Here is a 57,671-nt window from a genome sequence, read left to right on the forward strand (position 1 = left end):
TACGTGCTTTGAATACACAACCAACTAAAAATATATCTGTCGTCGAAATTGATAGGTGGAAGGATTAGGGAGGTCGAGTGATGTATTCACGTCAATTGTGGGGCGCGCAAGTTAGATCCAAAATTTTGAACTATGTACGCGAAAACGGAGAAACAACTAGAAAAGAAATAATTCTGCACTGTGGAAAAGAAGCATCAGGTCAGCTTAATAAGCTGGTACAACAAGGGGGACTGGTGCGCGTGGAAAAAGGCGTGTATCGGTGGCAAGAGATTAAAGTGGAGGTATTTTAATGCAACTAAAAGTAAAACGACTAACAGAAACAGCTATATTGCCAATTAGAGCGCATCAATCGGATGCAGGGTTAGATATTTGTGCGGATGAAGACGTCACGATTAACGTTGGAGAAACAGTTACGGTGTCAACTGGATTGTCTATCGCTATCCCAGAAGGCTACTACGGGCGATTGAAAGGAAGAAGTGGACTGACCGCTAAAACCTTGCTAAGAGTACAAGAAGGCACAATAGACGCTAACTATCGTGGTGAGATTAAGGTAATCTGTGATATTAAAACGAAGGTTTTAGATCGAGTGATAGATGGAATGATTTATGCGCATAATATATCACTAAAACGCGGCGAACGCATAGCTCAATTAATTATCCAACCTCTCCCAACTGTGGAAGTGGTAGAGGTAGACGAGCTAGACGATACAGACCGTGGCGAGGGCGGCTTTGGGAGTACGGGGGTATGAGGATGAAAGTCGTGATGGCGTATGACTAAGGAGGAACAAAAATGAAAGTAAGCGAAGCAATCGAGATTTTAGAAAGCAAAGTATTGAGATCAGAAGAAAACTTAAAACATTTCCCCAAAGAAAGCCAAGGTTACGCTGCTAACGAGGCGAGAATTATCGCATACAACATCGCCATCAACACACTACAGCAATTAGACGAACCACAAGCCGAGAAGGTGGAAGTGCCTGATTTTGTGGCGGAGTGGTACGAAGAACATAAATATAATCTAGACAATTCGATTTGGGCTTATGTCAGCTCAATTACTCAATTCCATTCACGCGACCTTAAATTAAATGATTTTGAAAAGTGGTTTTCTGATTTTAACAACGAGCCTATCGAAACCCTCATCAGCATGATGAAAGACGGCTACACCGTCAAGCCTAAGCGGTGGGTGGTTAGGCAGGGCGGCAGTGAGGTTTGGTACCTCCAAGGTTTCAATAGTTTGGATGGAGATATTGTTAAGCAGTGGTGCAGTCACGAGGGCTGCATTAAATTCACCGACAAAGCCAAAGCCGAGGCCGCCGCTACGTTGGTTGAGGGGAGCGTGGAGCAAGTATGAAAAAGCCAATACTAACACACGCAGAGATGGTATATCTAATTAACAGTCTCCGAAAACAGCAGTATAAGTGGAAGTGTGAAGGCATCGACTTTTTTGAAGAAGGCGAGGAGCTGCTAGAAAATTTTAACGAGGCTGTCAACGCTGCATATCTGATCTATGCAGTTTTGATGGAGGAATTGGAGGTAGCGGAATGAGCTTATCATATAAAGCAATCATGACGTCCGACAATCAGGACTGGGAGACGCCTCAAGAGCTTTTCGACAATTTGAATAATGAGTTTGATTTTGAACTAGATGCTTTTGCGTCTGATAAAAATGCAAAATGCAAACATTTTTTTACAGAGCGAGACGATGCATTTCAACAAGATTGGACTAAGTATAAGTCAATATTTATCAATCCACCGTACACTTCTAAAGTGCAGGATGAAGTTTTGAAAAAGATTAATGATACGATTTCTTCTAACTGGATGGGGGTTATAGTTCTCCTTATACCAGCTAGGACAGATACAAAAAGATGGCATGATTACATCTTCAATAAAGCAGACGATATTAGGTTCATTAAAGGTCGATTGAGGTTTGAAGTAGATGGTATCCCTAGAGGTAGTTCAACCTTCCCTAGTGCTGTAATAGTATATGACCTTAGAAATAAGGAGGAGGTAGCGGAATGAATGGACGACAACAAGTGATTAAAATTGGTAAATATTATTATGTAGAAGACTACAACGCCGGAACAAGTTTAGCTTTGAGTACGAACATTCAAAATGCAAGATGGTTCGATTCATCTATCCCGCAGTACAAAGAACGAATGGGCGATATTTGTTCAAATTACGGCGGCGTAATCCGAGATTTACTTGACGAATTACAACCCAATTTAACGGAGGTAGCGGAATGAATATAAAAGCGACAGTTTGGTTAAAAGACGGGAACAATGCAGAAATCATGCTTCACAATACAACATTACAGGCAGAATCCAGACAATATTCGGAAGCTATGAAATATCAAGTTATTTCTCACGATGGTCCGACCAGCATACAACTGATTCCAGTTGAGCATATAGCGATGATTAATTTGGAGGAGGTAGCGGAATGAAATATAAAGGGAAATCTATGATGAGCTTGAATCAAATGGCAGAAATTGGAATTAAATACCAAGGTGATGGGTATGTTACTGGGTTTCCAATCATTTCTGACAATGATGCTTATATTTTAAATGGCGTGATTGAAGCCAACGAGGAGTATATCGCTATTGAACAGTGGATACCGGTATTTCCAGAATCATTACAGCCTGTCTCTCCCTCTCTCACCGACGATCAGCAGGTCGTGTTGGAGTGGTTGAAGGAAGAAACGCAGCGGCGCAGAAATATCCATGCAGCATTATATTGGTTTTATGAAACTAATGTTGAATTAGACCTGATTCCATCTAGCTTATCAGATGTGGAATGGTGCCAAGTCCTCGCTGCGTTTGCGGAATGGGGCTTGAACTCTTGCCAAAATGGAAACAGTTGAACTGTTAAGCAATCCTTAACGGTTCCACCGGTTGCAAACTGACAAACGGCATTGCATCAACGTTTAGAGTAACTTAAAATCGTCCGTTCTACCGTTCGATAGGCGGGCGATTCGAGTGAGGGAGGAAGGAAATGGACGAATTGAAAGATTTAGAAAGAGAAAACGAACAACTAAAAAAAGAAACGGTTGACCTAGCGAAAGAAGCCGCCGTTAAATCATGGGGCTGTCTATGGAGTTTAGCACTTATGGTGTTTTCTATCGCATTAGGCGGATTTGTGGCGATGAAACTGTGGAATGGATTGATTGTACCAACGTTTGGCCTTGCGACGTTGAGTTACTGGCAAGCGTTTGGCTTAGATGTATTCGTTAGCTTTCTGACCGCCAAAATTGGAAATAAGAATGATGGGTACGAGAATAATCAAAAAGCGTATGTATCTATCATAGCCACATTGCTATTTTGGGGAATTGGGTCGATCGCAATGATGTTTATTTAGGAGGCAGAACATGACAGTCCAAGAATTAATTAATGAATTAATGAAAATTGAAGATAAGTCCATGATTGTGGAAGTCACACAAATGATGGTTGGTGAATACTTCACACACGAATCAGAACGAGTAGAAATTGAAGGGAACACAGTCTATATCTGGTAGGAGGAAATTATGATTATCAAAATGATTGTAGGAGCGTTGTTTTTCTTAATGACTTTGTTGTTGGGGTATTTGTTAGGAGAAAGATCAGCAAAAGAAGATAAGTAGAAGTGGGAGGCAGGCAGTTGGAGGTTAAAGTTAATGAATTATCAGAAAAACAGCTAGATGAGTTAGCAAAAAAAATAGTAGTGTCGATTCGCAAAGATAGAGAACAAGAAAAAAAGCTATTTAAAAAAAGAGCTTTTCATAACGCAAAACTTCTAATGACGAATTATCATAAATTGAAAGCACATAGCAACGCTGTCGAAGAGCACGTTGAAGAAGTGCAAGGGACTTTTTGGGAACATAAGTGGTTGAATCTAGATGTTTTAATGCAAAATAAAGCCAAGTCGGTAAAACTGATGAAACATGTAGATATTTGTTTGAAGGCTTATGAAGAGATGTGTAAATCATCAACTAAACCAGAAGATTTGCGAAAATGGCGAATCATTAATAAAAGGTATATTGAAGCTCCTTTTTTAAGTGAGGACAAACTAGCAGAACAATTGCATGTGGATCGTTCTACTGTGAATCGAAACTGCAAAGAAGCATTGGCAGATTTGTCAGTTATATTATTCGGAATCGATATGATGAATGACTGGTAATCCATGCACAAAACGTGCACACATATGCCACAATTAAAGGTATATAATAGTATTATCAAAAGTAGCGGGAAACAGACAGAACAGCTATGACATGAGATTTCCTCCTGAAATCAATTTTTGAATGATGGTGTCTGGTTTCCCGTTTTGTCACTGTGGCGGAAATAGTAGACGCAAGGCATGTGTGCCTGGTTAATGCTTCGGCAACCGTGAGTGGGGCAGTGCCACTCCAGTGACGTTGGGAGGACTTCATAGCATTGCGTGGAGTATCTGACCCAATAAGGTTGATACAGCACTATAGACCATTAGGCACTGAGCTTGTCCAGTAGGGTGCTGTCAGGACAAGTCAATCTCAAATGTTGGCTATCTAGTCATAGCCCTGACGTGTAGTTTAAGGAATGGTAAAAACAACTCCACTATCAGGAGTAGATGCAGTGTCGAGAGCTGCCACGTCAATAGCAACCGATCATTCCCAACCGCCAGGCATGGAAAAACGGTGGGTCCCAGAATGGGGTAGGTTGCTTAATTTGAAATGGTTGCTAACCGGAAACGGTAAGGTGACTAAAGGGCATCCGTTTGTGCGGGTGTCTTTTTTAATACATAAGACAGTCTTCGGGCTGTTTTTTTATTTGCATAATTTTAGAGATTGGAGGCGATAATGTGGAATTAAAAAGAATACATCAAAATGCTATCGTGATGCTGTTTGAAGGAGATATGACACGGGCAGAAATCGCCTCTCAACTCCAGATAGCAGAATCAACGCTTTACAACTGGCTGAAAGACGATGACTTTAGCAAGGCTTACGATGACCATGTTAAAACGATTATGAGCAAGTCTTCTGGCAAGGCGTTAAACACGATGCTTTCTTTACTGTCCGCTAAATCCGAGATGGTAAGGTTTAATGCTGCGAAAGATATCATGGATCGTGGCGGACTGGCACCGATTGACAAGCAAGAGATTAAACAGGATATCAACTTTGACATCGTGATTGACGATTGGGATGATGACGATGCTTAAAATCAACGATCCCAAGAAAGTGTTTAACAAATATATATACGATTGCTTATACGACTACACGCACCCGACAGAAGTCCACTATGGCGGCGCATCAAGTGGGAAATCACATGGAGTAGTGCAAAAGGTAGTTGTTAAGTCGCTAAAACATTGGGATTACCCAAGACGTGTCCTGTGGCTGAGAAAGGTAGCTGCGACTGTTAAGGATTCTATCTTCCAAGATGTATTGGAATGCCTGTCTACATTCAAGCTACTGCCATTTTGCAAGGTTAACATGAGCGATTATCGAATAGAGTTGCCAAACGGCGCTGTATTTCTGTTTAAAGGTATGGACAATCCGGAAAAGATTAAATCAATCAAGGGAATCTCTGATGTAGTCATGGAAGAGGCGACCGAGTTCACTCTTGACGATTACACGCAATTAACACTACGGACACGGGAAAAACGGCATAAGGATAAACAAATCTATTTGATGTTTAACCCGGTTTCTAAAGTCAATTGGGTGTACAAATACTTCTTTGTTAGTAAGCAACCAGACGCGGTTATCTATCAAACCACATACAAAAGTAATCGCTTCTTAGATGACAGCGTTAAACGCAATATCGAGCTGTTAGCTCAACGGAACGAGGCTTACTACAAGATATACGCACTAGGCGAGTTCGCCACGCTAGACAAGCTGATATTTCCTAAATATGACAGAGCATTATTAAATAGAGGAAGTCCTGCGTTTTCTCGTTTACCATCATATTTCGGTCTTGACTTTGGGTTAAAATTAGCCCCTTTGCGCAGTAATGTGCATAGAAAATTCAGTGAACCTGTAAATGCAGGGTGTGCAGCCTAAAAAGCTGCGCTATCGGTGAAAATCTAAGTTATTAGGATATACAAAAGACCCAAAAAAATGTTATAATAATCACGAGGTGGTAAATGTGATTATTTATATGTTTAAAAATAAAATAAATGGTAAAACATACATTGGGCAAACCATAAGAACATTTGAAGAAAGAACCAGCGAACATTTGAGACACACGGAGACTTGTTTCGACAAAGCCTTAAACAAATACGGTATTGAAAATTTTGAATATTGTATTATTGATGAAGCTCTATCACTTGATGAATTGAACGCTAAAGAAACTTATTGGATTGCTAAAACGAACTCTATGATTCCTAATGGCTATAACTTGTGTTTAGGTGGCAACAACACTTGCGGGTATACACACAGGGAGGAGTCGAAAAGAAAAATGAGTTTGACAAAGAGAAAAAACGGCAGTATGAAAGCTGAGAAAAATCATTATTACGGTAAACACCATACTCTGGAAATCCGAGAGAAAATGAAAAAAGCGTGGACTCCAGAAAGGAAAAGTAAACTCAGTGAGCAGTCTAAGAGGCTTGACCGGAGCTATCAATTTGTGAGAGTTAGAAACAAAGAAACGGGAGAAATATATAATTCTGTTAAAGAAGCTGGTGAAAAAACCGGAGTGTTAGCGACACACATTACAAGAGTTTGCAAAGGGAAACGCAAAAGCGCCGGTGGAATCAAATGGGAATATGTGGATTCTAATAATAAGACAATACCGAGCCAAGCCTAGAAATAGGAAGGTGTAACGACTATCCGTCAAGGAGTAGGGGTGATGTGAAAATCCTCGCCTCGAAGCGCTGAACAACCTAACAATAATGAGAGCCTGCAAAGGGCTCTTTTTTTGTGGTTGAAGATATAGTCTACTCCCCTAATAAATATCGGGAAACCGAGGGTATACAGGACGTCAACGATCCATCAGCATTTATCCACGTCAAAGTCGATGAGCCAAACAAGACGCTCTACTTTATCGAAGAATACGTCAAGAAAGGCTTATTAAACGACCAGATAGCTGATGCAGTCACTGCACTAGGCTACGGCAAGGAAATCATTACGGCAGACTCTGCTGAAAAGAAATCCATTGCTGAAATGCGCCGACACGGCATTAGTCGGATACGAGAGGCTAAGAAAGGCCCTGACTCGATTATCCAAGGCATACAGTTCTTGCAACAGTTTCGACTGGTGGTAGACGAGCGGTGTGTGAAACTAATCGAAGAATTGGAAAACTACACTTGGACAAAAGACAAGAAGACAAATGAGTACACCAACAAACCAGTGGACTCTTACAACCACGTAATTGACGCCACACGCTATGCTGTCGAGTCAATCAATGGCAAAGGCAAAGCGCGGGTTAAATCATTTAAAGGAGGACTTTAATTGCAATTAAAAGACATCACGGGAGGGTTAAAGCCTCCGAAAATTATGACGCTTGACCGTGACACGGAAATCACGCCAGCAATCATTAGCAAGTTTATCCGTATCCACCAGATGGAGCGGTATCGATACAAATATCTGATGGACTGTTATAAAGGCCAAATGGAGATATACGACTACGCAGCCAAAGACAGCTACAAGCCAGATAATCGATTAGTTGTTAACTTTCCTAAATACATTACAGACACGTTTACCGGCTACTTTAACGGGATTCCAGTCAAAAAGAGCCACCCTGACGAGAGTGTGGCAGAAGTCCTAGCAAACTTTGACAATCTAAACGACATGGAAGACGAAGAGTCTGAATTAGCAAAAATGGCCTGTGTTTATGGCCGATGCTATGAGTTTATGTACCAGAACGAACAGACAGAAACCTGTGTGGTGTACAACTCGCCAGAAGATATGTTTTTGGTCTATGACAATAGCATTAAACAAGAACCACTCTTTGCTGTCCGCTATGGCTTAGATGATAACAACGTGTTCGAGGGTGAGTATTACGGACCCGATAAAAACTGCAAGCTAACGGGTAGCGAGTCGGCTTTGCAATTTGGCGAGGAGATTGGCAAGTATTACGATGACTTACCAGTGACCGAGTTTTACATCAATGAAGAGCGCATGAGCGTGTTTGAGTCGGTTATTACGCTATTTAATGCGTTTAACAAGGCGATTAGTGAGAAAGCTAACGATGTAGAGTATTTCTCTGACCAGTACATTGTCTTTTTGGGGGCAGAGCTTGAAACGGACGATTTAGCTAATATTCGGGACAATCGGACTATTAATTATTTTGGCAATGGTGCGGAAAACGTAGATGTGAAGTTCCTAGATAAGCCAGATAGCGATAGTCAGACGGAAAACTTACTCGATCGTCTGCAAAAGTTAATCTTCCAAACGTCGATGGTCGCGAATATTTCAGACGAGAATTTTGGACAATCATCCGGCACAGCTCTAGCCTACAAACTAGAGGCGATGTCTAACCTAGCCTTACAAGCCCAGCGGAAGTTCCAATCTGCGATGAATAAACGGTATCGGTTGTTCTTTAGCTTAGCTACAAACGTGCCTGCTGGTTCTTCTAACGGCTGGAAGGATATTGAGTATACATTTACCCGGAATGAACCCAAAAACATCAAGGAAGAAGCTGAAACAGCTCAAATGTTGATGGGTGTCACGAGTGAGGAGACAGCTTTGTCTGTCCTCTCTGTGGTATCTGATGTTAAAACGGAAATCGATAAGATTGATGCTGAAAAGCCAAAGACTGGCACGGTGCCGGTTTATGATTTTGAGAAAGGTCAGAAAGCCGGTGACGAATAATGAACTCACAAGACTACTGGCGCAAACGTGAAGAGAAATGGATTAAGCAACAAATAAAAGAAGATGCTAAGCAATCAAAAGTAATTGCTGAAAAATACCAAAAGGCACTCGACCAAATCGAGAAAGAAATCTCTGCCAACTGGGAACGATTTGCCGGCAAAGAAGGCGTGACGCTATCTGATGCTAAGAAGATGGCATTAGAGATGGACGTCAAAGCTTTTGCCAGGAAAGCGAAAGAGTATGTAAAGAATAAGGACTTTAGCAAGACAGCTAATGACGAGTTGCGTCTTTACAACGTCACAATGCGAGTTAATCGCTTAGAACTGCTTAAATCGCAAATAGGACTTGAATTAATAGCTTTATCTGATGACATAGACAAATACACTGCTGATACACTCACTAAAACAGGAATTAAAGAGGCAGAACGCCAAGCAGGTATTTTGGGCGAAACGGTATTTTCTAATTATAAAGCGTTCGTGGAGTCCGTGGCGTTTGGCAGTTTCCAAGGTGCTACTTTTTCGGAGCGTATCTGGGGCAACAATGGAGCGCTTAAAGCCGACTTAGACCGACTGCTGATAAGAAGTGTCACGCAAGGCAGAAACCCACGAGAGCTTGCAAGAGAGCTGAGAAACATCTTTGATAGTAGCAAGTACGAAGCAGAACGGTTGATGCGGACGGAGACTGCAAGAGTGCAGATAGAAGTCCAGAATAAATCGTATCTCGAAAATAACGTGGAGGAGTTTGAGTTTGTAGCCGAACCGTCAGCATGTGGGTTATGCAGACCATTGGACGGCAAGACGTTTAAAGTGGCAAAAATGGAATCAGGGTTAAACGCTGCGCCAATCCACCCGAACTGCCGGTGCAGTACGATGCCTCATGTAAGCAGATAAATTTAAATCGAGGAGGTTTTACTATGACAAACCAAAACAGCCCTTGGCAGCCGATGACTCTGCGTGAGATTGTCGGTCTTTTCGTGTTGCCAATAAAGAAACCACCGGATAGTAGACTGAATACTAATCAGGCAGATAGTGCCGGATTGGTAGGTGGTCCATTATCTCGTTAGCTGTCGTTAAAGCTGAATACAATGAAATTAGACCAGCGATATGTTGGTCTTTTTTTGTGGTCTTTTTCGCAAAGGTGCAGACCTAAAAGAACAACTTGCCCGTTTCCCAGAACGGCATAAATGCGAGAATCGTTTCCCAAAACGTTAAATGCGAGAAGAAAGGAAAGTTGTTATGTTTGAAAATAAAGAACTATTAATGCCGATGAATCTGCAATATTTTGCAGAACAGGCAGATGACCAAGTAGAAGCGCCAGAAACCAATGTTGAAGAAACTGCCGCGGAAGAAACCGAGACTGAGGAAAAGCTGGACTCTGAAAAAGTCGTCGAGAAATTGCAAAAACGATTAGCAAGCAAGACTGCTGCGGAAAAAGAAACTAAATCACAACTCGAACAAGCGCTATCCCGCATTGAAGAACTAGAAAATGCCGGTAAAAAAGGCGTGAAAGAGTTGTCCGATGAGGAGAAGGCGACCAAAGCACAGCAAGAAAAAGACGAAGAGATTGCTAAACTGAAATCTCAAATCAAGATTGCGGAATCCACACAACAAGCTGATGAAGTCTTGAAAGATGCTGGTTTAACAGTCGGAAAAGACATTTTAGGCATTGTGGTAGCCGAGGACGACCAACAAACGCTAAAAAACGTCAAAGCGCTAATCAACTACACGCAAGACCAACGATCTAAATGGGAGATTGCAAGAAACACTGGTTCTACACCTAAAAAAACAACAGGCAAAACGGAAATTGATCCATTCGATGCCGTAGTTGCCAAATACTAAGAAAAGAGGAAATATAAATGGCTATTAAATATTACACAAAGCAATACGCAGGTATGCTGCCTAATTTATTTGCTAAGAAAGCAGCGTTCTTACGCTCTTTTGGTGGCGCACTGCAAGTGAAAGATGGTATCTCTCAAAAAGATACGTTCATGGAATTAAAAACATCTGATACAGACGTGGTGATCCAAGCATATTCTACTGATCCAAACGTTGGATTTGGTACGAGTACAGGCAATACAAGTCGTTTCGGCCCACGTAAAGAAGTGAAATCCGTTGATGTGGAAGTCGGCTATGAAGCACCTTTAGCAATCAATGAAGGAATTGATGATTTCACAGTCAACGATATTCCAGAACAAGTAGTTGCAGAACGTTTAGGATTGCACGGTGTAGCATGGGCACAACACGTTGACGGATTGCTTGGAAAAGCTATCTCTGACAATGCGAGCGAAACATTGACTGGCGAATTGACAGAAGCAGGCGTTACTAAATTATTTGCAGACGCACACAAGAAGTTTGTTAACAACGGTGTATCTGATGCGATTGCTCATGTGGCATACGTAACAGCAGATGTGCTTAATTTCTTAATCGACTCTGATTTAGCCAAGACGGATAAAAACTCATCTGCAAATGTCGATGAACAAACCTTGTACAAATTCAAAGGATTTAACTTGATTGAATTGCCTGACGCTAAATTCCAAACTGGCGAAAATACTTATTTTGTTGCTGATAGTGTCGGTGTTGCCGGTGTTGGTATTCAAGTAGCACGAGCAATGGATTCTGAAGACTTTGCCGGCACAGCATTACAAGCGGCTGCTAAATACGGGAAATACATTCCAGAAGCTAACAAGAAAGCAATCTTGAAAGCTACGTTGACCGAACCAGAAGAAGTACCAGCAGGCTAAGGAGGATATTATGGCTAAGTTTGAAGTAAAGAAGACTTTCCGAGACGTCCACACGAAAGAGTTGTATGAAAAGGGGTCTATCATCGACATGACGGTTAAACGTGCCGGCGAAGTCGAGAAAAACTTAGACCAATCTTTCTTACAACGTGTGGACGAGAAAAAGAAGTAGGTGGTTAAATGGCTACCATTGCAGAAGACGTTAAGAAACTATTAGGCGGTACGCAAGACGAGAAGCTAGAAGTTATCGAACGGCGAACTGAAAGCCGTCTAGCGTCCATTCTAGGCGTGTCAGAAGTGCCCGTTAGCTTTGAAACAATCGTCTATGAGGTAACGGTCAAACGATTTAATCGAATTGGCAACGAGGGCATGCAATCCTACAGCCAAGAAGGTCTTTCTATGGCGTTTCCAGAGTCGGACTTTGCCGAATACCAAGGTGAGATTGATGACTGGCTAAATGCACAGGAGGACGACGAGGGCGAAGTTAAAAGAGGGAGGTTCCGGCTATATTGAGATACGACACGAAAGTATTGTTTATCAAAAACAGCGAAGACTCCCACTACGATCCCGACCTTGGTGAGTGGATTGAGGCCGAACCCACCATCACCGCAACTGAAGCTAACGTGACTGACCTTGGTACAAACAGAAGTATGGCTTTGTTTGGGAGTATTAAGCAAGGGGCTGTAGTCATCAGGACGCAGCCTTTATTTATTGTTCCAAAGTGGGACGCTATCGATATTGATGGCAAGAGTTATCAACTAACCACCGCCAGACAGCCACTTGACCGAAACAGCTTGATTGTGGAAGAGGTGGTCAAAGGTGGCTAGGTCTATCCAGATTAAAGGTATCGATAAGCTCCAAAAGAAACTGCGGAAGAACGTCACAATGGCTGATGTTAAGACGGTTGTTCATACAAACGGGATTGAGATGAATCGTACGGCATCGAGACTAGCTCCAGTAGACACAGGATTTCTACGGCGGTCCATTGTGTTTGCGATTGCTGATGGTGGTTTAACTGCTACATCCACAGCAGGAGCTTCGTACAGCCCTTACCTTGAGTACGGTACGCGTTTTATGGCAAAACAACCGTTTATGGCTCCAGCTTACAATCAGCAAAAAGCTAAGTTTAAATCTGATATGGGGAGGTTGGTTAAATGATTAAAACACGCGACCAGTCACTCTTTGATGAGATGTTTAAACAGTGCCAATCGTTGGGCTATGCGGTCTATGATTACAAGCCAATGGACGATGTACCTTATCCGTTTGTAGAGCTAGAAGACAGCCAGACAGTTCATAAGGCTAACAAGACCGATGTTAAAGGTTCCGTTATTCTTACACTTTCTGTTTGGGGATTGCAAAAGAAACGTAAGCAGGTGTCAGATATGGCATCTGCTATTTTTAACTCTGCTTTGCGATTAAACGTCACAGAAGGTTATTTCTGGACGCTTAACGTACAAGCTAGTGGAATTACATTAAGAGACGATACAAGCACGAATACGCCTTTAAAACGGGCGATAGTAACGCTTGAATTTAACATACAATAGGAGGAATACAAACATGGCAGAAGCAGCAAAAGGTATTGACGTCATTTTGCTTTTCCGTTTGCTAGAAGATGCAACGAAAGAAGCAGCATTTAAGTTGGCGTTCCAAACCGAACATGAAAATACAAAATCCAAAGATAGTGATAGCGTGGCAACGAAAGACGGCCCTATCCGTACTCCAGGCTCACTAGAGTTCGATTTTTCCGCAACGTCTATCTTGTCTATCAACGATCCGTACGTTGACAAATTGGAAGGCGCTTTGGACGATGACAAGTTGATTGAAATTTGGGAAATCAACCGTGCTGAAAAAGGTACTGACGAAGATGTCGATAAATACAAAGCGACTTATTACCAAGGTTATGTAACGTCCTTTGGTAAAAATCCAAATGCCGAAGATAGTGTGGAATTGTCGCTTGAATTTGGTATCAATGGTAAAGGCGCCAAAGGCTATGCTACTTTGTCTGCGGAACAAGAAGAAGTGGTGCAATACGTGTTTAAAGACACCGTGAAAGAAACAGTAACACCAGAAGGTTGAGTTATTAAGGGTTAGCGATGCTAGCCCTTTTTATTTTTGTCAAATTAGGAGGAAAACATAATGGAATTAACAATCAACGATAAAGATTACAAGTTTATTTTCGGCTATGGATTTTTAAAAGAACTTAACAAGAAAAACAAGATTAATGCACAAGGTATCGCTGTGAATGCTGGTATTGAAGCAGTAGCAACTAATTTAGCAAGCGGCGATATTGAAACGTTAGTTGATACTTTACGTATCGCAAACGCGACAGAAACGCCTCGTGTAAGTGAGAAGGCATTAGCTCAATTCATTGAAGAAAATGGAGCAGACGAATTATTTGATGATGTTTTTGAAGAGTTAAAAAAGTCGGCATTTACCAAGAAAAAAGTAACGGGAATTTTGGAGCGGATGGAAGCGTAAAGCCGGAACAAACATTTGAAGAAATCTATGAAGAAATTCAACTGAATTGTATTCGATATTTTGGGATTACTGATTTTTTGATGATTAAAAGAATGACTATCGAAGAATACCAAATTCGTATGAAAGCGTACAGCCTTAGACAGTTAGATGAAGAGTATAAATTGCATAAACTAGCCTGGCAAATAAATCAAGCACAAGCTGCAGATAAAAAAGGCAAAGCAGTATACCGACGTTTTGATGACTTCTTTAATTTTAAAAAAATGGAGCAGCGTATTTTAGGAACAAGACCCGAAGACGAAGTTTTGAAAGATAAAAGTCTGAGTGACATGATGCTCAAATCAAATAAGTAGGAAAGGAGGGTGATCTATGGAAAGTTATAGTGTAGAAGCTGTCCTTTCTGCTGTTGATAAAGGTTTTTCCAGTTCTATGCGAGGAGCAGAACGTTCTTTAGGTGGGCTGCAATCTGCTGCAGGTAAATCTACTGCATCAATTGGTAAGATTGCTGCCGGAATTGGTGTTTTTAAAGCTGTTAGTGCAGCAGGTAATTTTGTTACTAATGCTATTTCTGGCTTATCCGGAGAACTAGCCCAAGGTTCAAAAACTTGGAAAACATACACCGGAAACATGGAAAATTTGGGTAAAAGCAAAAAGGAAATTGCTTCTGTTAAAAAAGAATTAATGGATTATGCGACTCAAACTATCTACTCTGCTTCTGATATGGCTACGACTTATAGTCAATTAACAGCAGTAGGTATTAAAGGTTCTAATCAACTAGTTAAAGGTTTTGGTGGTTTAGCAGCAGCGGCAGAGAACCCCAAACAAGCCATGAAGACATTGAGCCAACAAGCAACGCAAATGGCGGCTAAACCAGCTGTACAATGGCAAGACTTCAAACTGATGTTAGAACAAACGCCAGCTGGTATTGCGGCTGTTGCAAAAGAAATGGGTATGTCTACTGCCGAAATGGTAAAGTCTGTTCAAGATGGAACAATTAAAACAGAAGATTTCTTCAACGCCGTAAAAAAGGTAGGGACAAACAAAGCGTTTTCCAAAATGGCTACGCAGTATAAATCTGTCGATGAAGCTATGGATGGGTTACAGGAAACCATTACAAATAAACTTCAACCTGCCTATGATAAATTTTCACAATTTGCAATAGACGGGATAGAAAAAGTAATTGAGGTTGTCGACAAATTAAATTTTGATAAATGGATTGGTGATATTAACTCTGTTGATGATCTAATTCAAAAAGTAATGCCGACGCTTGCTAAATTCGGTTCGGTTTTAGGAGCTGGTGTTTTAGCTTCCGGCTCGGCTCCATTTTTAGAAAAAATGCCTAGCATATTTTCTAGTGTGGCAGATAAAGGGAGTTTAGCTGCTAAATCAATTGGCAATATAGCAGAAAAAGCAAAAGAATTAAGCGGTAAAGCCAATTTGACTAATTTCGCAAAAGGATTTGAAACTGCTAGAACTAAATTGGGTGGTTTTAAAATCGGAATGTTAGACGTAGGAGAAGTTTTCGATAATGTTGACAATACTATTCTAAAAACAAGTAGCAAATTGATTAGCTTAAGCGATGAATTTCCTGAACTAGGTAAAGCAGCTAGTATTGCTGGGAAAAGCTTTGGCGGAATCTCCACCGGTCTTGAGACGGCAACAAGTGTAGGAACAACTGTCTTAAGTGGATTTATGAGTTCTATTACGTCAGTAGTCGGTATCGCTCTTAAATTAATAGCTCCTGCCGCTATTATTGGCGTAGTCTTAGCAGGTTTTGGTTTAGCAATGGACCAATTCGGAACTCAAATCAATAGCTTTATTCAAGATGTAGCGGTTAAAGGACCGCAAGTTATTAGTGGTTTTGCTGATGGGATTATCTCAAATTTACCTCGTCTAATTGGTTTAGGCGCTGAAATGGTCACAAATTTACTAAATGCTATTGCTGCTAATATTCCAGTAATTTTAACCAAAGGTGTGGAGATTGTAGTTACGCTTATTCAAGGTGTGTCTGATGCTATTCCACAACTAATTCCAGCGGCTTTAAACGTAGTAACCGCATTATTGAACGGGATTATTTCAAATGCGCCTAAGCTCCTAATGGCTGGTATGAACTTGTTATTAAGTTTAGTAGATGGAATCGTTCAAAACCTGCCGTTAATTATGCAATCGGCAGTATCCATTATCGTTAACTTAGTTACAACGATAGTTAGTTATTTACCACAAATTTTAAGTGTTGGATTCCAAATTCTCATGACTTTAGTAACGGGAATTATTAAAATGCTACCCGTTTTAATTCCTGTTGCTGTACAAGCTATTACGACGCTTATAGATGGTTTTGTTTCTATGCTTCCGGTAATCATCGATATGGCCTTAACACTCGTTCAAACGCTATTAGAAGGGCTTGTAAATAACCTACCGATGATTTTAGAAGGTGCAGTTCAAATTATTCAAGCCTTGGTTCAAGGTTTGGTGGATAGTTTGCCACAAATTATATCTATGGGAATCCAAATAATTATCATGCTTGTTACATCAATTATTCAAATGCTGCCAAGCATTCTATCTGCAGGTTGGGAAATTGTAAAATCGCTTGCGACTGGTATTTTGGAGGCAATACCAAACGTGTTACAAGGTGCATGGGATGGAATCAAAAACGGTTTTGGCAGTCTTTGGGATACCATTACTGGAAAATCTAAAGATACGAGTGCAAAAACCGCTGCGGATATGAGTGCCGCAACGTCGTCAATGCAAACTAGTTTAGATACATTTGCTAGTGGAGCGACTGCTAGTTTGTCAGGTCTGAATACAAATGCTAGCGGAATTACTGGAGATTTATCAAGTAATGTTATTGGTGACTTTGGTACGATGGCTAGCAGGAGTGGTGCTTATGCAACTGATTTAGAGGGGAATGTAGTAGATGCTACAAACTCATTAAGCAAGCTTGGGTCAGTTGATGTAAAGACGTTACAATCGAATGCAATTGATTCATTCGGAAATATGAAATCAAAAGGCTCAAGTTCTGTACAATCATTAGAAGCGTCTGTAACAAGTTCTTCTAGCAAAGCGTCGTCAACCGCTACAAATAACTATAACAAGATGGCAACTGGCGTTAACCAGTCAATGTCTAAAATAAACACAAATACTACTAATTCATTGAATAAAATCAATAGCACTGCAAATAGTTCAATGTCTAAGTTTAATTCTGTAATAAGAAGTGGATTTAATTCTGTACAGTCAACTACTAGAAGTGCTATGAATTCAGTTTCAAATACTGTTACATCCGGTATGGCTAGAGCTGTATCTATCGCTGCTTCAAGAGCCAATTCATTAGCAAGTGTTTTTCGCGGACTACATGGTTCAATGTATTCATCAGGCGTGTATGCAATGAGCGGTTTAGCAAGCGGTATTAATGCTGGCGCTGGAAGTGCAATAGCAGCAGCAAACAGTGTAGCTAATCGTGTTGCTTCAACTATTAACCGAGCGCTTAAAATTCATTCTCCATCTCGTGCGACAGAGGAGTCTGGGGAATTTACTACTGAAGGTCTTGAAGTTGGGATGTTAAACCGTCTTAGAAATGTGGCGAATGCAGCTCGAAGTGTAGCACAAACAGTCACAGATAATCTATCCATGCAGTCTAGATTTGACAGTGAACTGGCTTTTTCTGGTTCACCTTATAATTTAAACTTGAATACAAGCAGAAACAGAGTGGGTCAAAATGTTAGCGATATGAACACAAGACCTATTCGAATTACACTTATTTCAGAACTAGATGGACGAGTGATTGCGCAAGGCACTACTCCATATATCGATGCGGAAATGCAAAAAAGAAATATACGATTAAGCAGATTATCGGGTGACCGTTAGTCTGCTTTTTTAGGTGGTGCAAAATGTACAATTTTAAAGATACAAATGATAAAAAAGTTGCTGAGGCATCGCTTCCAGCAGAAGCCATGAACTGGGATGGTGTGTTTTTAGAAAAAATAATTCCTGGTTATAGAACATTGGCAGTGGAAGGTAGAGAAATAGCAAATACAGAATTTAAGACTACAGAAATTGATGCCTTTGATGGTTCTACGATAGTTACAAAAAAGAATAGCTCTAGAATTATTACTGTATTTTATCAACTTATTTCAAAAAATAATGCTGAATTTAGAGAACGATTTAATAAATTAAATACGATATTAAGTAAAAAAGAAGCTAAGTTTTATTTCAACGATGAAGCAGATAAGTATTTTGTGGGAATTAAATCAAATGCAACGCAGGTTCCTACTGGTCGTAATTCTATTACTTCTAGCTATGATATTTACTGCGCTGATCCGTACAAGTATTCTGTTATTCCAAAGCAATTACAAGCTAATCTGAATGAAGGAATCTTGAAAATGCAGGCGAATAATGAAGGGGCAGAAACCGCAGAATTATCATTTAAAGCGACTATGACTGATGATAATGGCTTTCTTGGTGCTGTGGGTCCGCTGGGTGCTATGGAATTCGGAAATATTGCGGAAGTTGACGGCTATGTTGATATGGCGGAAACTGTTTATAACGATCAAATGGTTCCTTCTGATGCTTCTAAGTGGACTGCTAACGGAGGGTACATTGAATGGGCTACATCTAACGGAGGCCTACCAAACAAAATTCAAGGATCGTTTAGTTGGACTGGTGAGACAGCTAAAGCGACAAATTTTGGCACAGCCTATAATGACAACCGTTGGTATGGACCTACTCTTGCAAAAACTATTAAAGCTAAAACTTCTGATGGAAAAAGTGATGGTAACTTTGTTCATCGTTTTTGGTTAAATCACAAGTCCAAGAAAAAAGCACGTTGTGTGGGTCGCCAAGAGGTCAATCTATCTAACGGGAAAGACCCGATTGCAACTTTTGTCATTTACGATGATAGCTCAAATTCAGTCCGAACGTGTCTTGAATTTACATTATTTGGTATCAAACAAGTGAGAATTGTAGCGGACACCGATTTTCAAGAGTTTTACGGTACCGTTGAAATTATGAAGGTTGACAACGAAATTACGTTTAAGGTGTATAACATGGATACTAAAAAGACACTTACAAAAACGTATTATGACGAACGTTTAAGTACAGCTAAAATAACTCATACGACATATTGGTGCGCACGATTTATGAATTTACCAATTTGTGACATGAGTTTAAATTATTCATTCTTTCAATGGATTGGCTCGCAAAGCTTTGTTGATGTGCCGAATAGATATTCCACAGGCGATGTACTGCGTTATGATGGCTCAACTGGCAAATTCTATGTCAATGATACTTTGACGATGAACGACATCATCATTGGTTCGACAGATTTAAAAATTCCGCCAGGGAATTGGGCGGTAGAGTTTTATTATTCTGATTTTGGCAAGACGCCGCCAAATATTGTAGGAACGTTAAGAGAAAGGTGGTTATAATTCTTGAAAATATATGTAATGACGAAAGCTGATGAAACTGTAGCTATTTTAGATAACTCAATTTCTGGCGCTCTCCATTATTTTGATGATGAATTCCACAGGTATTTAGAATATGGTAGGGGTACCTTTGACTTATCTATTGCCAAAAAACACGCCATGTATTCTAATGCTTCAACTGGTACAGAAGATGATTTTCAATATCTAAAAGAGAATCATTTTTTAGTTTTTCGATATAAAAACAAAGACTACAAATTTAAAATTCGGCGTGTCGAGGAAACTGAAACTTCGTTACGCCTTTTTTGTGAGGATTTGTCGTTCGACCTCATAAATGAAGAACGTGGACCATACAAAGCGGATAAAGCATATCCTATTTCAAAATATGTTAATGATTGTTTAGTAGATTCCGGTTACGAAATTGGGATTAATGAGTTCACTAAAAACGAGCGTACTTTAGAATGGGAAGGCGATCAAACTGTTTTAAAACGATTGCTATCAATTTGTAATAGCTTTGAAGCTGAAATCGAATTTGAAACGATACTGAATGATGATCGCACTGTCGATAAGCAGTTAGTGCATTTGAGAAAGCGCGTTGGGATGGATCACCCAGATGTTGAGCTTAAATACGGTCGTGATGTCTCAAGTATTCGCCGTAATGTGGATGTTACAGAATTAATCACAGCCATCAAACCACGCGGTCATGAAGAAGACGGCAAAGTTACAACAATCGCGAATGTAGAAAAAGAAATCAAAGATGAAAATGGTAACGTAGTTTTCTATACTAAAAAGGGTTCGGAATACATCTGTGCGCCGATGGCTAATCAAGAGTATGGGAACCCAAAACGAAAAGGCGGAGGCTACATTGTTGGCCAATTTAGTTATGATACTAAATCAGATACAGAGCTTTTTAATCGTGCGCTAACGGAGTTAGAAAAGAAATGTGTGCCGGCTTACGAGTTCGAGATTGAAGGATTTTATGACATCGATATTGGCGACACTATAAGAGCAATTGATGAAGGATACAATCCAATTCTTTTGCTAGAAGCTCGAATTAGCGAACAGACAATCAGTTTTAGTGACCCAACGAAGAACAAGACAGTCTACTCAAATTATCGAATTTTACAAAACAAAGTCAGTCAGTCACTTTTAGATCGAATTGATGAAGTCAAAAAATACGCAGAACAAGTAGCTAAGACGTATATTTTTTCTATTAGCAATGTCGGTTCACCAATGTTTAAAAACGGTGAAGGCGAAGTAATCTTCACAGCCAAGATTGAAAAAAACAATCAAGACATCACGGCCGAATTCACGAAATTCAACTGGATTAAGCAAAACAAAGATGGCTCGCTGGATACAATCTGGAACGCAGCTCATCAAAGTATTGGAAAGTCAATTACCGTTAAACCGGAAGATTTTGAAGATACGGCTACGTTTAGTTATGAAGCATTGCAAGACGATTTGGTTGTTGGCGGTGCAAGTGGCGTTGTGACTAAAGTTTATGACGGTGAAAACGGTAAAACTCCAGTTAAGGGTATAGATTACTTTGATGGAGAACCAGGTACTAATGGTCTTTCTGCTTATCTGCATATACGATACTCGCAAAACTCAAACGGGAATCCCATGACAGAAAATCCAGTAAATGCTAAATACATTGGTGTTCAAGCGTCTCAAAATCCTAATCCTTCTACTGTGCCCGCAGACTACATGTGGGCTGAATTTAAAGGCCAAGATGGTATTCCTGGTGAACCAGGTGCAAATGGACAAACTAGCTATCTGCATATCAAATATTCAAATGATGGTGGACAAACGTTCACTGGCAACGGCGGGGAAGATGCAGGATCTTGGATGGGTCAATATGTTGACTTCACACAAGCTGATAGCACGGATGTTAAAAAGTACGCATGGTCAAAAATCAAAGGCGAGGATGGAAAAAAAGGAGATAAAGGCGACCCTGGCAATCAGGGTATCCCTGGTGAGCCAGGTGAGAATGGTAAAACGCCATATACTCACTACGCTTATGCGTGGAGCGCTGATGGAACGGATAGGTTTACGGATACGTATCCTAATGAGAATTTGTTAAGTACAGGCATTGTTACAGAAAAATCGTGGATAAATACGGATGGAAGCATTCAAGAGCTTGCAAATGGCTTTATTACTAATTTCATACCAGTATCATATGGAGATATTTTTACACTTACTCAAGTTGATACACAAGCTACAGTTGGTGCTGTTGCCCTATATGACACAGATAAACAATTTCTGTCTCGTGCATTTTCAAGCAACGCGAGCATTTTTAACTTTAAAATAAATAATGCAAGTGCTGCGTATATGCGCATCACTGAAAAATCTTCTACAGGAACCTTAAAAAAAGGTATTAAACTTGAAGTAGGAGATAAACAAACAATCTACACTCCCTCACCATCAGACGATTTTGAAAACGCCTATCCAACCTATAGTGGCACTTACACGGACTACACAGCGCAAGACAGTCAAAACCCTGCAGACTACACGTGGAGCCGTATTTTAGGTGATAGCGGACAAGATGGCGTTGGCATTGCTTCAACAGCAATTACTTACCAAGCGTCATCAAGCGGAACTACAGCGCCAACTGGCACCTGGTCAACTACTATTCCAAATGTGCCAGCAGGCCAATTTTTATGGACTAAGACAGTTACAACTTATACAAATAATACTAATTCAACTGCTTATACAGTCGCAAAAATGGGTTCAGATGGTAAACCTGGTAGCAATGGCATTAGCGTATCATCTGTGGTGGAAGAATATTACGTTTCCACTTCACCAACTAGTCAAGCAGGCGGCGCATGGTCAACTACAGTCCCTAATAATGCTGATCCCAACAAGTATATTTGGCGCAGGCTAAAGACAACTATGTCGGACAGTACAGTAACGTATACTAATCCTGCATTGATTCAAGGTATGACAGGTATTTATCCGTACATTGGCCCAACGCAGCCAGCTAACCCCAAAGAAGGCCAGCAATGGTGGAAATCTGACAGTAGCGGCAATATCACTGACTTTAGGGTTTACAAGTCTGGCTCATGGCAGGGTCAAACAATTCAGCAGTCAGTATTGAATATTATTGAGTTAAATGCTGTGACCATTACTGGTAGCACTATTACAGGGACAAAAATCAATGGCGGTGTTATTAGTGGGGCCGAAATGCATAGCGGCTTCTATACACTAACTTATAAAGACGCTCCACTTTATATTCCTGGATCGGAAGAAAAGATTTATGGTAATGGGACAATGTTTATTAGCTTAGGGGAGATATCTGATTCATGTACTGTTTACAAAGAAGGCAGTACAGTCCCTCTCTATGATACCTTTATGCACCTTAAACACAATCGGATTGTATTTTTTAAAAATGCTCCTGCGCCGAGTTATCAAAGACTAAAGCAAGTAGAAATTGGTTATGATGGCCTTTATATACAAAATAACGAAGATTTTCCGGGTTATTCGCCAGCGAAATTAACCTATCAAGATTTGATGATTCTGCCTGAATCTAGTATGCAAAGTTATGGGGAAGATTGGGCAGCTTATTCGACTGACAATCCTCCAAGAGCGAGCAGGCAAGGTAGACAGGTACAACTATCTGGAGCATTTAGAAATTTAAGCAATTTAGCTGGAGGTACTACTAGCATAACAATGGGAACATTGCCGGTAGGTTTTAGACCTAAAGCAAACTACACCACCATCGCTAAAGGTTCATCTGCTTTAATCTTTATGTTGATTGTTAGAGCTAATGGCAATATTGATTGCGCATATATTATGGGACCAAATGGGAACACATATGGATTTCCTGCAGTAGCGGCAGGATCAATTTTTAACATCTCCTGTTCCTTTGTTGCTGCAGATATTTAGAGGTGAAAAATGACAGATAATCAGAAGAGATTTAAAGAATTATATATTAAAGATTGTATAAATGGATCTGGTAGGATGGGCAATGAACTGTTAAAACTTTTTGATGAAGTGTTGGCAGAATTTAATGATAATTCTGATGATATGTCAACGTTCATACAGTCGATTATTGATGAACACACACCACCAGAACCTAATGAACTTGAAAAATTAAAACAGGAAAATGCAGAGCTTCGTCAGCGTCAAGAGATGTCTGAAGAGGCTCTTTTACAATTGTCAGACATGATTTTGTCAAAATAGAAAGGAGATTTTATTATGTATTCAGCTTTAGAAATGCTATACGCCACACATGTGATTGAGGGCAAGCGAACGATTGAAAGTGTTCCCGCTTTGATCCGTGAAAATGTTGCTTTAATTGTCAACGATGCAAAAAAGCAAGAAGAAACAGAGCGATAAAATATTTGGTAATTGGGACAATCGGTTTTATCGCCGGTTGTCTTTTATTTTGAAGCAAAGAGGGAATGTAGATGGTAGTGTTGGATCAGATTAACGAATTTTTCAGGCAGTATTTTGGCGTTGGCTTGATTGGAGGAATTCTCTTTGCAGGACGGCAGTTTTTGAAACTCTATAAGGAGATTAAAAAGCGTAACGATCAGCTAGACGAATTGCTAAAAGGCCAGACAGAATTAGACACGCGACTGGACGCTTTGGAGGTGCAAGGCAATCTCCGTCAAGAAGCAAGCCTAGCCAGTCTCCACGACCGAATTTATGCATCGTACGAAGTCATATTAAAACGTGGAGCGGTAACGATGAAAGAACTAAACAACATGAGCCATCTGTGGAAAGCCTACAGTGGGCTCGGAGGAAACGGTACAGGACATGCGATGTATGAACGCATCTGTGCCATGCCTGTAATCGAGAAGGAGGAAGAATAACAAATGCCAAAATTTAAATTAACAGATGAACAATATGCAGTAATTAAATGGGCTGTTGGACTAGTTATGCCCGGCTTAGGAACGTTATTTGCAGTGATTGGAAAAACGTTAAATTGGCCCTTCACAGAAGATGTGCTGACTATTTGGACTGCTTTTACGGCCTTTTTAGGAATGATTCTTGGAGTGTCTAGTTATCACTACAATAAGGGGGATAAATAATATGTCATATACATTTAATCGAGAGTTTGCTTTGGCAGCGAATGAAGGTTCTAGTCAAAAAGCACAAAATTTATATGTAATTGCTCATGAAACTGCAAATCCTACCGCTACTGGGCGCAACGAAGCGACATTTATGAAGCGGAATTGGCGAAACGCATATACGCAATTTATTATTGGTGATGGTGGAATTATCTATTTAATTGGGGAGCCTGGCTATGTTGCTTACGGTGCGTTGTCCGCTAATCCATATTCGCCTGTTCAAATTGAATTGCAACATACGAAAGATAAAACGATGTTTCAAAAAAATTATGCAGCTTATATCTGGTTAATCCGCTGGGCTTGCAATAAGTATAATATTCCTAAAACGTTAGATGCTGGAAAAGCAGGAACAAAAGGAGTTAAATCTCACAAGTGGGTATCAGATAATATTGAAGGTGACCACCAAGACCCCTATAGCTATTTAGCTAGTATGGGAATCAACAAAGCACAATTTGCTAAAGATATTGCGAATGGAGTGAACCAATCGGTGAACACGACTAATAATACACGTAAAAGACAGACAGTTAACGTTTACTGGTTCACTTATGGGTCATCCGGTCATAAAGCGGTCATTGACTATTGTAAAAAATATGGCTGGAGCTATAAAGAAGAACGCAATAAGAATAGTGTCAAAATTAAAATTGGAACGTTCAACCAAAACTCTGATAATAAATTTGCTTTAGAAAAATGGTTGGCAAATAAAAATTATAATTATGATGTAACCATTTAAAATTAAAAGCCCTGGTCTCTTAGTTGAGGTCAGGGCTATTTTTTTGCAATTTTTTTTACATTCATAGTATATTTCGCTTTACTATAATAGTAAACCGTGCTATACTATATATGTAGATGAGGGAAGCACAAAGAAAGGATTGAGTGAAATGACTAAATCAGAAATTTTTAAATTAGCACACACTTGGACGAAGAAAGCTTTTGAAGACAATCGAGCAGAAGGTTCTTATTTAGCTCATTTTTCTAAATTCTTAAAACGTGCTTACCAAATCGCAAAACAAGCTGTCCCTGAAGATGCAGTTGCATTCGGATCAACCAACACAAAATTCAAAGGCGTGAAAATTTGGTTTGCTGCAAAAGAATACGGCGTTGGACGCAAAGCTCAACGAGAAGCACAAGGCAAGTTAGCAGTTAAAATGATGAATGACGTTCAGGTGCAAAAGGAAACTGAAAAAGCTGTTTTATTAACGTTTAACACAGCGTATGGCGAAAGCAAAAAATGGTTCCCTAAAAGTGTATTAGTAGCTTAAATTAAGAATTAGGAGGAAAAATCATGATTTTGAATAAAGAATATTACTATTTAAGTCCATCTGGCAAAAAAGAATTAATTAGCGGTAAAGTTAGCCCATCTAATCTGAAGCGAGCAAACGTACCAGATAAATTAATAAAAGACTACTCTTTAGCTAATGACAGAGTTCAGACAATATCAGGACTAAAAAATTCACCAGGCTATGCCACTGAAAATGGAAAGCTTAAATTCGAATCTGATACCGTAGAAGCAAAGAAAGAATTGAAAGCTGCGCATAAATCCATTGAATATTTTTTAGAGACACAGCAAATGTTAAATTTTGGCATTATTGACTTTCAAAAAGTTTTAAAACTACTAAACTCTGACGTTTCTGCATATCAAATTGAAAAACATACCGGTATCAGCCGTGTGGCAATTGGGAACTTAAAAAACGGAACGTCAGAAGTCTCTAAAATGATTGTTAAGAATGCTTACACACTCAGTGAATATGCTAAATCACTTGGAATGTAGGTGAGTTTATGCCGAAAAAATATGATTTAATTGATAAACGATTTGGAAAGTTAGTTGTTAAGGAGGAAGGTAATGCCACGAAGCAGGGGCAGATGTGGGAAAAAGAAACCATTCGACTTTAATTATACGAACTTACGTTTGTTTTGTAAAGCTAACAGATTATAAGAATGAATTTTCAAGGGGCAATAAAGGGGCAATAAGTCCGATATAGTCTAAAAATTATCGGACTGCCTACTGTTGTGTACCCCTAAAAATAGCCTGATTTTATCGGTTTTCGTGTTCAGCTGGATATGGTCAAATGGTGTCAATGTAAAAGACGCTGTAAAATAAAAAATTGCCGTGATGAAAATCACGGCGTTTTTTTTGTATATAAAGAGAGTAGTTTCTTATAAAAAATAAAGTGAAATGCTAAGGTTGTTGGTATCTCACTTCACAAACGAACTCTCTATAGTAGTAAGTCAAAATCTTAATAAATAGAAGTGCACAATTATCAAGGTTTCGTCTTATTGCTTGAGAGTTAAACCTGTTCAACTCGCTTTTCTTGTTAACTTTTCACGAGGAAAGTTATTATGCGAATTCGGCTAGTGCTACATAGGCTTTTCAAAAATGAATTTATTTTGTTTTAAGCGCTCATTTTATCTTCAAGATAAGTTTGCGTTATTTTGTGGGAGCGAAATAGCGTTGGGGTAGGCGGCGTAAAATAAAGATGCCCAAAATACCACAAGCGATTGCTTTCATTAACCCCGGGATAATAAAGGGAATAAAACCAGCTTTAAAAGCAGCTAAGAGTTCCATTCCAGTTCCAAATTTCAACCAGGCTGTTCCAAAGGCTAACGTAACCATGGCGCCGATGATATTTGCAACGACGGCCCAAAAATAATTTTTTTGCGTGTTATCTAAAATGCTCCCTGTAACTAAGCCATTAAAGATAAAACCAATTAAAAATCCACCCGTTGGTCCGAAAAGTACCCCAAAACCAGCGCTGCCGCCAGCAAAAACGGGTATCCCAATCAACCCCAAAATAAGATAAATGGTAATAGCCCAAGTACCGGTTTTGGTTCCTAAAATAGTGACGGTTAATCCAATGATAAAGGTTTGTAGAGTTAGTGGGATTAAACCAAAAGGAATGGTTACTTGAGATAAAATAGAAATGATACCGGCAAAAATTGCTGCTAATAATTGTTCTCGTAAAGTAATACGCATTTTTTTCACTCGCTTTCGTTAACTCCATTTGCAAATGGTTAACCAAATTATATTTCTTGGTTAACGAAAAGTAAAGTCTTTTTTTCTTCTCCCATAAAATTGCAAAATAGCGTATGATACGAAAGGAAAGAAAAATTAAGAAAGGATGACAAGAATATGAAGCGATTGAAAAAGCAGTTGATTTTTATTGTTGGAATTGTAGCGTTGGTTGTTCTGTTACTCTCCTTTTATAAACCCGCCGGAAAATCCGATAGCGTTAAAGAAAGTTATGATCAATCTACGCGATTTTCTCAAACTGAAATAGCTGCGGCTGCCGAGGTTGTCAAAAGTGGTTTTCCGACTGTCTTTAAAAATTGTCGTTTGGACACATTGGAATTTAAAGCAGACTTGCAAAAGTATGCACGCTTAAAAACAGAAAAAGAAGCACCGGCAAAAACAGAATACCTGTTATTAACGAGCACTCTATATGTGGGGCCTAACGGTTATGAAAATTTACGTCCCAATACCTACTACAGAGATTGGTGTTGGTATTTAAAAAGGGTAGATAATAGTCAGTGGCAATTGTATTATTATGGAAACTTGGGCTAGAATTAGATATTTTATGGATGGGCAGTCATTGCGGGGCTGTCTTTTTGTTTGCGTTTAGAATCCGTTAAAAATTTTAAGGGTGGCTTATTTTATGTAGGCAATATCGTGCACAAGGAATACTTGTAAAGATAAAAAAATACCACGTCGCAAAAGACGTGGTAAAAGTAAAATTCTTACATTAATTGGTTGTAGAATTCAACGACGAATGATTCGTCAACATCAGGTGTCATTTCTTCACGTTCTGGTAAACGAGTTAATGAACCTTCTAATTTTTCATCATCAAAGCTAACGAAAGCAGGACGTCCGATTGTTGCTTCTAAAGCAGCACGAATTGCTACGTTGTTTTGAGATTTTTCGCGAACACCAATCACTTGACCAACTTCAACGTGGTATGAAGGGATGTCAACACGTTTGCCGTCAACTGTGATATGACCGTGGTTTACTAATTGACGTGCTTGACGACGAGTAGTAGCTAAACCTAAGCGGTAAACAACATTATCCAAACGTTGTTCTAACAAGATCATGAAGTTAACACCAAGTTTACCTTCTTTGATCCGGCCAGCTTTAACGAATAAGTTACGGAATTGACGTTCGTTCATGCCGTACATGTGACGTAGTTTTTGTTTTTCAGTTAATTGCAAGCCGTATTCAGATTTTTTGCCGCGGCTGTTAGGGCCGTGTTGACCTGGTGGGAAAGGGCGACGAGCTAATTCTTTACCAGTTCCAGACAATGAGATACCTAAACGACGTGATAATTTCCATGATGGTCCAGTATAACGTGACATTTAAAAATTCCTCCAATAAAATAAATTGTTTTTTGGAGTAAAATAATCCGATGAAAAATTCATATTCGTACAGTTCATCCTTCAATCTTCACCTTTGCAGCCGCGGTTACACAATTGAACTGGTAAGCCAGCGATGGACTGGTGACGAGCTATTACTTTTCTGCTGCATTATTTTACACAAAGGTTAGTATACGATAGTTGTCTACTTGTAGTCAAGGAAAATTGCCTGCTTTAAAAGAAAATAGAAAGGAATTCAAAAAAGAAATAAATAAAAGAACGGTGTTTATTTATCCGGCTATTTCGCATAATCGCTTCTTTTATTACAAGTAATGGAAAAAGTACTCTTTGATGAAACTTTTTTCATTAGCAAAAAAGGTTATTTTGGATTTTAAAAACTAACGATATTTGAAAAAAAAGATTAGAGCCAATAATTATCTTATCATTTTGCTGCGTACTTTTTCAGAAATTTCCCGAAAGAACTTTACAAAATCAATTTGCCTCTATAAAATGAGTGGGTATTTATAATTATTCATTTAAGTAGAGGAGAAAAGAGATGAATCCTGTATCACCGTTATTTTCAAAAATTGACACATCGATTGAAAAGAAAGTTGACTTAATTCAAGGCAGTTACTTTCGCTATGCGGTCCGCGCAATTTTAGCTTGTTTGTTTTTAGGTTTGGGAACAGCTGTGGCATTTGCAATCGCTATGAAAGGCGAGCATATCGTGCCGGGCTTAGGTAAAATGTTGTATGCCTTTATGTTCAGTTGGTCACTTGTAATGATTTTGTATTTGAATGCCGAATTAGGTACTTCAAATATGTTATATATGACAGTAGGTGTTTATCGAAAACGCTTGAATTTTGGATTAGCCACAAAAATTTTATTTACTTGCATTTTATTTAACTTAATTGGTGGCTTAGTAGTTGGCTTTTTAATCGCACAAACAGGACCATTTCAAGGATTAGAACCTGACAATTTCTTCTTTACATCTATTACGGGTAAATTGGAAAAATCAACCATGCAAATTTTGATTGAAGCAATGTTTGCCAATATTGTCGTAAACACGGCTGTTTTAATCAGTATGCGTATGAAAGATGATGCGGGTAAAGTTGCAGCGATTATCTTTATCATTTTTATCTTTGCCTTTTTAGGTTATGAACACGTTATTGCAAACTTTCCGGCTTTTTCTTTAGCCTATTTTGCTTCTGGTGGTGCCATCGAAGGAATGACCACAGGGGCAGTTCTCCACAATCTTATTTGTGCCTTAATTGGGAACTATATTGGCGGAGGTCTAGTCATGGGCTTAGGCTTTGCGTGGTTAAATAATTCCAAATCCATTTATGTCGATTAATACTTAACGGTTGTACCAAAGCATAGTGAGTAAATCTTTAATGAAAAGATTTACCGCTATCCCTTTGGTACAACCGCTTTTTTGTTATATAAGTGGAGTTTGTTCTGCCAAACCTTGCGTGTTTATCCAATTGCTTTTACAATGAGGTAGAAAAGTAAGCAAACGATATGACTTCATCAAAAGGAGATATTATGTCACAATTATCTTTTGTGCCTAACCCAAGTCAAGCTGTTTCAATGGCAAAATATATGAAAAATCAATTTACTTTTTTAGGTGTCCCAAAACCGATACGGGCACAAGCAGAAAAAGAACTTTTAAAAGAAAGCCAGCAGTGGTCAACAGCTCAATTAGAAACCGAAATTTTTCATTACTATCAGCGAGATGCGCGGGAATATCAATATTTAGCCATTGACTTGTTTAATCAAAATGTATTGCGGCTAAATTTGGCTGAACTAAAAAACTATTTACCTTTAATCGCTACTAAAGAGTGGTGGGACAGTATTGATGCTTGGCGCAAAGGCTTTAATGATTACGTTAAAGCCAATCCTGAAACATTAGCTGAAGTTTTTAGCTGGTTTTATCAGGCAGAAGACTTTTGGTTTAGACGCATCAGTATTAATCTTCAGTTACAAAGCAAGTCTGCAACTGATTTGTTGTTGCTGGAACAAGCGATATTGTTTGATCGAAAGACAGCGGAATTTTTTATTCAAAAAGCTATTGGATGGTCGTTGCGGGAATATAGCAAAACAGATCCAATATATGTTACAAATTTTATTGCCAAAAATAATTTGAGTCGTCTTGCTGCAAGAGAAGGTGGCAAGCATTTAAAGAAAGAGAGTAAAAAATGAAGCGAAAACTAATTGCCTTTGATATTGATGGAACACTATTAAACAGTCAAAAAGAAGCACTACCTAATACGCTACAGGCACTGGAAAAATTACGAAATGATGGTCATTTGGTCTTGGTAGCAACTGGACGCAGTCGTTTTTTAGCCCAACCAGTTTTAAAAAAATTGGATTTTCACAATTACATTGTCTGTAATGGATCGGCTGCCTTTTTAGATCACAAACAAGTTTATAAGCATTTGTTAGATGAAAAGCAATTAACAGATTTCATTACTGAAACGGATCAATTAAAAATTGATACTGCTTTTGTCGGAATAGATGCGATTCGCCGTCACAGTGATTTTAATGTACCTGTCATGGATGAAGCCATGCAATCTTTTGGTTCTGAGGTACCGGAATTGGATCCGGATTTCAAAAATCACCAAGAAGTTTATCAAGCACTAGCTTATTATGATGACGCTTATGAAGGGCATTTTGATGAAAAATATCCGGCTTTGCGTTTTGTTCGTTGGCATGAAAAGTGTGTTGATGTAATTCCAGAAAATGGCTCTAAAGCTGCGACAATTTTACATTTAGGAGAAACGTTGGGGATTGATACTAGTGACATTATTACTTTTGGCGATGGTCAAAATGATAAAGAAATGTTAGCGACAGCAGGAGTTGGTGTGGCGATGGGAAATGCCGCAGCAGATGTAAAGAAAGTGGCCTCTTTTGTTACGAGTTCAAATGATGAGGATGGTATTTTTAATGCTTTGAAAGAATTAGCATTGATTTAAAATGGAGGTGCCAAAAATGAAAATTGCTTTAATTGCCCACGACCGTAAAAAAGACTTAATGGTTCAAATGACAACCGCCTACAAAGAAATATTGGAAAAACACGAGTTGTATGCTACGGGAACGACCGGACAAAGAATTGCTGAAGCGACCGGACTAAAGGTTCATCGTTACAAATCAGGTCCATTGGGAGGCGATCAGCAAATCGGTGCGATGCTGGCTGCCGATGATCTGGATATGGTCATCTTTCTACGGGATCCACTAGCGGCACAACCCCATGAACCAGATGTGACGGCATTAATCCGTTTAAGTGATGTGTATGAAATCCCCCTAGCCACCAATATTGGAACGGCTGAAATTTTAATTCGGGGTTTGGCACTTGGCTTAGCTGATTTTCGGGAGATTGTTCATGAAAATGATCAGCGTCCTCTTTCTTTTTAATTCTTTTACTTAACGTGCTTTGCCACCAAAGGCAAAGCACGTTTTTATCTTACTACTTTGAAATCGTTTGTAGTACAAAAAATATGCGGGAACTTTTGATGAAACGATTAAACTATTTGCATTTTACTTAAAGTGTATTTATTTGAAAAAGCTTTGGTTATGTAAAATAAGGAACACTTTTTTTTCGGTGAAAAAACAACTATAATAGAGCAAGACATTTAAGAGAAGAGGAAAATTTGTGCGGGTATTGTTTATTGGAGATGTTGTAGGTTCATTAGGTAGAGAAACAATTACGGAGTATGTACCAAAATTAAAGAAAAAGTATCGTCCCCAAGTCACCATTGCCAATGGTGAAAATGCAGCTGGCGGCCGCGGAATTACTGGGAAAATCTACAAAAAATTTTTACAAGATGGTATAGATGTGGTGACTTTAGGCAATCATACTTGGGATAATCGCGATATCTTTGAATTTATCAGTGATGCCAAAAAAATGATTCGGCCAGCCAATTTTCCTGCGAAGGCTCCAGGAATAGGGATGGTTTTTGTTAAAGTAAATGAAATTGAACTCGCTGTAATCAATCTACAAGCAAGAGCTTTTATGACAGCAATTGATGATCCTTTTACAAAGGCTGATGAATTAGTAGCAGAAGCCAGAAAGCGCACACCTTACATTTTTGTGGATTTTCATGGAGAAACCACCAGTGAAAAACAAGCAATGGGCTGGTATTTAGATGGTAAAGTCTCAGCTGTTGTGGGAACCCATACACATGTGCAGACAAATGATGGCCGTATTTTGCCCAAAGGAACGGCTTTTTTAAGTGACGTTGGAATGACGGGGCCTTATGACGGCATCTTGGGTATGAAAAAAGAAGGCGTTATTGAACGTTTTATCACCGCCTTACCGCAACGCTTTGAAGTAGTGGAAGAAGGACGTACTATTTTGTCTGCTTGTGTGATTGATATTGATGAAAAAAATGGTCACGCTAAAAAAATTGAGACGATTCAAATTTCAGCGGATCGTCCTTTTTATGAATAGGAAGAAAAAATGGAAAAATTTGAACCAGAAGTAACAGCTGCGCTAAATGAATTAACCAACGCATTAGCTGAAAATGAGATTGTCAAAGATTATCGCAAAATTGCACTAAAGGTGGCGAATAATTCTCGCTTACAAGAGCTAGAAGAAAAAATTAAAGCGGCGCAACAAGAAGCAGTTCAATTTGCCCATTATGGTAAACCTGAGGCGGAAAAAGCAGCGCTTGCAGCTGCCAATGAATATACTAGAGAATATGAAAATCATCCTTTAGTTCTCGCCTATCGAGAGAAGCTGACCTTAGCGAACGATCTGTTGCATTTTATAACAGAAAATATTTCTCAAGAAGTAAATCAAACAGTAGAGAATTTAGCAGATCAAGCTAAAGAGGATTAAAGAGCCAGCTGTAACGCTGGCAAAATTTGTCCAGTCATTTTCAAAATTAAAGTAATACTGACGCTAGAATAAATTTTAGTAAAAAATGTGAAATAACTGAAGGAGGAGCTTTCATGCCTCAAAAAACCAAAAATACCCCTATGATGGAACAATATTTAAGTATTAAAGCCAATTATCAAGATGCCTTTTTGTTTTATCGATTGGGGGACTTTTATGAAATGTTTTACGATGACGCGATTAAAGCCGCTCAAATCTTAGAGTTGACCTTAACAAGTCGTAATCGTAATGCAGATGATCCCATTCCCATGTGTGGCATCCCTTATCACGCGGCGCAAGGTTATATTGATACCTTAATTGAACAAGGATATAAAGTAGCCATTTGTGAACAAGTAGAAGATCCTAAAACGGCTAAAGGCATGGTAAAAAGAGAAGTTGTTCAATTGGTTACACCAGGAACAGTCATGGATGCCAAAGGGCTGGCTGCAAAAGACAATAATTTTTTGACAGCTTTAAGTTTTAATGGTGAGGAGTATGGTTTTGCTTATGTAGACTTAAGTACTGGCGAACTAAAAGCGGCGACTTTAGCAGATGAAGAAGCGGTTATAAATGAAGCGAGTGCGCTGCAGACCAAAGAAATTGTGTTTACCAGTGAAATTACAGATGAATTGAAGAAAACTCTAAAAGAGCGCTTAAACTTGGTTTTTTCAAGTCAATTGGAAATGAAAGAGAACGCAGAATTTCAATTTTTGACGAGTGAATTACACCAAGACAGCGAAAAAGAAGTCACTGGCAAACTTTTATGCTATTTAGCAGAAACCCAAAAACGCAGTTTAGCCCATATTCAAAAAGCGGAAAGTTATCAACCGGATCACTATCTCAAGATGGATTACTATTCGAAGTTTAATTTGGAATTAGCCCAATCCATTCGTACTGGTAAAAAACAAGGAACGTTGTTGTGGTTACTTGATGAAACCAAGACGGCTATGGGAGGACGCTTGTTAAAACAATGGTTGGATCGTCCTTTAATTCAGAAAAAACAAATTCATGCCCGCCAAGAAATGGTGCAGTCTTTATTGGAGAGTTATTTTGAACGGGCAGATTTGCAAGAAGCATTAACGAAAGTATATGATTTGGAACGTTTAGCAGGGCGCGTAGCTTTTGGAAATGTAAATGGTAGAGATTTATTGCAATTAAAAACCTCCTTAGTTCAAGTGCCGCAAATTCGTACATTATTAAATGGTATTAATACTGGCGCTTGGAATAATTTATTACTAGATTTAGAGCCACTCGATGACTTGGTGTCGTTAATTGAACAAGCTATTAATGAAGAAGCACCTTTAGCGATTACTGAAGGTAACGTTATTAAAGATGGTTTTAATGAACAATTAGATCAATATCGTTTAGCTATGCGCAATGGTAAACAGTGGTTAGCAGAATTAGAAGCGACCGAGCGGGAAGCTACTGGCATTAAAAACCTGAAAGTTGGTTTTAATCGTGTCTTTGGTTACTATATTGAAATTACAAAAGCAAATTTGGGGAATTTAGCAGAAGGCCGCTATGAACGGAAACAGACACTAGCCAATGCCGAGCGCTTTATTACACCGGAACTAAAAAAATTAGAGACGCAAATTTTAGAAGCCGAAGAAAAATCCGTTGATTTAGAATACCAACTCTTTTTAGCCGTCCGAGAAGAAATCAAAAAGGCGATTACACGTTTGCAAAAATTGGCCAAAGCGATTAGCAGCGTCGATGTGTTGCAAAGCTTTGCAACGATTGCTGAGCGTTATCAATATGTGCGGCCTAATGTAAATAATAAACAAGAATTAGCTATTAAAGAAGGACGTCATCCAGTGGTGGAAAAAGTTTTGGGCCACCAAGAATATATTCCCAATTCGATTACAATGGATCAAGAAACATTAATTCTTTTAATTACTGGACCAAATATGTCAGGGAAAAGCACCTATATGCGGCAGTTGGCATTGACTGTCATTATGGCGCAAATGGGAAGTTTTGTACCGGCTGAAAGTGCCGACTTACCAATTTTTGACCGTATTTTTACCCGAATTGGTGCAAGTGATGATTTAATTGCCGGTCAAAGTACCTTTATGGTGGAAATGATGGAAGCCAATCAAGCACTACGTCACGCAACTTCCAACAGCCTTATTTTATTTGATGAATTAGGTCGGGGAACGGCAACTTATGACGGTATGGCTTTAGCCCAAGCAATTATTGAATATATTCATAAAGTAGTAAAAGCTAAGACGCTTTTTTCAACTCATTATCACGAATTGACTGTTTTAGATGAAGCGTTGCCACAGTTGCGCAACATTCATGTCGGAGCAGTAGAAAAAGACGGTGAAGTAGTTTTCTTGCACAAAATGATGGAAGGGGCCGCCGATAAGAGCTATGGTATTCACGTAGCAAAAATTGCAGGTTTACCAACTGAATTGTTGGAGCGTGCAGCAACGATTTTGAAACACTTGGAACAAGAACCAACAGTAGGAAATCCAAGTCCACACGTTTCAGAAGAAGTTGAACAAATTTCATTGTTCCAAGAAGTTTCTACAGAAGAATTAGGGGTCATTGATACCTTGAAAAAAATTGATTTATTGGATACTACTCCTAGAGAAGCTTTAAATATTTTATATGAATTGCAAAAACGAATTTAGAAAAGGAGGCAGACGATGGGTAAAATTCAAGAGTTATCTGAACGTCTTGCCAATCAAATTGCTGCCGGTGAAGTGGTGGAGCGCCCTGCTTCGGTAGTAAAAGAATTAGTTGAAAATGCGATTGATGCAGGATCTACACAAATTGATATTTTAGTCGAAGAAGCCGGACTAAAAAAGATTCAAGTCACCGATAATGGTGAAGGGATTGCAGAAGATGATGTGAAAAATGCCTTTAAACGCCATGCGACAAGTAAAATTCATAGTCGCGATGATTTATTTCGAATTCGGACTTTAGGATTTCGCGGTGAGGCATTGCCAAGTATTGCCTCTGTTTCATACGTTACCGTTGAAACGGCGGTCCAGGGTACTACCCAAGGTTCTCTACTGCGGCTAGAAGGTGGAAAAGTAGTGGAAGATACGCCTGCTCCGTTGCGACAAGGCACTAAAATTACTGTTGAGAATTTATTTTACAATACACCGGCTCGCTTAAAGTACGTTAAGACATTACAAACAGAACTTGCTAATATTGGAGATATCGTCAATCGCTTGGCTCTTAGCCATCCCAATATTGCGTTTCGCTTAGTCCATGATGGTAACAAAATGTTAACCACAGCGGGAAATGGCGATTTAAAACAAACGCTTGCTGGTATTTTTGGTGTTCAAACCGCTAAAAAAATGTTGGCAATTGAGACAAAAGATTTGGACTTTACTGTTCAGGGGTATATTTCTTTACCAGAAGTAACAAGAGCGAGTCGCAATTACATCTCCACTATTATTAATGGACGCTACATCAAAAATTTTGCGTTAAACAAAGCTATCATTACCGGCTATGGTTCAAAACTAATGGTAGGTCGATTTCCAATTGCCGTTTTAGAAATTACGATGGACCCTTTGTTAGTAGATGTAAACGTGCATCCTACTAAACAAGAAGTGCGCTTGTCCAAAGAACCAGAATTAACCAAATTAATTAGTAAAGCGATTAATGATCGTTTGAAAACGGAAAATCTAATTCCTGATGCTGGAGAAAATTTAGACTTTAAGAAAAAAATTCCGCGGACAGAACAAGAACAAACCGAGCAATTACAAATGGAACTGCCAAATGCCGAAAAGAAAAGTAATGGCCTTACCTTTGATCCAAGCAGCGGTAAATTTATTTACCGTAATTCACAGTCTGTGGATAAAGCTGTGGATGACTGTGGACAAGTTGCAAAAACCCACCATGAAAATCGTAAAGAATCAGCAGAAAAAAGAACAGAAGATAATTTCCCTGAAGGAAAATCCGCCGAAATTCAAGCCGAATTTCCGCCTACATTCCGTTATCCCCAAGTATCAGAAGATGAAGCGAACTTTTCTTCACTTGTGGATAATCAAACAGCAGATACTCATGTTGCCTCCGGTAAAGCGGCACAAGAAAACCAAAATGACGAAGTTTTATCACAAGAAGAAAAAGCGGCAGAAATTCAAAGTGAGCAGGATCATCCTGAATTTAGTCTTCATGATCAAAAAGGGAGTCAGGCTTTGAATAAGGCAATTGCCGCTTTAGAAGCAGAAAAACCTGTTGAACGTTTTCCCCAACTGGAATATTTTGGACAGATGCACGGAACGTATCTTTTTGCCCAAAGTAGTGATGGCCTTTATATTGTGGATCAGCATGCCGCTCAAGAACGTATCAAGTACGAATATTTTCGGGAAAAAATTGGCGATGTCAGCAGTAATTTACAAGAGTTACTCGTCCCAATCGTGTTGGACTATCCCAACAGTGATGCGATTAAATTACGCGAAAAAAAGGAAATGCTTTTAGATGTAGGGATTCAATTAGAGGATTTTGGTGCAAATAGTTTTATTATTCGCGCACATCCAACGTGGTATCCCGCAGGACAAGAGGAAAGTATTACCAGAGAAATGATTGATATGTTACTCACTACAGGTAACGTTAGCGTCAAGAAATTTCGTGAAGCGACAGCGATTATGATGAGTTGTAAACGATCAATTAAAGCCAACCACCATTTAAATGAATTGCAAGCACGAGTTTTATTGCAAGATTTAACCTTATGTGAAAATCCCTTTAATTGTCCCCATGGCCGCCCGGTATTGATTCACTTTAGTAATGGCGATATGGAAAAAATGTTCAAACGCATTCAAGATCCTCATCGTTCACCAATGGCTGGTTTGGAAGATTAAGCTTTTTAATTGAATAAATAATTTGGAAGTAGCACGAAGATTGTAACGGTAATTTTTGTGCTGCTTTTTGGTTGGAAAAAAGATTGTCTGATTTTCACCAGAAATAAAGTCGATATATCGAGATGATTGCTGGAGAGAGTAGAACAAGTCATTTTCGCTTTTCATATTGAAAATTTGAAAAATAAGGTTTGTAAATACCGCCAAAGACTGAAGTATTTTTGCCTATTTTCTGGCATAATGGATAAAAGTCTTATAAAAGAAAGAGTGTAGTGGATGATTGTTGATTTTGTTGTTTTAACGTTGTTGTTTGGTATTGGTATATTAACTGTTAATATTTTGATAGCAGTGATGGAAAAAGCAAGTCCCCGTAAAGGCTTGCTCATTCTAACTATTTTTGAGTTATTTGTGATGGCAGGCTTTTTATATATTGCGCTACCTAGTAAAAATTTAAGTTCGCTTTTATGGTACAACTTGTGGGGAGCATTTGCGGCTATTTTATTGGCAAGTCTTTACCTGTCGGTTATAAAAGCGGGCAAAAAAATACGTAAGAATACGTTGATTTCCACTAAGCGCGCAGATATCTCTTTTGATACAAAATTAGTATCGGCTCAATTGGGGAAAGTTTTTGCCGCCGTAATGGTGTTGATGGTGCTATTATTTGCTGTTTCTAAAATTAGTGCAATTACATCCATTGATGAGGTTTACTCCTCAATCCCTGCAAAGACGAAGGAAAAAGCAGAAGTGCTAACTTCAACTAAAGAAACACCAATCGCAATTGCTCCTGATATGGTGAAGCGGAAAATGCTGCAGAAGTTTTCAGTCATTCCCAATTCCAATATGTTTACATTAGATGGTATTACTGCCCAGACAATCAATGGTGAGTATGTTTATGTGGCAACTGTGGAATACAATGGCTTTTTCAAATGGCTTAAATTGGGGGAAGTTCCCGGTTATTTCAAAATTAGTGCCACAGACATCAATGCACAACCTGAATTTGTCAAAGAGTCATTGAAGTACACGCCTTCCGCCTTTTTTAATCAAGATGCGGGAAGAAAAATTTATGCTGCTTTTCCTGGTTATGCTTCTTATGGAAAAATCAATCTCGAAATTGATGATAAAGGTATCCCTTATTATATTCAAACCTTATATAAGGAATATGGGGTCACAGGACTAATGCATTATAATGATTTCAAAACAGCCGTGCTAAACGCACAAACAGGCGATGTCAAATTGTATGACAGTAAAAAAGCGCCTGCTTTTGTAGATGCGCCGATTACTTCGGCTGCGGCCAACAGTATGAACGAATTCTTTGGACGCTATGGGCAAGGCTGGTGGAATCAATTTGTCTTTGGAGCTAAAAAAGATGTCAAAGTCCCAACGGATAATGGTATTTACGCTGCCGGACAAATTACACCGATGCTTAGTAAAGAAGGACAATTAAATTACTTCACTGATTTTACTAGTGGCGATGATGATCAAGACTCGGCCTTAGGTTACTCATTAATCGATGCTCGCAGTGGACAGTTGACATATTACCGCGATTCTGAAGTTGGAATAATGGATAGTGATGGTGCAATATCCATTGCCTCAAAAATTTATCCTGAAAAGAAATGGGATGCTGAAATGCCAGTTCTTTACAATATTGACGGTGTGCCAACGTGGATTGTCTCGTTAATGGATACAAAAGGCATTTTTAAAAAATATGTTTACATTAATGCAGTGGATAACGATATTGTGGTGGATGCTGAAAATGCGCAAAATGCGCTGGATGCTTATCGGATTGAACTTGCAACAAAAGGAAGTAATAATAGTAGTACTGAAGCAGACGCTTTAGCTCAAAAAAGTGGTGTAGTTCAACGCATCGTCGTACTCGCCAATGGCAGCAATACCGTAGTATCCTTTTTATTAAAAGATGATAATACTGTGTATAGTGTGAATTCAAACAATAGTCCTTATGCTATTTTTATTAAAGAAGGAGATAAGGTAACTTTTAAAGCTAACGTTACTGCGGATCAAACAGCAGCCAGTATCCAAGATTTAACAGTTCAAGGACTCGGAACAAAGGAATAAAGCAGTCTGTCAGCCAGAAAAACTTTTCTCGCTTTTTCAAAAGCGCTAAACCACAGCTTTTGCTTTTAATTGTCTAGCATAATGAACGAACACGCTGCGACAATAAGCCAAAATCTTAAGAAATTTGAGGAGCAATTTATTGCGATTGTGTCTTATTGCTGGCGCGTTAAACGAGTTCATTATGCTTTTCTTGTGATCGTATTGTTTGAAAGGTTAGAGGAGTAGTTTTAGAATGAACAATTGAGGTTTCAAATATAGAATGAGAGATATTTTTTTAAGTGAAGCAAATTAGAGGAGGAGTTTTTCTTGGCAATTATTTTAGCATCACAATCACCCAGACGAAAAGAGTTATTGGCCCGTTTGGTAGCAGACTTCAAAGTGGAGCCGGCAGATATTGATGAAACTGTAAAAGAAACAGATCGGCCGGAAGAATATGTCATTCATATGGCAAAGGAAAAAGCGAAAGTCGTGGCTGCAAAGCATCCCCAAGATTTGGTAATTGCCAGTGATACCATTGTTGTCAATCATGGTAAAATTTTGGGCAAACCAAACTCTCGAAAAGAAGCTTTTGTGATGTTAAAAGAGATGAGTGGAGGCATGCATCACGTCTATACAGCAGTTGTAATGCGGAAAGGACATCAAATCTTACAAGAATTAGTTCCAGCTAAAGTTTTATTTTTTGAACTAAGCGATGGGGAAATCAATCGTTATTTGGATACGGGAGAATATGCAGATAAAGCTGGTGCTTATGGCATTCAAGGCCAAGCAAGTCTATTTGTGAAAAAAGTTGATGGTGATTATTACAGTATTGTCGGTTTTCCTGTTGGTGTAGTGAATCAAATGTTGAAAAAGATCATCTAAAAAAGATACGCAGCCATTAATGTTGTCTAAATTCAGCGTAAAGCTGAGTTTATGAAACATTAAGAGCTGCGTATTTTTCAAGCATAAAATTTCTGCTTTTAAATAGATGGGCGTACTATTTTCTTAAAGGAGTGATTGATATGAATAAAGAAGAATTGAAAAAACAATTAACACCAGAAGAATATGCTGTGACGCAAGAAAATGCAACGGAGCGACCATTTACCGGGAAGTATGATGATTTTTATGAAAAGGGAATTTATGTAGATGTCGTTAGTGGCGAAGCACTTTTTTCATCAACGGATAAATACGATGCCGGCTGTGGTTGGCCTGCTTTTTCAAAACCAATTGAAAAACGAGGGGTTAAAGAAAAAGCTGATTTTTCCCATGGTATGCACCGAGTAGAAGTTCGCAGTAAAGATGCCGACTCTCATTTAGGCCATGTTTTTAGTGATGGACCAAAAGATGCCGGTGGTTTGCGGTATTGCATTAATTCCGCCGCATTAAAATTTATTCCTAAATCCGAAATGGAAGCTGCAGGTTATGGCGAATATTTACCACTTGTCAAATAGTCAGCTTTTGTCCTTTGTCAAACTATGCTACAATAAGGGGAACGTATGTACAGGAAGGACAAAAAAATGTACGAGTATTTGATTGGTAAAATTACGGGGATTACCCCAGCTTACATTGTTTTGGAAAATCAAGGAATTGGTTATCAAATTGCTGTGGGGAATCCGTATCGCTTTAAAGAACAAGAAGAGGCAAAAGTATATGTGCAACAGGTTATTCGAGAAGATACCCATATCTTATATGGTTTTAAAAAATTAGCTGAAAAGCAACTTTTTTTGCGCTTGATTAGTGTTTCAGGAATCGGACCTAAATCGGCTTTGGCAATTATGGCCGGAGAAGAGCATACGGGCATGATTAATGCGATTGAATCCGGTGATGTCACTTATTTAACCAAATTCCCAGGTGTTGGTAAAAAAACAGCGCAGCAAATGATATTAGATTTAAAGGGAAAATTAGGCGACTTATACGATCCGCAATTGAACTTGGAACTCTTACCACAATCTACTGGTAAAATAGCGCTCACAGAAGCAATGGAGGCCTTAGCAGCTTTAGGCTATAGTGCAAAAGAAGTCAAAAAAGTTGAGAAAACTTTGGCAAATGAAGAAATGCAGACAACAGATGAATATTTACGAGCGGCACTAAAACTTGTGATGAAAAAATAGAAAGGAGGAGAAGATGTGACAGAAGAACGGCTTGTCTCACCAGAAAAAGAATCGGTAGAGCAATTACTGGAAAAATCATTACGTCCCCAATTTTTGTCCCAGTATATTGGTCAAGACAAAGTGAAACATGAACTGTCTATTTATATCGCTGCGGCTAAAAATCGAGAAGAGTCTTTAGACCATGTTTTACTTTATGGCCCGCCTGGATTAGGAAAGACCACCATGGCGATGGTTATCGCCAATGAGATGAATGTAAACATTCGGACTACGAGTGGACCAGCTATAGAAAAACCCGGCGATCTGGTGGCGATTTTAAATGAATTGGAAGCAGGAGATGTTTTATTTATTGATGAAATTCATCGACTGCCCCGTGTCGCCGAAGAAATGTTGTATTCGGCCATGGAAGATTTTTATGTTGACATTATGGTAGGGCAAGGACCAACCGCGCATCCTGTCCACTTTCCTTTGCCTCCTTTTACCTTAGTAGGGGCTACGACGCGAGCAGGCATGCTTTCTGCGCCTTTGCGGGATCGTTTTGGTATTATTAGTCATTTGGAATATTATCGCGAGTCAGATTTACAAGAAATCGTTTTACGTTCGGCTGATATTTTTACTACTGCGATTGTCGAGACTGGTGCACACGAGATTGCCCGGCGTTCGCGGGGGACCCCGCGAATTGCCAATCGGCTATTAAAACGCGTGCGTGATTTTGCGCAAGTGGAAGCAGATGGTATAATTGATGACAAAATTGCCGCTCAGGCTTTGCAATTGCTGCAAGTCGATGAAGCGGGGCTTGATTATGTCGATCAAAAATTAATTAAAACGATGATTGAATTGTATGGTGGCGGACCAGTTGGCTTAAGTACGTTAGCGGTAAACATTGGAGAAGAAACCGAAACGGTGGAAGATATGTATGAGCCTTTTTTAATTCAAAAAGGATTTTTAAAACGAACTCCCCGTGGGCGAATTGCCACTGGATTAGCCTATGAACATTTTGGTTATCCTTATGAATAATGGAGTGTGTTGGGATGGCAGTTAATCAAACAAAAGTAAAGATTGCAACAGCGTTAATTGAGCTAGTAAAAACAACTGACTATAGTAAAATTAGCGTGCAAATGATTGCCAAAAAAGCAGAAATTAATCGCCAAACCTTTTATTATCATTTTGCAGATAAAGATGAACTATTGCGTTATATTTATTACACAGAAGCACTCAATTTCTTAACGAGTGACGAATTATCATTAGCAAACTGGGAAGAACAAGTGTTGCAAATGCTGCGAGCTATTTATCAGCATCGTGATTTTTATCGCAAAACAGTGGCAGACCGCAAAGAAATTTTAATTCGTGAGTTTTCCAAAATTGTCGGGCGACTTTTCCGTAAATTATTTGAAGACTTTGATACGGAAAACTATTTATCTGAATCGGATAAAGATTTTTATGGCCATTTTTTCACTTATGGCTGTAGCGGGGTGTTGTTAGCTTGGATTGAAGATGATTATCCTGTTCCCCCCTTGGAAGTGGCGACACAAATGTTTCGTTTAGCAAAAGATGTTGAATTTTATTCGTATCGTTTATATCAGCAAGAAGAACAATAGGAGGATAAGATGAAACGCATTTTATTTGTTTGTTTAGGCAATATTTGTCGCTCACCAATGGCTGAGGGACTATTTCGTCAATATACGATTGCAGCAGGCAAAAAAATTAGTGTAGATTCTGCTGCCACCAGTCGTTGGGAAGTTGGCAACCCGCCACATCCGGGCACGCAAAAAATTCTAAAAAAGGCTGGAATTGATTTTTCGGCTATGGTTTCACGCCAATTGCAACAAGAAGATTTTTATCACTTTGACTACATTGTAGGAATGGATAAAGAGAATGTCGCCGATATTTTGGCGGTAGCGCCCCAAGATAAAACTGCTAAAGTAGCTTCTTACTTGTCCGTAGTAGCTGAGAGAAAAAACGAGTCTATTCCTGATCCTTACTATACGGGGGATTTTTACGAGACAAAACGGTTGATTGAAGTAGGTTTGGCTCCCTGGCTGGAAATTTTGACTGCTGATTAAACAATCAAAAAAACTTGTCTTTTTATGGAAATTTGATAAAATATGCTTACTTATTAGAAGGGGTGGCGGCAATGAAAGAAAAAATGAATGTTAAAAAATTCGGCAATTTCGTGGCCAATACCTCGAATGCCTTATTAAAAGGATTTTTAAGTGATAATATGGATAAAGAGCTACAGCAAAAGATTTCAGTGGAAATGGCTGAAACTTTAGTCTTGGCTGCCGAAAAAGAAAGTCTTGTGGTTTTACAGTTGGATGTGAGTCAAAATAGCGTCAAATATGAAACAGTTTATGGTTGGATTTTAAATAAACAATTAAATCCTAATCATTTAATCATGCAACCGCAAAATAAAGAACAGCCTATACGCATGATTCCATTAGAGTCCATCCGGAAGGTCAGTATTTTGGATAAAACAGGACAACGCACCAGTATTACGCGACAATCATAAAGGGATAATAGCTACGCGGCGGATAGCTGGCGTAGTTTTTTTGTAGGAAATTATATGCTTTTTATAAAAAATAAGGTCATTACGACAATAAGCTGAAATTTCAAGAAATTGAAGAGTAACTTAGTAAGATTTCGTCTGCTGGCGAGCTGAAGAAAAGTTCTTTTATCTCTTCTTATAAGAAGAGATAAAAAGGGCCCGTCGCTAGGGAGGCGACGGGCAAGGAGTTAAAAATGAAAAAGTGTTAGTTAGGGTTGTTTGTTGGTACACTTATATAGTACAAACCATTTATGAATATTTTGTGAATCAAAGAAGCAAAAATTGGTAAATATCTTTAAAAAAGTATTAAGCAATAAAAGCTAAAGGAACTTACTCAGCTCTTAAGCAATAAGCTGGAATTTTAATAAATTGTTCTTCCGATTTATTTAAAATTTTAGTTTATTGCCGTAGAGAGCTGGTTCATGTGCTGGACATCTAGAAAAGCGAAAGGAACTTACACAGCTCTTTATAAAAATCATATCAGTTCTTTACATACAAAAAACCTGCTTAACGGATAGATGTGGTCTCCGTTAAGCAGGTTTTCTATTATTATTGGAGTATCATAAGCATTTATAAACTTAAATTATAGGCACTAAATGTATCACCATGGTTTAAGTCGCCGTATTGATAGCCGCGCTTAAACCAATCAACCCGTTGCTCAGAAGTACCATGAGTAAAACTATCTGGAACCACATATCCTTGTGCTTCTTGTTGCAAGGTATCATCGCCAATTTGATTTGCCGCCTGCATCGCTTCGTCAATATCCCCTACTTCTAAAATAGGTTGTCCTTGGTAGGTTTTATTTTCTAAATAACGGGCAAAACACCCAGCAAAGTAATCTGCTTGTAATTCTAAAGCTACACTGTAGCGATTGTACTGTTTTTCCGAAAGACGGCTACGTAATTGTTCCATTTTGGCAGAGGTTCCCAACTCATATTGCACATGATGGCCGACCTCATGGGCAATTACATAGGCCATAGCAAAATCTCCGGTGGCACCGAAACGTTGCGATAACTCTTCTTGAAAACTTAAATCCAAGTAGACTTTTTGATCTCCAGGGCAATAAAAGGGACCCACGGCAGAAGAAGCTTGTCCACAAGCAGAACGGACGCTGCCACTGTATAAAACTAAGGTTGGATCTTCGTAATCTTGTTGGTATTTGGCATATTCTGTTGTTTTAAATTCACTATTCCAATAATCTTCCAAATGACCAAATACCACACTGGCAAACTCTTTTTGATCATCGGTTCCGGTGGGCTGTTGGGCAGTAATTGGACTGTTTTCACTCCCTAAAAGAGATCCTAAGTCAATATTGCCACCAGAAAAGAATAAAGAAAATAAAACAATCAGTAAGACACCAATGCCGCCCCCGCCAATCAAGCCTCCGGATAGTCCTCCGGAACTGCTACGACGATCTTCGACATTCTGACTTTGTCGTCCACCCTTCCAACGCATAAGCGTCCCTCCTTATTTGCGCTTACTTATTTTTTTCATTAAAGATTTTGCGTAAACGTTTATATAAAATGATATATTGTTCGTCGTCTTGGCCTAACTCCCATAAAAAGAAATTTGAATTTGGTGTTTGATTTTTTATCAATAAAGAAGAACTGATAATCAAATCATAATGATCTTGTTTTTGGCTAGCAAAAGTTTCAGCATTAACAAATTTTAAGTCCGACATGAATTGGTAGATACTTTTTACGATTAAGTAGTTATGTTCAATTGCAACACCGACTTCAACTTTTTTCGCATGCGTCATGGTGTCATAAAGTGGCATTAATACTTGCGTAAAACCATTGACGAGACTATTAATGGTTGCGTTATTAACAAAAGCATCATAAGGCTCTTTATTGCTTTTATCGACAAAGAAGGTACGGATCTTTCCTTCCATTTCTCGGATTGGCGATTCAAAAACTTGTTTTGGTCCTAACAAACGTTGGATGGTTGGCATCCGATATTTAATTACATAGTAACCAAAAGTAATATTTAATAAATTTCCTATGACAAGAGGTTGATCTAAAATAGAAGGATTATTGGTGAATAATTCTTCTTTGGCGAAATGTAAAAATTCTTCTACCAAATTGTCAACAGGATTTGGTTCTTTTTTAAAATCGTGAATAGTTTGAGCTAAAGTCGGATCGTCTTCTAACGTATAAAAAGGAATGAAATGCGCTAAAAAGAATATAAAACTCGATTCCGCTTTACTTTGACGCGCGGTTAATTGATTATCGACTAAAGGATTTAAGCGGGTAAAATCATAATAGTCATTATTTTTCATTAAGCAGTCATAAGCTTTATCGTATTTAACAAAAATACCTTTTTTAATGCGAAGTAAGAAAATCGCCGCAAAATATTTTAGCTCTAAACTTCCCAAATAAGTACGAGAAAGGGGGAAGTATTCTCCAAAAGCTGCTACCATTTGGTTCACTTTATCTTCAGATACTTTAAACGGCCAAACGATTCCTCTGGTACCCAGCCAGATTAGATTAAATAAAGCCAAGCGGGCAAGACGTTCATCTCCAACTATGCCAGCTTCTGTATATGTAAAACGTAAATTAAATGACTTCAAAAAATTTTTTAACTTTTCAATTTTACGCGAGACTGTGGAGCGACTGGAGAAGTAGCGATCACAAAAGTCTTCAATTGTTGGATTTTCTTCATTGATAAAATATAAAATAAATTGAAATGGAACAGAATTTTGCAACAAATAATAACGATATTCATCAATCGTTGCAGTCAAATTCAGACAATTAATTTTTCCCGCTCCAATTAAGAAGCTTTCATGCTCAGGGCGAATCTCACTAATTTCTTTATCAATCTCCGTTAAATCAATAACGGTTTGTTGGTAATTAAGGTTCATTTCTTGCGCTAGTTCAGCAATTGAATAATTGGGACGACCAATAAACATCATTTTGCGGAACAGTTCAAATTTTAATAGCGTTGATGCATCCATCATCAGCTCTTCATATACCATAAATATCCCTCCATATTTTGACTCCTTTTTCTCATTGTATCGTTTTTTGGTCAGGCTGTCAGTTATAAGCACACGCAAAAACGCCCCCTTCTTAAAAGAAGCAGGCGTTTTATTTATTGTCATTTAAAATAGAAATACAGAGAAAATTTATTGTTAACTTTCAGCGGGTGCTTTTTTTACAGCTGTCCAAATCAAACCCACAATAAAACCAAGGAGTGCCGGCACAATCCAACCCATTCCCACTTGGAAAAAAGGGAGGTAATCATTGGCAAAATGAAGTAGGCTTTGAACAGGGGCCAAATTTCTCAAAAATGCTGGGGCGGCGTTTAGTCCGTCTAAAATAGCTGCAAATAAAGTAAAGTAAGTCGTTAAGCGATAAACACTGGCCCGTTGTTTAAATAAAGGACCAAGTAAAGCAAGGAGGATTAATGTAATTGCCAATGGATAGGTAAACATTAAAACCGGAGTAGAAAACTCGATAATTTTCGTTAAACCAATGTTGGCAAACAAGCAAGCTAGTAAGCTGGCACCGGTAACAAAAGTAGTATATTTTTGTTGTGGGAACAATTCAACAAACGTTTCTGAAAAAGCTGTAATTAATCCAATTGCAGTTTTTAAACAAGCGATAATGACAATAAAGGCTAATAGTATGCTGCCGCCAGTTCCTAAGTAGTGTTTAGCAATTTCTGCTAAAGCCACCCCACCGTTTTCGGAAATGGCAAATTTGCCAAGACTCATCGTTCCCATTAAAGAAAGAAGCGTATAAATAATACCCATTAAAAGAATACTAATGAAACCTGATTTAACCGTATCCATGGCAATGGTACTTGGTTTTTTGACACCCATATCTTTTAAAGTGGTGACAATAATAATACCAAAAGCCAATGAAGCTAAAGCATCTAATGTGTTGTAACCCTCTGTAAAACCTGTTAAAAAAGCGTGGTCGGTATAATTAGCTTGAATTGGTGTTGCGCTAATGCTGCCGATAGGATTTAAAAAGGCTAATAAAATTAAAACGCCTAATAATACTAAAAATAAAGGATTCAAAAATTTTCCCACGTAATTTAACAATTTAGTTGGTTTGCGGGACAGGGCCCAGGCGCTAATAAAAAATAGTACACTAAAAATTGCTAAGGCTAAAGTAGTCTGGCTTTTAGCTAAAAAAGGTGCCAAGCCAATTTCAAAAGATGTTGTAGCTAATCGCGGTAAAGCAAAAAAGGGACCGATTACTAAATACAGTAAAATTGTAAAAATTTTGGCATAGGTTTTATTCACGCGACAAGCTAAATCGTACAATCCGCTACTGCGGGATAAGCCAATTGCTAAAACACCTAAAAAGGGTAGCCCAATCCCGGTTACAAGAAAGCCCAAGTTGGCGCTAAAAACGTTGGCACCGGCTAATTGCCCCATATGGACGGGAAAAATTAGATTGCCTGCGCCAAAGAATAGACCGAATAACATCGAACCGACAAATAAATAATCTTTAAATTGTAACTTTTTTTCCATTTTCCACCTCGAAAATTATAAATTCTATCAATTATTGCGTATTATTTTGCGATTGTCTGATTCCCGCTCCCCAAAGCGTGAAATGACAATTCTATTAAGTGATAAGTGTTTCAAAAATAACAGAATTGACGGCGATTTTCAAGAGTTTTCTGAAAGTTTAGCTAGATAATGCCATGAATTGTCCTCTTGGCTAAAAAATGCCGATTATCTATCAGGTGTGCTAAAATAAATTGAGGTGAAAAAAGTGACAAAAGGACGTTTAACGGCTTTTACAGATGGCGTAGTGGCCATTGTCATCACGATTTTGGTATTGGAAATTCGTTTTCCTGCTGCACCAACTTTAGCATCGCTTTTAGCCATGCGAGATGTTTTAACCGCTTATACGATTAGTTTCATTTTTGTAGCAGTAATTTGGGTAACCCATCATCGGGTAATGAAGATGACTGAAAAAGTAGATGATCGTGTAATCTGGGCCAATATTTTTTGGTTGTTTTGGTTAACTTTGTGTCCGGCTGTGACCCAATGGGTTGGGAGTAATCCGGGGATGTTTTGGCCGGCTTTAGCCTATGTGGTTGTCTATACGATGTGGAGCTTTTCTTTTGGTATTTTAACCAAGCAAATTTTAAAAGCTAATGATGATAATACCCGTGGCACACAACTCCTACGTCATGATCGTCGTAGTGGGCTGTCAATGGTAATTAATTTATTACTTATAGCGGCAGTTTTTTGGCATCCTACAATTGGGTTATTTGGCCGTTTTATCGTTTCAGCCATCTGGATACCTTCTTATGAAACAGCTGCGAAAATCCAAAATCGTTTGGAAATATAAGTTTTATTTTCATTACGTACACGATCAGGATTTGTTTACATGCGAATAATAAAAAAGCGTTCAACCACTGCAAAATCAGTGAGATGAACGCTTTTTTTATAGAAATGGTACTGCTAAAGCTTATTTTTTTCAAATTTAAAATGATAGATTACCCTTAAAATGACAAACCAAATAGGGGTCACAAGGGCTGCGACACGGGTTTCTTTTGATAAGAGTAAGACAACTGCTACAAAGAGTAAGAAAGCAAAAATCAGGATATTGCTATAAGGATAAAAAGGCATTTTAAAAGCATGGCTTTTTTTACCTAAGATACTTTTACGATATTTCATGTGAGTGTAGACAAGAATTCCCCAAATAAATAAAAAGCAGGTAGTTGCGACACTCGTAACAATGGTAAAGACTTCACTGGGCATGAAGTAATTTAAGATAACGGCGATGAAAATCACTAAAGCAGAAAAGAAAATAGCGTTGCCGGGCACTTGGTGTTTGGTCAATTTTTCAAAAGGTTTTGGGGCACTCCCTTCTTGAGCCAAAGAGCGGAGCATCCGTCCGGTACTGTAAATTGCACTATTACAAGCAGAAGCAGCTGCAGATAAGACTACGACGTTAATGACGGTGGCCGCGGCAGTGATGCCAATATCTGAGAATACTTCCACAAACGGACTCTCACTAGCACTCAAACTATTCCAAGGATAAATAGCCATAATGACAAATAAAGCCCCTAAATAAAATAAAATGATGCGAATCGGAATATTGTTAATGGCTTCAGGTAAAACTTTTTTAGGATTTTTTGTTTCCCCAGCTACAAGTCCGACCAATTCAATACCAGCAAAAGCAAAAGTTACCATTTGAAAAGAAAGCACAAAACCGGACATTCCTTTTGGAAACCAACCGCCATGGTGCCAAACATTACTAACTTTTACTACTCCAGCAGTAGTTTGATAATGGGTAACAATCATATAAGCACCCACTACAATCAAAGCAATAATGGCCACAACTTTAATTAGAGCAAACCAAAATTCAAGTTCCCCAAATAAAGATACGGCAATCATATTTAAGGCTACTAATAAAACTAAGGCAATTAATTCCGGTAACCACTGGGGGATTTGGGGAAACCAGTACCGTACGTAAAGACCAGTCGCGGTTAAATCGGCCATAGCAATAGAAATCCAACAAAACCAATAGGTCCATCCGGTTAGAAAAGCCCATTTTTTTCCTAAGTATTCTGCAACAAAATCTAAAAAAGAATGCTTATCGGTATTAGATAAAAGTAATTCGCCTAATGAGCGCATAATCAAAAAACAAATACACCCTGTAATTAGATAAGCAAATAAAATAGCGGGTCCGGCTAATTGAATTGATTTACCTGCCCCTAAAAACAAACCAGTACCAATCGCGCCTCCAATTGAAATTAACTGGACATGACGATTTTTTAAACTGCGACTTAATTCTTGCGATTCCATCAAATTTTCATCCTTTGTAATTGGGGAAATTCCCTCTGAATTTTTTTCTTGGAGAGTGCTGGCTTAATTTTAGGATAATTTTCAGAAAATTTCAATGTTAGATTGTTATTGCTTTTTTGACAAAAAAATACCAACGACTAAAAGTAAAGGTGTAGAGGAGACTTTTAGCCGTTGGTTATTCTAATTATGCTTCTTTATCTAAAACACGGTGTAAGAATTTTTTCGTTCGTTCTTCTTTTGGATTTCCAAAAATATCTTCTGGGCAGCCTTGTTCTGCAATAACGCCTTTATCCATAAAAATGACGCGATTAGAGACATCACGGGCAAAATCCATTTCGTGGGTTACCACTACCATGGTTAACCCTGTCTGAGCGAGTGCTTTCATTGTTTTTAAAACTTCGCCTACCATTTCTGGATCAAGTGCAGAGGTTGGTTCGTCAAAAAGCATGACATCTGGGTCCATTGAGAGGGCGCGGGCAATCGCTACCCGTTGTTTTTGCCCCCCTGATAATTGTGATGGTTTTGCTTCAATGTAGCGGTCCATCCCGACTTTTTCCAAGTTAGTTAATGCAATTTTTTTTGCTTCAGCACGATTGCGTTTTAACACAGTCGTCTGTCCGGTAACACAGTTTTCTAAAACATTCATATTGCTAAATAAATTAAAGGATTGAAAAACCATGCCTAAATGCGTCCGATATTTTGTCAGACTATAACCGGGGGATAAGACATTTTCCCCTTTATAATAAATTTCACCACTAGTGGGTTTTTCTAATAAATTGATGCAACGTAATAAAGTTGATTTACCAGAACCGGATGAACCGATAATGGAAACCACTTCACCTTTAGTTACAGAAAAGTCAATATCTTTTAAAACTTCATTTTCTCCAAAGCTTTTTTTCAAATGCTGAATGTCAATAATTTTCTCTGCCATGTTTATTCCTCCTAAAATTATCCCTATTCTTCTGCTTCTAATTCAGCTTCATCAGCTTTGATGTATGATTGTGGCCCATCTATCCGTTTTTCAACTAAACGTAAAATTCGGGAAACGCTATACGTCATAATCAAATACATAATGCCGACGATAGTAAAGACTGGGAAGAACTTATAGTTCGTTCCGGCAGCAGATGTTCCTTGGAAGAACAAGTCCGCAACAGAGATAACGCTCAATACGGCGGTATCTTTAATATTGATGACAAATTCATTACCAGTAGCAGGCAAAATATTTCGAATAACTTGAGGTAAGACAACTTTGGTCATGGTTTGCCCATGTGTCATCCCGATTGCTTGTGCAGCTTCAAATTGGCCAGGGTCAACTGAAAAAATCCCGCCCCGTACGATTTCAGACATATAAGCTCCGGTATTAAAAGATACGATAATAAAGGCTGCTAAGGTTCGGTTTAAATCGATTTGGAAAACTTGTGCCAAACCGTAATAAATGACCATTGCTTGTACCATCATTGGTGTGCCTCGGAAAATTTCAATATAAACGGACAATAACCAATTAAAGAATTTTTGGAAAATAAATAATACTTTGTTTTCAGCTACTGGCAGTGAGCGAATAACGCCAATGAGTAAGCCAAGGCTTGTTCCCAAAATGGTACTAACAATAGCAATAAGCAGTGTTAAACCTGCTCCCCGTAAAAATAAACCACCGTATTGGTTCCAAATTGTTTTAATATCATGTAAAAATCCGGATTCTTCATCGTTACTATCAGCGGCAGCAGGTTGCTCTTTAATTGCTGCATCCATCAATTTGGTACGTTCATCTTCTGAAATTCCCGCCAAAATTTGATTGACTTTTGCAACATCGGAATCGCCTTTACGCATACCAACGGCTACTTGCACATCTTCAGGGTTGGTTTTAAAGCCTTTATCTTTGGCAAATTCTACCATTGCATAATTTTTATCAACTGATGTTGCGGTAACACCTTCTGGCCGTTCAGAAACATAGCCGTCAATGACACCAGAAGAGAGTGCTGCACGCATCGCTGAAAAATTCTTTTGGGCTTGTTCTTTTTGCACACCAGGAATCTGATCAATTACAGTATAGTGAAACGTATTTAATTGGGCGGTAAGTTTTGCCCCTTTAAAGTCAGCCAAATCTTTGGCTTTAGCATATTTGCTATCTTTTCTGGTCACGATAACCAAATGAGATTCATAGTAAGGATTTGTAAAATCAATTTCTTTTTTACGTTCAGCAGTTGGCGACATCCCGGCGATCACCGCATCGATTTTGCCAGATTGTAAAGCGACTGGAAGGCCATCCCAATCGGTTTTAACAATTACTAATTTTTTACCTAATCCCGCGGCAACTTTTTTGGCAATTTGGACATCATAGCCACCTGCCCAAGCTGATTTTTCTCCTTGGATTGGAACAGCACCGTGGGCATCTGTTGTTTGGGTCCAGTTAAAGGGGGCATAACCGGCTTCCATCCCAACTCGAAGTGTGTCTGATGGTGTTTGGCTATCAGCAGCTGCTGGTGTCGCTGCAAAAGCGACGGTGAAAAAGCTTAAAATAATGGTAAGTAGTGCGGTAACGGAAATTTTTTTATTCATGTTCTGCTCCTTAAAAAGTATTTGACCATACCAACGTAATTTAAGTGGGGCACTTAAAACACGAGAGAGATGAATGGAGTTGCCGCCAGCGAAAAAATAAAAAAACAGCCGAAATCAGTTCGTATGAAAAGAAATCGGCTGTTGACAAAGAGCAAAATTCGTCGACAAACCTCTCACAAAACATAGCGCAACTTAGCAAAAGCTAAGACAGTCCGCCAGGTATTTCCCGTGCGTCCCAACAAATCCGTGAGCAAACACGTGATCCATTTCGGCATCATTCCCTAGGCCTGCGTCCTAATATTTGCTTACTCAACAGGATTAATGAATGATGCGACCTCTACCTCGGTGACGGAGGTATCTCGTATTCAGTTGATAGTACACAAGAATTTTACGTCAAATTGGATAAGGTGTCAAATTTTTTTACATTAAAATGAAAGAATATACATTATTTTTTGTTAGATGAAAGTTCTTTAATTAAAGCTGTAAACCCCTGTTTGATAGTGATTGTTGTACTAAAATAAACGAAAATATCTAATCCTTGTTAGTTTTTGTCCATACTTTTTTTAGTTTTGTTTCAGCAAAGATTCATGAAAATGTATGTATACAATATGCGCACTATACAAAAATACCGCTTAACTGAAATAGTAAAAGACATTTGTTGCCAGTCTTTCGTCACTAATTCAAAAAAGCGGTATTTTTAGTGCAATTCTTATGCGATACTTTCTTTTGGTTCACGGCCTAATACAGCTTGGATAACAGTTAAGACAAGTAATACGCCGATGATAATATAAATCAAGCTTGAGTATTGGGTAATGCCCCAACCCCAGGTGCGATAAATAGCCAAGACGATTGCTTGTACGATAGCAGCAATAACGTTAAAGAAAGCAAATGCCCATAAATTGCCGTTTTCTTTGCGGGCCAAATAAAAAATAGAAAAGAAAATGCTTAACGCAGCCCATGCGATACATACTAGGATTACGCCCCAATAAATAATAAATGGTACCAATGGTTTCACCTCGCTTTTACATAAACGCAACTTCTTTGTTACGTTTTTCCCAATGTATTGTATCACGTTTACATGGCGCTGTCATGAGTTGAAATCATTTTCATTTATCCTGCCGATTTTGGTTAAAAAGAGAAAGGAAAAAAGTACGTAGAGACAATAATTGACGATTGGCGCAGTTTACGCTACTTTTAAAAAAGAAAAGTGAGTAGGGAGTGAAGAATAGATGTGGTTTGCAGCGGCATTAATTACAATTTTAGCCTGGGGGACAGCTGATCTTTTTTATAAGAAAGGCAATGATCCCAATGACCGACATAGTGCCATGAAAACCACAATTATGGTGGGGTTAATTATGGGCCTTCACGTTTTATTTTATTACGTTATTTACGCCGGTATTCGTTATGATTGGCACAATTTACTTTTATACTTACCTGTGTCAGCAATGTATATTTTGTCCATGGCAATTGGCTATTTTGGCCTACGCTATATTGAAGTCTCGATTTCTTCGCCCATCAGTAATTCCTCCGGAGCTGTGACAGCAATTTTAGGATTTTTAATTATGGGCAACAGTGTCAACGGATTACAATTAGCGGCAATTTTCATGATTTTAATTGGGATTTTATTATTGTCGGTTTTTGAAAAAGAACAAGATGATGCCCAGTTAAAAGCAGAGGGGGTTACCATTGACAAAAAATACCGTGTGGGTGCAATCGCCATTTTATTTCCTATTTTGTATATGGTTATTGATGGTATGGGAACTTTTCTTGATAGTTATTATTTGGAATATCGTAAATTAATGCCGGAAGATCAAGCCAATATGAGCTATGAATTAACTTTCTTAATTGTCGCACTGGTGTTGTGGGCATATTTAGAGTGGGTGAAAAAAGAGCACGTATTTGTCTTTTCCGAAAAAGATAAAGGGTTGGCAGCCATCTTTGAAACGCTAGGTCAATTCTTTTACGTTGGCGCGGTTTCCACGAAAAAAGCAATTATTGTTGCACCTTTAATTTCTGCTTATGCCATTGTTTCCGTGATTTTAGGACGTATTTTCTTAAAAGAAAAATTAAAAGCCAAACACTACTTCGTGATTGCAGCCATCATGATTGGCATCATGATTTTAGGTTTTTATGATGCATAAAAAAGTCGGTCAACTGATCAACTTTTTTCTCACTTTCCAATTACCGCTACTAATATTTCAAGCGTATAATAAAAGATGAGGTGTTGAAGATGACAGCAATAAATGAAGCTATAGATAAGATTCAAGCAGCACGAAATATTACTTTTTTGACCGGTGCCGGCGTTTCTACCCCATCACACATTCCAGATTATCGCTCATTAAAAGGAATTTATGCAGGAATTGATCAGCCTGAGTATTTACTGAGTCATGATTGTTTATTACAGGAGCCGCAAAAATTTTATCAATTTATTAAACAACTTTATCATCCAAGTGCTAGACCCAATATTATTCACGAAAAAATAGCTGCACTTGCAAAAACGAAACCTGTTTGGGTTGTATCGCAAAATATCGATGGCTTACATGATCAGGCGGGCAGCCCAAATGTCGTGAATTTTCATGGTAGTTTATATGATGTGTATTGTCGCAAATGTGGGCAGAATATAGCTTGGCAAGACTATTTAATCAGCGATACCCATCAGAATTGCGGGGGGCAACTGCGTTCAGATATTGTTTTATATGGTGAAGGATTTACAGACGATACAATTACTTGTGCTATCAAAGCGGTAGAACAAGCTGATTTGATTGTGATTGTCGGTACGAGTTTTCAAGTTGCTCCTTTTAATCAGTTGCTTTATTATCATAAACCACAAGCCGATATCATGGCGATCAATCAGACGGCTCTTGCTATTCAGGAACCGTTTACCATGGTACAATGTGCGGCAGAAGATTTATTTCGCGAAATTAAAATCTAGGAGGGTATCAATGGTTAGTGAAAAAGAAAAAATGATTGCCGGTGAGCTTTATTTTTCCGAAGATCCAGAACTTGTGAGCGAACGCAAATTTGCTAGAGAACAGATGCAGTTGATTAATCACGAATATGATGCTGAGATACGCAGTCAGCTTTTAAAAGAATCATTTGGCACAGTAGCAGGAAACATTTATATGGAGCCCACAGTCCAATTTGATTACGGCTATAATATTTC

The 57,671-nt window shown here is 38.7% G+C and carries 65 protein-coding genes, 2 pseudogenes and 1 riboswitch (1 of these 68 running past the window's edge); of the genes and pseudogenes, 58 read left to right on the forward strand and 9 right to left on the reverse strand.

The window, feature by feature from the left end; all coding sequences use genetic code 11:
• The first annotated feature begins 80 nt into the window (after positions 1-80).
• The 37 genes and pseudogenes from RK01_RS12355 (at position 81) to RK01_RS12525 (ending at position 26,215) form a co-directional block, all read left to right on the forward strand.
• The gene (locus tag RK01_RS12355; protein WP_016171566.1) at positions 81-290 is read left to right on the forward strand and encodes a type IV toxin-antitoxin system AbiEi family antitoxin domain-containing protein; all 210 of its coding nucleotides are present in this window, start codon (positions 81-83) and stop codon (positions 288-290) included.
• Positions 290-748, forward strand: a complete 459-nt coding sequence (gene dut / locus RK01_RS12360; protein ID WP_016171567.1) for a dUTP diphosphatase — start codon at positions 290-292, stop codon at positions 746-748. Before RK01_RS12355 ends, dut begins: the two co-directional genes overlap by 1 nt.
• A 41-nt stretch (positions 749-789) precedes the next feature.
• A complete protein-coding gene (locus RK01_RS12365) occupies positions 790-1,347 on the forward strand; it encodes a DUF1642 domain-containing protein (RefSeq protein ID WP_016173620.1) in 558 nt (185 codons plus the stop codon).
• Between the two features lie 190 nt (positions 1,348-1,537).
• Positions 1,538-2,014 carry a phage N-6-adenine-methyltransferase gene (locus RK01_RS12375; RefSeq protein ID WP_016173622.1) on the forward strand — a complete coding sequence of 159 codons (477 nt, stop codon included), beginning with the start codon at positions 1,538-1,540 and terminating at the stop codon, positions 2,012-2,014.
• Positions 2,011-2,238 (forward strand): hypothetical protein, encoded by a 228-nt coding sequence (locus tag RK01_RS12380; RefSeq protein WP_016173623.1) that lies wholly within the window; start codon positions 2,011-2,013, stop codon positions 2,236-2,238. The genes RK01_RS12375 and RK01_RS12380 overlap by 4 nt, the downstream gene beginning before the upstream one ends.
• Positions 2,235-2,435 carry a hypothetical protein gene (locus RK01_RS12385; protein WP_016171572.1) on the forward strand — a complete coding sequence of 67 codons (201 nt, stop codon included), beginning with the start codon at positions 2,235-2,237 and terminating at the stop codon, positions 2,433-2,435. The genes RK01_RS12380 and RK01_RS12385 overlap by 4 nt, the downstream gene beginning before the upstream one ends.
• A 20-nt stretch (positions 2,436-2,455) precedes the next feature.
• Positions 2,456-2,851 (forward strand): hypothetical protein, encoded by a 396-nt coding sequence (locus RK01_RS12390; protein ID WP_244874946.1) that lies wholly within the window; start codon positions 2,456-2,458, stop codon positions 2,849-2,851.
• Positions 2,852-2,982: 131 nt separating this feature from the next.
• Complete coding sequence (locus RK01_RS12395) at positions 2,983-3,345, forward strand: hypothetical protein (protein ID WP_016171574.1); 363 nt, start codon at positions 2,983-2,985, stop codon at positions 3,343-3,345.
• A 10-nt stretch (positions 3,346-3,355) separates the two neighbouring features.
• Complete coding sequence (locus RK01_RS13810) at positions 3,356-3,502, forward strand: hypothetical protein (RefSeq protein WP_016171575.1); 147 nt, start codon at positions 3,356-3,358, stop codon at positions 3,500-3,502.
• Between the two features lie 122 nt (positions 3,503-3,624).
• Positions 3,625-4,143 (forward strand): hypothetical protein, encoded by a 519-nt coding sequence (locus RK01_RS12400; protein ID WP_016173625.1) that lies wholly within the window; start codon positions 3,625-3,627, stop codon positions 4,141-4,143.
• 657 nt (positions 4,144-4,800) lie between these two features.
• On the forward strand, positions 4,801-5,157 hold the full coding sequence (locus RK01_RS12410) for a phBC6A51 family helix-turn-helix protein (protein WP_016173626.1): 357 nt from the start codon (positions 4,801-4,803) through the stop codon (positions 5,155-5,157).
• Positions 5,144-5,920, forward strand: a pseudogene (locus RK01_RS12415) (PBSX family phage terminase large subunit); the annotation flags it as partial. The gene RK01_RS12410 and the pseudogene RK01_RS12415, both read left to right, overlap by 14 nt.
• A 160-nt stretch (positions 5,921-6,080) precedes the next feature.
• Positions 6,081-6,740 carry a GIY-YIG nuclease family protein gene (locus RK01_RS12420; RefSeq protein ID WP_016173628.1) on the forward strand — a complete coding sequence of 220 codons (660 nt, stop codon included), beginning with the start codon at positions 6,081-6,083 and terminating at the stop codon, positions 6,738-6,740.
• Between the two features lie 173 nt (positions 6,741-6,913).
• Positions 6,914-7,384, forward strand: a pseudogene (locus RK01_RS12425) (terminase large subunit); the annotation flags it as partial.
• The gene (locus RK01_RS12430; RefSeq protein ID WP_016173630.1) at positions 7,385-8,746 is read left to right on the forward strand and encodes a phage portal protein; all 1,362 of its coding nucleotides are present in this window, start codon (positions 7,385-7,387) and stop codon (positions 8,744-8,746) included.
• Positions 8,746-9,636, forward strand: coding sequence for a minor capsid protein (locus RK01_RS12435; RefSeq protein WP_016173631.1), 891 nt, complete (start codon positions 8,746-8,748; stop codon positions 9,634-9,636). Before RK01_RS12430 ends, RK01_RS12435 begins: the two co-directional genes overlap by 1 nt.
• Before the next feature lie 23 nt (positions 9,637-9,659).
• Positions 9,660-9,809 (forward strand): hypothetical protein, encoded by a 150-nt coding sequence (locus RK01_RS13815; protein ID WP_016173632.1) that lies wholly within the window; start codon positions 9,660-9,662, stop codon positions 9,807-9,809.
• Positions 9,810-9,981: 172 nt separating this feature from the next.
• Positions 9,982-10,584 (forward strand): capsid assembly scaffolding protein Gp46 family protein, encoded by a 603-nt coding sequence (locus RK01_RS12440; protein WP_016173633.1) that lies wholly within the window; start codon positions 9,982-9,984, stop codon positions 10,582-10,584.
• A gap of 17 nt (positions 10,585-10,601) precedes the next feature.
• On the forward strand, positions 10,602-11,486 hold the full coding sequence (locus RK01_RS12445) for a hypothetical protein (RefSeq protein ID WP_016173634.1): 885 nt from the start codon (positions 10,602-10,604) through the stop codon (positions 11,484-11,486).
• 10 nt (positions 11,487-11,496) lie between these two features.
• On the forward strand, positions 11,497-11,655 hold the full coding sequence (locus RK01_RS13820; protein ID WP_016173635.1) for a hypothetical protein: 159 nt from the start codon (positions 11,497-11,499) through the stop codon (positions 11,653-11,655).
• Between the two features lie 8 nt (positions 11,656-11,663).
• Positions 11,664-11,996: a phage head-tail connector protein gene (locus RK01_RS12450; RefSeq protein WP_016173636.1), complete on the forward strand. Its 333-nt coding sequence runs from the start codon at positions 11,664-11,666 to the stop codon at positions 11,994-11,996.
• Positions 11,993-12,310, forward strand: a complete 318-nt coding sequence (locus RK01_RS12455; RefSeq protein ID WP_016173637.1) for a hypothetical protein — start codon at positions 11,993-11,995, stop codon at positions 12,308-12,310. The genes RK01_RS12450 and RK01_RS12455 overlap by 4 nt, the downstream gene beginning before the upstream one ends.
• Positions 12,303-12,641 carry an HK97-gp10 family putative phage morphogenesis protein gene (locus RK01_RS12460; RefSeq protein ID WP_016173638.1) on the forward strand — a complete coding sequence of 113 codons (339 nt, stop codon included), beginning with the start codon at positions 12,303-12,305 and terminating at the stop codon, positions 12,639-12,641. The genes RK01_RS12455 and RK01_RS12460 overlap by 8 nt, the downstream gene beginning before the upstream one ends.
• A complete protein-coding gene (locus tag RK01_RS12465) occupies positions 12,638-13,027 on the forward strand; it encodes a hypothetical protein (protein WP_016173639.1) in 390 nt (129 codons plus the stop codon). The genes RK01_RS12460 and RK01_RS12465 overlap by 4 nt, the downstream gene beginning before the upstream one ends.
• 13 nt (positions 13,028-13,040) lie before the next feature.
• Complete coding sequence (locus tag RK01_RS12470) at positions 13,041-13,559, forward strand: phage major tail protein, TP901-1 family (RefSeq protein ID WP_016173640.1); 519 nt, start codon at positions 13,041-13,043, stop codon at positions 13,557-13,559.
• A 60-nt stretch (positions 13,560-13,619) separates the two neighbouring features.
• Entirely contained in the window at positions 13,620-13,961 is a 342-nt protein-coding gene (locus tag RK01_RS12475; RefSeq protein ID WP_016173641.1) for a tail assembly chaperone, read from the forward strand.
• Positions 13,962-14,053: 92 nt separating this feature from the next.
• Positions 14,054-14,311, forward strand: a complete 258-nt coding sequence (locus RK01_RS12480) for a hypothetical protein (RefSeq protein ID WP_244874970.1) — start codon at positions 14,054-14,056, stop codon at positions 14,309-14,311.
• Positions 14,312-14,327: 16 nt separating this feature from the next.
• Positions 14,328-17,819 carry a tape measure protein gene (locus RK01_RS12485; protein WP_016173643.1) on the forward strand — a complete coding sequence of 1,164 codons (3,492 nt, stop codon included), beginning with the start codon at positions 14,328-14,330 and terminating at the stop codon, positions 17,817-17,819.
• A gap of 23 nt (positions 17,820-17,842) precedes the next feature.
• Positions 17,843-19,378: a distal tail protein Dit gene (locus RK01_RS12490; protein ID WP_016173644.1), complete on the forward strand. Its 1,536-nt coding sequence runs from the start codon at positions 17,843-17,845 to the stop codon at positions 19,376-19,378.
• Between the two features lie 3 nt (positions 19,379-19,381).
• Positions 19,382-23,257, forward strand: coding sequence for a phage tail spike protein (locus RK01_RS12495; protein WP_016173645.1), 3,876 nt, complete (start codon positions 19,382-19,384; stop codon positions 23,255-23,257).
• Between the two features lie 9 nt (positions 23,258-23,266).
• Complete coding sequence (locus RK01_RS12500; RefSeq protein WP_016173646.1) at positions 23,267-23,554, forward strand: hypothetical protein; 288 nt, start codon at positions 23,267-23,269, stop codon at positions 23,552-23,554.
• Between the two features lie 15 nt (positions 23,555-23,569).
• Positions 23,570-23,710 (forward strand): CD1375 family protein, encoded by a 141-nt coding sequence (locus tag RK01_RS13825; protein ID WP_016171604.1) that lies wholly within the window; start codon positions 23,570-23,572, stop codon positions 23,708-23,710.
• Between the two features lie 71 nt (positions 23,711-23,781).
• On the forward strand, positions 23,782-24,189 hold the full coding sequence (locus RK01_RS12505; protein ID WP_016173647.1) for a hypothetical protein: 408 nt from the start codon (positions 23,782-23,784) through the stop codon (positions 24,187-24,189).
• A gap of 3 nt (positions 24,190-24,192) precedes the next feature.
• Positions 24,193-24,408 carry a phage holin gene (locus RK01_RS12510; protein WP_016173648.1) on the forward strand — a complete coding sequence of 72 codons (216 nt, stop codon included), beginning with the start codon at positions 24,193-24,195 and terminating at the stop codon, positions 24,406-24,408.
• A gap of 1 nt (position 24,409) precedes the next feature.
• Positions 24,410-25,177, forward strand: coding sequence for a peptidoglycan recognition protein family protein (locus tag RK01_RS12515; RefSeq protein WP_016173649.1), 768 nt, complete (start codon positions 24,410-24,412; stop codon positions 25,175-25,177).
• Between the two features lie 148 nt (positions 25,178-25,325).
• Positions 25,326-25,706 (forward strand): hypothetical protein, encoded by a 381-nt coding sequence (locus RK01_RS12520; protein WP_016173650.1) that lies wholly within the window; start codon positions 25,326-25,328, stop codon positions 25,704-25,706.
• Positions 25,707-25,729: 23 nt separating this feature from the next.
• Positions 25,730-26,215 (forward strand): hypothetical protein, encoded by a 486-nt coding sequence (locus RK01_RS12525; RefSeq protein ID WP_016173651.1) that lies wholly within the window; start codon positions 25,730-25,732, stop codon positions 26,213-26,215.
• Between the two features lie 657 nt (positions 26,216-26,872).
• Here RK01_RS12525 and RK01_RS12530 read toward each other — a convergent pair.
• Complete coding sequence (locus tag RK01_RS12530; RefSeq protein ID WP_016173653.1) at positions 26,873-27,418, reverse strand: biotin transporter BioY; 546 nt, start codon at positions 27,416-27,418, stop codon at positions 26,873-26,875.
• Positions 27,419-27,574: 156 nt separating this feature from the next.
• On the opposite strand from RK01_RS12530, the gene RK01_RS12535 reads away from it, so the two are divergent.
• Positions 27,575-28,006, forward strand: a complete 432-nt coding sequence (locus RK01_RS12535) for a hypothetical protein (protein ID WP_016173654.1) — start codon at positions 27,575-27,577, stop codon at positions 28,004-28,006.
• A gap of 173 nt (positions 28,007-28,179) precedes the next feature.
• On the opposite strand, the gene rpsD is transcribed toward RK01_RS12535, so the two are convergent.
• Positions 28,180-28,791, reverse strand: coding sequence for a 30S ribosomal protein S4 (gene rpsD / locus RK01_RS12540; protein ID WP_016173655.1), 612 nt, complete (start codon positions 28,789-28,791; stop codon positions 28,180-28,182).
• Positions 28,792-29,344: 553 nt separating this feature from the next.
• Between rpsD and RK01_RS12545 the strand changes: the two genes are divergently transcribed.
• From RK01_RS12545 to RK01_RS12620, 16 genes are all read left to right on the forward strand, one after another.
• Positions 29,345-30,142, forward strand: coding sequence for a formate/nitrite transporter family protein (locus RK01_RS12545; RefSeq protein ID WP_016173656.1), 798 nt, complete (start codon positions 29,345-29,347; stop codon positions 30,140-30,142).
• 191 nt (positions 30,143-30,333) lie between these two features.
• On the forward strand, positions 30,334-30,990 hold the full coding sequence (locus RK01_RS12550; RefSeq protein WP_016173657.1) for a DNA alkylation repair protein: 657 nt from the start codon (positions 30,334-30,336) through the stop codon (positions 30,988-30,990).
• Entirely contained in the window at positions 30,987-31,763 is a 777-nt protein-coding gene (locus RK01_RS12555; protein WP_016173658.1) for a Cof-type HAD-IIB family hydrolase, read from the forward strand. Before RK01_RS12550 ends, RK01_RS12555 begins: the two co-directional genes overlap by 4 nt.
• A 16-nt stretch (positions 31,764-31,779) precedes the next feature.
• Positions 31,780-32,202 (forward strand): methylglyoxal synthase, encoded by a 423-nt coding sequence (gene mgsA / locus RK01_RS12560; RefSeq protein WP_016173659.1) that lies wholly within the window; start codon positions 31,780-31,782, stop codon positions 32,200-32,202.
• A 238-nt stretch (positions 32,203-32,440) separates the two neighbouring features.
• On the forward strand, positions 32,441-33,238 hold the full coding sequence (locus RK01_RS12565) for a TIGR00282 family metallophosphoesterase (RefSeq protein WP_016173660.1): 798 nt from the start codon (positions 32,441-32,443) through the stop codon (positions 33,236-33,238).
• Positions 33,239-33,247: 9 nt separating this feature from the next.
• Positions 33,248-33,628, forward strand: a complete 381-nt coding sequence (locus RK01_RS12570) for a YlbF family regulator (RefSeq protein WP_016173661.1) — start codon at positions 33,248-33,250, stop codon at positions 33,626-33,628.
• A 113-nt stretch (positions 33,629-33,741) separates the two neighbouring features.
• The gene (gene mutS, locus RK01_RS12575) at positions 33,742-36,297 is read left to right on the forward strand and encodes a DNA mismatch repair protein MutS (RefSeq protein ID WP_016173662.1); all 2,556 of its coding nucleotides are present in this window, start codon (positions 33,742-33,744) and stop codon (positions 36,295-36,297) included.
• A 15-nt stretch (positions 36,298-36,312) separates the two neighbouring features.
• Positions 36,313-38,478: a DNA mismatch repair endonuclease MutL gene (mutL, locus tag RK01_RS12580; protein WP_016173663.1), complete on the forward strand. Its 2,166-nt coding sequence runs from the start codon at positions 36,313-36,315 to the stop codon at positions 38,476-38,478.
• A 273-nt stretch (positions 38,479-38,751) separates the two neighbouring features.
• Positions 38,752-40,548, forward strand: coding sequence for a TgpA N-terminal domain-containing protein (locus RK01_RS12585; RefSeq protein WP_016173664.1), 1,797 nt, complete (start codon positions 38,752-38,754; stop codon positions 40,546-40,548).
• Positions 40,549-40,854: 306 nt separating this feature from the next.
• Positions 40,855-41,409, forward strand: a complete 555-nt coding sequence (locus tag RK01_RS12590) for a Maf family protein (protein ID WP_016173665.1) — start codon at positions 40,855-40,857, stop codon at positions 41,407-41,409.
• A 140-nt stretch (positions 41,410-41,549) separates the two neighbouring features.
• Positions 41,550-41,978, forward strand: coding sequence for a peptide-methionine (R)-S-oxide reductase MsrB (gene msrB / locus RK01_RS12595; protein ID WP_016173666.1), 429 nt, complete (start codon positions 41,550-41,552; stop codon positions 41,976-41,978).
• Positions 41,979-42,044: 66 nt separating this feature from the next.
• A complete protein-coding gene (gene ruvA, locus RK01_RS12600) occupies positions 42,045-42,638 on the forward strand; it encodes a Holliday junction branch migration protein RuvA (RefSeq protein ID WP_016173667.1) in 594 nt (197 codons plus the stop codon).
• 15 nt (positions 42,639-42,653) lie between these two features.
• On the forward strand, positions 42,654-43,652 hold the full coding sequence (ruvB, locus tag RK01_RS12605) for a Holliday junction branch migration DNA helicase RuvB (RefSeq protein WP_016173668.1): 999 nt from the start codon (positions 42,654-42,656) through the stop codon (positions 43,650-43,652).
• 14 nt (positions 43,653-43,666) lie between these two features.
• Positions 43,667-44,233 carry a TetR/AcrR family transcriptional regulator gene (locus tag RK01_RS12610; protein ID WP_016173669.1) on the forward strand — a complete coding sequence of 189 codons (567 nt, stop codon included), beginning with the start codon at positions 43,667-43,669 and terminating at the stop codon, positions 44,231-44,233.
• A 9-nt stretch (positions 44,234-44,242) separates the two neighbouring features.
• Positions 44,243-44,698, forward strand: coding sequence for a low molecular weight protein-tyrosine-phosphatase (locus RK01_RS12615; RefSeq protein ID WP_016173670.1), 456 nt, complete (start codon positions 44,243-44,245; stop codon positions 44,696-44,698).
• A 71-nt stretch (positions 44,699-44,769) separates the two neighbouring features.
• Positions 44,770-45,144, forward strand: a complete 375-nt coding sequence (locus RK01_RS12620) for a hypothetical protein (RefSeq protein WP_016173671.1) — start codon at positions 44,770-44,772, stop codon at positions 45,142-45,144.
• Positions 45,145-45,750: 606 nt separating this feature from the next.
• Here RK01_RS12620 and ypfJ read toward each other — a convergent pair.
• The 3 genes from ypfJ to brnQ form a co-directional block, all read right to left on the reverse strand.
• Positions 45,751-46,635 (reverse strand): KPN_02809 family neutral zinc metallopeptidase, encoded by an 885-nt coding sequence (gene ypfJ / locus RK01_RS12625; protein WP_016173672.1) that lies wholly within the window; start codon positions 46,633-46,635, stop codon positions 45,751-45,753.
• Positions 46,636-46,657: 22 nt separating this feature from the next.
• Positions 46,658-48,154, reverse strand: coding sequence for a helix-turn-helix domain-containing protein (locus tag RK01_RS12630; RefSeq protein WP_016173673.1), 1,497 nt, complete (start codon positions 48,152-48,154; stop codon positions 46,658-46,660).
• A gap of 153 nt (positions 48,155-48,307) precedes the next feature.
• On the reverse strand, positions 48,308-49,660 hold the full coding sequence (gene brnQ, locus RK01_RS12635) for a branched-chain amino acid transport system II carrier protein (RefSeq protein ID WP_016173674.1): 1,353 nt from the start codon (positions 49,658-49,660) through the stop codon (positions 48,308-48,310).
• A gap of 244 nt (positions 49,661-49,904) precedes the next feature.
• Between brnQ and RK01_RS12640 the strand changes: the two genes are divergently transcribed.
• Positions 49,905-50,489, forward strand: coding sequence for a TMEM175 family protein (locus tag RK01_RS12640; RefSeq protein ID WP_016173675.1), 585 nt, complete (start codon positions 49,905-49,907; stop codon positions 50,487-50,489).
• A gap of 113 nt (positions 50,490-50,602) precedes the next feature.
• On the opposite strand, the gene RK01_RS12645 is transcribed toward RK01_RS12640, so the two are convergent.
• The 4 genes from RK01_RS12645 to RK01_RS12660 form a co-directional block, all read right to left on the reverse strand.
• Positions 50,603-51,955 (reverse strand): amino acid permease, encoded by a 1,353-nt coding sequence (locus RK01_RS12645; RefSeq protein WP_195515768.1) that lies wholly within the window; start codon positions 51,953-51,955, stop codon positions 50,603-50,605.
• 181 nt (positions 51,956-52,136) lie between these two features.
• On the reverse strand, positions 52,137-52,883 hold the full coding sequence (locus tag RK01_RS12650; RefSeq protein ID WP_016173677.1) for an amino acid ABC transporter ATP-binding protein: 747 nt from the start codon (positions 52,881-52,883) through the stop codon (positions 52,137-52,139).
• A gap of 23 nt (positions 52,884-52,906) precedes the next feature.
• Positions 52,907-54,508 carry an ABC transporter permease subunit gene (locus RK01_RS12655; RefSeq protein ID WP_016173678.1) on the reverse strand — a complete coding sequence of 534 codons (1,602 nt, stop codon included), beginning with the start codon at positions 54,506-54,508 and terminating at the stop codon, positions 52,907-52,909.
• Between the two features lie 175 nt (positions 54,509-54,683).
• A riboswitch (Lysine riboswitch) is annotated at positions 54,684-54,856 on the reverse strand.
• 361 nt (positions 54,857-55,217) lie between these two features.
• A complete protein-coding gene (locus RK01_RS12660) occupies positions 55,218-55,514 on the reverse strand; it encodes a hypothetical protein (RefSeq protein ID WP_016173679.1) in 297 nt (98 codons plus the stop codon).
• A gap of 223 nt (positions 55,515-55,737) precedes the next feature.
• Between RK01_RS12660 and RK01_RS12665 the strand changes: the two genes are divergently transcribed.
• From RK01_RS12665 to RK01_RS12675, 3 genes are all read left to right on the forward strand, one after another.
• The gene (locus tag RK01_RS12665) at positions 55,738-56,649 is read left to right on the forward strand and encodes a DMT family transporter (protein WP_016173680.1); all 912 of its coding nucleotides are present in this window, start codon (positions 55,738-55,740) and stop codon (positions 56,647-56,649) included.
• Positions 56,650-56,732: 83 nt separating this feature from the next.
• Positions 56,733-57,440, forward strand: a complete 708-nt coding sequence (locus RK01_RS12670) for an NAD-dependent protein deacylase (protein ID WP_195515764.1) — start codon at positions 56,733-56,735, stop codon at positions 57,438-57,440.
• 10 nt (positions 57,441-57,450) lie between these two features.
• Positions 57,451-57,671: the 5' end (the start) of a chorismate mutase gene (locus RK01_RS12675; RefSeq protein ID WP_016173682.1), read on the forward strand. 637 nt of this gene lie beyond the right edge of the window; only the first 221 of its 858 coding nucleotides appear in the window; its start codon is at positions 57,451-57,453; the stop codon falls past the right edge of the window.

It is taken from the genome of Enterococcus dispar ATCC 51266, from assembly GCF_000406945.1.
GTDB lineage: Bacteria > Bacillota > Bacilli > Lactobacillales > Enterococcaceae > Enterococcus_C > Enterococcus_C dispar.

Bases quoted from the DNA above. Each gene is read 5' to 3' on its own strand.
- RK01_RS12530 (WP_016173653.1), bottom strand. From the start codon at position 27,418: ATGCGTATTACTTTACGAGAACAATTATTAGCAGCAATTTTTGCCGGT.
- RK01_RS12570 (WP_016173661.1), top strand. From the start codon at position 33,248: ATGGAAAAATTTGAACCAGAAGTAACAGCTGCGCTAAATGAATTAACC.
- RK01_RS12665 (WP_016173680.1), top strand. From the start codon at position 55,738: ATGTGGTTTGCAGCGGCATTAATTACAATTTTAGCCTGGGGGACAGCT.
- dut (WP_016171567.1), top strand. From the start codon at position 290: ATGCAACTAAAAGTAAAACGACTAACAGAAACAGCTATATTGCCAATT.
- RK01_RS12480 (WP_244874970.1), top strand. From the start codon at position 14,054: ATGACTATCGAAGAATACCAAATTCGTATGAAAGCGTACAGCCTTAGA.
- RK01_RS12475 (WP_016173641.1), top strand. From the start codon at position 13,620: ATGGAATTAACAATCAACGATAAAGATTACAAGTTTATTTTCGGCTAT.
- RK01_RS12555 (WP_016173658.1), top strand. From the start codon at position 30,987: ATGAAGCGAAAACTAATTGCCTTTGATATTGATGGAACACTATTAAAC.
- msrB (WP_016173666.1), top strand. From the start codon at position 41,550: ATGAATAAAGAAGAATTGAAAAAACAATTAACACCAGAAGAATATGCT.
- RK01_RS12585 (WP_016173664.1), top strand. From the start codon at position 38,752: ATGATTGTTGATTTTGTTGTTTTAACGTTGTTGTTTGGTATTGGTATA.
- RK01_RS12380 (WP_016173623.1), top strand. From the start codon at position 2,011: ATGAATGGACGACAACAAGTGATTAAAATTGGTAAATATTATTATGTA.
- RK01_RS12505 (WP_016173647.1), top strand. From the start codon at position 23,782: ATGGTAGTGTTGGATCAGATTAACGAATTTTTCAGGCAGTATTTTGGC.
- RK01_RS12630 (WP_016173673.1), bottom strand. From the start codon at position 48,154: ATGGTATATGAAGAGCTGATGATGGATGCATCAACGCTATTAAAATTT.
- RK01_RS12390 (WP_244874946.1), top strand. From the start codon at position 2,456: ATGAGCTTGAATCAAATGGCAGAAATTGGAATTAAATACCAAGGTGAT.
- rpsD (WP_016173655.1), bottom strand. From the start codon at position 28,791: ATGTCACGTTATACTGGACCATCATGGAAATTATCACGTCGTTTAGGT.
- RK01_RS12485 (WP_016173643.1), top strand. From the start codon at position 14,328: ATGGAAAGTTATAGTGTAGAAGCTGTCCTTTCTGCTGTTGATAAAGGT.
- RK01_RS12365 (WP_016173620.1), top strand. From the start codon at position 790: ATGAAAGTAAGCGAAGCAATCGAGATTTTAGAAAGCAAAGTATTGAGA.
- ypfJ (WP_016173672.1), bottom strand. From the start codon at position 46,635: ATGCGTTGGAAGGGTGGACGACAAAGTCAGAATGTCGAAGATCGTCGT.
- RK01_RS13810 (WP_016171575.1), top strand. From the start codon at position 3,356: ATGACAGTCCAAGAATTAATTAATGAATTAATGAAAATTGAAGATAAG.
- RK01_RS12525 (WP_016173651.1), top strand. From the start codon at position 25,730: ATGATTTTGAATAAAGAATATTACTATTTAAGTCCATCTGGCAAAAAA.
- RK01_RS12355 (WP_016171566.1), top strand. From the start codon at position 81: ATGTATTCACGTCAATTGTGGGGCGCGCAAGTTAGATCCAAAATTTTG.
- RK01_RS12465 (WP_016173639.1), top strand. From the start codon at position 12,638: ATGATTAAAACACGCGACCAGTCACTCTTTGATGAGATGTTTAAACAG.
- RK01_RS12620 (WP_016173671.1), top strand. From the start codon at position 44,770: ATGAAAGAAAAAATGAATGTTAAAAAATTCGGCAATTTCGTGGCCAAT.
- ruvA (WP_016173667.1), top strand. From the start codon at position 42,045: ATGTACGAGTATTTGATTGGTAAAATTACGGGGATTACCCCAGCTTAC.
- RK01_RS12500 (WP_016173646.1), top strand. From the start codon at position 23,267: ATGACAGATAATCAGAAGAGATTTAAAGAATTATATATTAAAGATTGT.
- RK01_RS12395 (WP_016171574.1), top strand. From the start codon at position 2,983: ATGGACGAATTGAAAGATTTAGAAAGAGAAAACGAACAACTAAAAAAA.
- RK01_RS12385 (WP_016171572.1), top strand. From the start codon at position 2,235: ATGAATATAAAAGCGACAGTTTGGTTAAAAGACGGGAACAATGCAGAA.
- RK01_RS12440 (WP_016173633.1), top strand. From the start codon at position 9,982: ATGTTTGAAAATAAAGAACTATTAATGCCGATGAATCTGCAATATTTT.
- RK01_RS12535 (WP_016173654.1), top strand. From the start codon at position 27,575: ATGAAGCGATTGAAAAAGCAGTTGATTTTTATTGTTGGAATTGTAGCG.
- RK01_RS12545 (WP_016173656.1), top strand. From the start codon at position 29,345: ATGAATCCTGTATCACCGTTATTTTCAAAAATTGACACATCGATTGAA.
- RK01_RS12515 (WP_016173649.1), top strand. From the start codon at position 24,410: ATGTCATATACATTTAATCGAGAGTTTGCTTTGGCAGCGAATGAAGGT.
- RK01_RS12375 (WP_016173622.1), top strand. From the start codon at position 1,538: ATGAGCTTATCATATAAAGCAATCATGACGTCCGACAATCAGGACTGG.
- RK01_RS12510 (WP_016173648.1), top strand. From the start codon at position 24,193: ATGCCAAAATTTAAATTAACAGATGAACAATATGCAGTAATTAAATGG.
- RK01_RS13820 (WP_016173635.1), top strand. From the start codon at position 11,497: ATGGCTAAGTTTGAAGTAAAGAAGACTTTCCGAGACGTCCACACGAAA.
- mutS (WP_016173662.1), top strand. From the start codon at position 33,742: ATGCCTCAAAAAACCAAAAATACCCCTATGATGGAACAATATTTAAGT.
- RK01_RS12610 (WP_016173669.1), top strand. From the start codon at position 43,667: ATGGCAGTTAATCAAACAAAAGTAAAGATTGCAACAGCGTTAATTGAG.
- mutL (WP_016173663.1), top strand. From the start codon at position 36,313: ATGGGTAAAATTCAAGAGTTATCTGAACGTCTTGCCAATCAAATTGCT.
- RK01_RS12435 (WP_016173631.1), top strand. From the start codon at position 8,746: ATGAACTCACAAGACTACTGGCGCAAACGTGAAGAGAAATGGATTAAG.
- RK01_RS12450 (WP_016173636.1), top strand. From the start codon at position 11,664: ATGGCTACCATTGCAGAAGACGTTAAGAAACTATTAGGCGGTACGCAA.
- RK01_RS12470 (WP_016173640.1), top strand. From the start codon at position 13,041: ATGGCAGAAGCAGCAAAAGGTATTGACGTCATTTTGCTTTTCCGTTTG.
- brnQ (WP_016173674.1), bottom strand. From the start codon at position 49,660: ATGGAAAAAAAGTTACAATTTAAAGATTATTTATTTGTCGGTTCGATG.
- mgsA (WP_016173659.1), top strand. From the start codon at position 31,780: ATGAAAATTGCTTTAATTGCCCACGACCGTAAAAAAGACTTAATGGTT.
- RK01_RS12445 (WP_016173634.1), top strand. From the start codon at position 10,602: ATGGCTATTAAATATTACACAAAGCAATACGCAGGTATGCTGCCTAAT.
- RK01_RS12650 (WP_016173677.1), bottom strand. From the start codon at position 52,883: ATGGCAGAGAAAATTATTGACATTCAGCATTTGAAAAAAAGCTTTGGA.
- RK01_RS13825 (WP_016171604.1), top strand. From the start codon at position 23,570: ATGTATTCAGCTTTAGAAATGCTATACGCCACACATGTGATTGAGGGC.
- RK01_RS12520 (WP_016173650.1), top strand. From the start codon at position 25,326: ATGACTAAATCAGAAATTTTTAAATTAGCACACACTTGGACGAAGAAA.
- RK01_RS12615 (WP_016173670.1), top strand. From the start codon at position 44,243: ATGAAACGCATTTTATTTGTTTGTTTAGGCAATATTTGTCGCTCACCA.
- RK01_RS12550 (WP_016173657.1), top strand. From the start codon at position 30,334: ATGTCACAATTATCTTTTGTGCCTAACCCAAGTCAAGCTGTTTCAATG.
- RK01_RS13815 (WP_016173632.1), top strand. From the start codon at position 9,660: ATGACAAACCAAAACAGCCCTTGGCAGCCGATGACTCTGCGTGAGATT.
- RK01_RS12655 (WP_016173678.1), bottom strand. From the start codon at position 54,508: ATGAATAAAAAAATTTCCGTTACCGCACTACTTACCATTATTTTAAGC.
- RK01_RS12490 (WP_016173644.1), top strand. From the start codon at position 17,843: ATGTACAATTTTAAAGATACAAATGATAAAAAAGTTGCTGAGGCATCG.